This is a genomic window from Serratia sp. H1w, from assembly GCF_000633355.1.
Classification (GTDB): Bacteria; Pseudomonadota; Gammaproteobacteria; order Enterobacterales; family Enterobacteriaceae; genus Chania.
The window spans coordinates 113,531-157,003 of the sequence record NZ_AYMQ01000037.1 but is presented as its reverse complement, the minus strand read 5'-3'; the positions used below and the strand labels follow the sequence as shown (position 1 = coordinate 157,003).

40 protein-coding genes, 1 tRNA gene, 1 other RNA gene and 2 pseudogenes (1 of these 44 running past the window's edge) are annotated in these 43,473 nt (G+C 53.8%); 18 read left to right on the top strand and 26 right to left on the bottom strand.

Annotation, left to right across the window (positions count from 1 at the left end; translation table 11 throughout):
* Window positions 1–259: 259 nt before the first annotated feature.
* On the bottom strand, window positions 260–1,351 hold the full coding sequence (ychF, locus tag U869_RS0106630; protein WP_025121136.1) for a redox-regulated ATPase YchF: 1,092 nt from the start codon (window positions 1,349–1,351) through the stop codon (window positions 260–262).
* Between the two features lie 879 nt (window positions 1,352–2,230).
* Here ychF and U869_RS0106625 point away from each other — a divergent pair.
* A complete protein-coding gene (locus tag U869_RS0106625; RefSeq protein WP_025121135.1) occupies window positions 2,231–2,485 on the top strand; it encodes a hypothetical protein in 255 nt (84 codons plus the stop codon).
* A 25-nt stretch (window positions 2,486–2,510) separates the two neighbouring features.
* Here the strand turns inward: U869_RS0106625 and pth are convergent, their stop codons facing one another.
* Entirely contained in the window at window positions 2,511–3,101 is a 591-nt protein-coding gene (pth, locus tag U869_RS0106620) for an aminoacyl-tRNA hydrolase (RefSeq protein WP_021806702.1), read from the bottom strand.
* Window positions 3,102–3,466: 365 nt separating this feature from the next.
* Between pth and ychH the strand changes: the two genes are divergently transcribed.
* The gene (gene ychH, locus U869_RS0106615) at window positions 3,467–3,745 is read left to right on the top strand and encodes a stress-induced protein YchH (protein WP_025121134.1); all 279 of its coding nucleotides are present in this window, start codon (window positions 3,467–3,469) and stop codon (window positions 3,743–3,745) included.
* Window positions 3,746–3,926: 181 nt separating this feature from the next.
* Here the strand turns inward: ychH and prs are convergent, their stop codons facing one another.
* The 5 genes from prs to U869_RS0106590 form a co-directional block, all read right to left on the bottom strand.
* A complete protein-coding gene (gene prs, locus U869_RS0106610) occupies window positions 3,927–4,874 on the bottom strand; it encodes a ribose-phosphate diphosphokinase (RefSeq protein ID WP_002211240.1) in 948 nt (315 codons plus the stop codon).
* Between the two features lie 169 nt (window positions 4,875–5,043).
* Entirely contained in the window at window positions 5,044–5,910 is an 867-nt protein-coding gene (gene ispE / locus U869_RS0106605; RefSeq protein WP_025121133.1) for a 4-(cytidine 5'-diphospho)-2-C-methyl-D-erythritol kinase, read from the bottom strand.
* On the bottom strand, window positions 5,910–6,530 hold the full coding sequence (gene lolB / locus U869_RS0106600; protein WP_025121132.1) for a lipoprotein insertase outer membrane protein LolB: 621 nt from the start codon (window positions 6,528–6,530) through the stop codon (window positions 5,910–5,912). The genes ispE and lolB overlap by 1 nt, the downstream gene beginning before the upstream one ends.
* A gap of 236 nt (window positions 6,531–6,766) precedes the next feature.
* Window positions 6,767–7,912 (bottom strand): porin, encoded by a 1,146-nt coding sequence (locus U869_RS0106595; protein ID WP_025121131.1) that lies wholly within the window; start codon window positions 7,910–7,912, stop codon window positions 6,767–6,769.
* 240 nt (window positions 7,913–8,152) lie between these two features.
* Window positions 8,153–8,353 (bottom strand): hypothetical protein, encoded by a 201-nt coding sequence (locus U869_RS0106590; RefSeq protein ID WP_025121130.1) that lies wholly within the window; start codon window positions 8,351–8,353, stop codon window positions 8,153–8,155.
* Window positions 8,354–8,408: 55 nt separating this feature from the next.
* Between U869_RS0106590 and hemA the strand changes: the two genes are divergently transcribed.
* From hemA to kdsA, 6 genes are read left to right on the top strand one after another with little or no spacing between them, the layout of a single operon-like run.
* The gene (gene hemA / locus U869_RS0106585; protein WP_021806698.1) at window positions 8,409–9,671 is read left to right on the top strand and encodes a glutamyl-tRNA reductase; all 1,263 of its coding nucleotides are present in this window, start codon (window positions 8,409–8,411) and stop codon (window positions 9,669–9,671) included.
* A 32-nt stretch (window positions 9,672–9,703) separates the two neighbouring features.
* Complete coding sequence (gene prfA, locus U869_RS0106580; protein ID WP_021181103.1) at window positions 9,704–10,789, top strand: peptide chain release factor 1; 1,086 nt, start codon at window positions 9,704–9,706, stop codon at window positions 10,787–10,789.
* Window positions 10,789–11,622, top strand: coding sequence for a peptide chain release factor N(5)-glutamine methyltransferase (prmC, locus tag U869_RS0106575; RefSeq protein ID WP_025121129.1), 834 nt, complete (start codon window positions 10,789–10,791; stop codon window positions 11,620–11,622). The genes prfA and prmC overlap by 1 nt, the downstream gene beginning before the upstream one ends.
* Window positions 11,623–11,640: 18 nt before the next feature.
* Window positions 11,641–12,039, top strand: a complete 399-nt coding sequence (locus U869_RS0106570) for a SirB2 family protein (protein ID WP_025121128.1) — start codon at window positions 11,641–11,643, stop codon at window positions 12,037–12,039.
* Window positions 12,036–12,845 (top strand): invasion regulator SirB1, encoded by an 810-nt coding sequence (sirB1, locus tag U869_RS0106565; protein WP_025121127.1) that lies wholly within the window; start codon window positions 12,036–12,038, stop codon window positions 12,843–12,845. Before U869_RS0106570 ends, sirB1 begins: the two co-directional genes overlap by 4 nt.
* A 37-nt stretch (window positions 12,846–12,882) precedes the next feature.
* On the top strand, window positions 12,883–13,737 hold the full coding sequence (gene kdsA, locus U869_RS0106560; protein ID WP_025121126.1) for a 3-deoxy-8-phosphooctulonate synthase: 855 nt from the start codon (window positions 12,883–12,885) through the stop codon (window positions 13,735–13,737).
* Window positions 13,738–13,790: 53 nt separating this feature from the next.
* On the opposite strand, the gene dauA is transcribed toward kdsA, so the two are convergent.
* Together dauA and U869_RS0106550 are read right to left on the bottom strand one after the other, a co-directional pair.
* Window positions 13,791–15,482: a C4-dicarboxylic acid transporter DauA gene (gene dauA, locus U869_RS0106555; RefSeq protein ID WP_025121125.1), complete on the bottom strand. Its 1,692-nt coding sequence runs from the start codon at window positions 15,480–15,482 to the stop codon at window positions 13,791–13,793.
* 229 nt (window positions 15,483–15,711) lie between these two features.
* On the bottom strand, window positions 15,712–16,197 hold the full coding sequence (locus tag U869_RS0106550; RefSeq protein ID WP_025121124.1) for a heme-degrading domain-containing protein: 486 nt from the start codon (window positions 16,195–16,197) through the stop codon (window positions 15,712–15,714).
* A gap of 185 nt (window positions 16,198–16,382) precedes the next feature.
* On the opposite strand from U869_RS0106550, the gene U869_RS0106545 reads away from it, so the two are divergent.
* The gene (locus tag U869_RS0106545) at window positions 16,383–17,498 is read left to right on the top strand and encodes a GGDEF domain-containing protein (RefSeq protein WP_025121123.1); all 1,116 of its coding nucleotides are present in this window, start codon (window positions 16,383–16,385) and stop codon (window positions 17,496–17,498) included.
* A 122-nt stretch (window positions 17,499–17,620) separates the two neighbouring features.
* Here U869_RS0106545 and U869_RS0106540 read toward each other — a convergent pair whose 3' ends face one another.
* The 6 genes and pseudogenes from U869_RS0106540 to phnR form a co-directional block, all read right to left on the bottom strand.
* The gene (locus U869_RS0106540; RefSeq protein ID WP_025121122.1) at window positions 17,621–18,979 is read right to left on the bottom strand and encodes an aspartate aminotransferase family protein; all 1,359 of its coding nucleotides are present in this window, start codon (window positions 18,977–18,979) and stop codon (window positions 17,621–17,623) included.
* Window positions 18,980–18,999: 20 nt separating this feature from the next.
* Window positions 19,000–19,794 (bottom strand): 2-aminoethylphosphonate ABC transport system, membrane component PhnV, encoded by a 795-nt coding sequence (phnV, locus tag U869_RS0106535; RefSeq protein ID WP_025121121.1) that lies wholly within the window; start codon window positions 19,792–19,794, stop codon window positions 19,000–19,002.
* Between the two features lie 2 nt (window positions 19,795–19,796).
* Window positions 19,797–20,657, bottom strand: a complete 861-nt coding sequence (phnU, locus tag U869_RS0106530; RefSeq protein WP_025121120.1) for a 2-aminoethylphosphonate ABC transporter permease subunit — start codon at window positions 20,655–20,657, stop codon at window positions 19,797–19,799.
* 1 nt (window position 20,658) lies between these two features.
* Window positions 20,659–21,768 carry a 2-aminoethylphosphonate ABC transport system ATP-binding subunit PhnT gene (phnT, locus tag U869_RS0106525; protein WP_025121119.1) on the bottom strand — a complete coding sequence of 370 codons (1,110 nt, stop codon included), beginning with the start codon at window positions 21,766–21,768 and terminating at the stop codon, window positions 20,659–20,661.
* Between the two features lie 5 nt (window positions 21,769–21,773).
* Window positions 21,774–22,788 (bottom strand): annotated as a pseudogene (gene phnS / locus U869_RS29250) (2-aminoethylphosphonate ABC transporter substrate-binding protein).
* A 141-nt stretch (window positions 22,789–22,929) separates the two neighbouring features.
* Window positions 22,930–23,649, bottom strand: coding sequence for a phosphonate utilization transcriptional regulator PhnR (gene phnR, locus U869_RS0106515; protein ID WP_025121118.1), 720 nt, complete (start codon window positions 23,647–23,649; stop codon window positions 22,930–22,932).
* Window positions 23,650–23,791: 142 nt separating this feature from the next.
* Here phnR and phnW point away from each other — a divergent pair, with 142 nt between their 5' ends.
* Both phnW and phnX read left to right on the top strand, forming a co-directional pair.
* A complete protein-coding gene (gene phnW, locus U869_RS0106510; protein ID WP_025121117.1) occupies window positions 23,792–24,895 on the top strand; it encodes a 2-aminoethylphosphonate--pyruvate transaminase in 1,104 nt (367 codons plus the stop codon).
* Window positions 24,896–24,904: 9 nt separating this feature from the next.
* A complete protein-coding gene (phnX, locus tag U869_RS0106505) occupies window positions 24,905–25,714 on the top strand; it encodes a phosphonoacetaldehyde hydrolase (RefSeq protein ID WP_025121116.1) in 810 nt (269 codons plus the stop codon).
* 140 nt (window positions 25,715–25,854) lie between these two features.
* On the opposite strand, the gene U869_RS30500 is transcribed toward phnX, so the two are convergent.
* From U869_RS30500 to ttdA, 5 genes are all read right to left on the bottom strand, one after another.
* A non-coding RNA gene (locus U869_RS30500) (RtT sRNA) lies at window positions 25,855–25,987 on the bottom strand.
* A 397-nt stretch (window positions 25,988–26,384) separates the two neighbouring features.
* A tRNA-Ser gene (locus U869_RS0106500) sits at window positions 26,385–26,474 on the bottom strand.
* A 142-nt stretch (window positions 26,475–26,616) separates the two neighbouring features.
* Entirely contained in the window at window positions 26,617–28,080 is a 1,464-nt protein-coding gene (locus U869_RS0106495) for an anion permease (RefSeq protein ID WP_029987622.1), read from the bottom strand.
* A gap of 55 nt (window positions 28,081–28,135) precedes the next feature.
* The gene (gene ttdB / locus U869_RS0106490; RefSeq protein WP_025121114.1) at window positions 28,136–28,741 is read right to left on the bottom strand and encodes a L(+)-tartrate dehydratase subunit beta; all 606 of its coding nucleotides are present in this window, start codon (window positions 28,739–28,741) and stop codon (window positions 28,136–28,138) included.
* The gene (gene ttdA, locus U869_RS0106485) at window positions 28,738–29,646 is read right to left on the bottom strand and encodes a L(+)-tartrate dehydratase subunit alpha (protein ID WP_025121113.1); all 909 of its coding nucleotides are present in this window, start codon (window positions 29,644–29,646) and stop codon (window positions 28,738–28,740) included. The genes ttdB and ttdA overlap by 4 nt, the downstream gene beginning before the upstream one ends.
* A 299-nt stretch (window positions 29,647–29,945) precedes the next feature.
* Between ttdA and U869_RS29245 the strand changes: the two are divergent.
* The 5 genes and pseudogenes from U869_RS29245 (at window position 29,946) to U869_RS0106460 (ending at window position 35,281) form a co-directional block, all read left to right on the top strand.
* Window positions 29,946–30,877: pseudogene (locus tag U869_RS29245) on the top strand (LysR family transcriptional regulator).
* A gap of 217 nt (window positions 30,878–31,094) precedes the next feature.
* Window positions 31,095–32,678, top strand: a complete 1,584-nt coding sequence (locus U869_RS0106475) for an MFS transporter (RefSeq protein ID WP_025121112.1) — start codon at window positions 31,095–31,097, stop codon at window positions 32,676–32,678.
* A gap of 25 nt (window positions 32,679–32,703) precedes the next feature.
* Entirely contained in the window at window positions 32,704–33,843 is a 1,140-nt protein-coding gene (locus tag U869_RS0106470) for a glycoside hydrolase family 105 protein (protein WP_025121111.1), read from the top strand.
* Window positions 33,844–33,968: 125 nt separating this feature from the next.
* The gene (locus tag U869_RS0106465) at window positions 33,969–34,652 is read left to right on the top strand and encodes an oligogalacturonate-specific porin KdgM family protein (protein WP_025121110.1); all 684 of its coding nucleotides are present in this window, start codon (window positions 33,969–33,971) and stop codon (window positions 34,650–34,652) included.
* Window positions 34,653–34,717: 65 nt separating this feature from the next.
* Window positions 34,718–35,281 (top strand): DJ-1/PfpI family protein, encoded by a 564-nt coding sequence (locus U869_RS0106460; protein ID WP_025121109.1) that lies wholly within the window; start codon window positions 34,718–34,720, stop codon window positions 35,279–35,281.
* A gap of 183 nt (window positions 35,282–35,464) precedes the next feature.
* Here U869_RS0106460 and lsrG read toward each other — a convergent pair whose 3' ends face one another.
* Genes lsrG through lsrA form a run of 6 tightly spaced genes read right to left on the bottom strand, consistent with a single transcriptional unit; the run spans window position 35,465 to window position 41,433 of the window.
* Window positions 35,465–35,788, bottom strand: coding sequence for a (4S)-4-hydroxy-5-phosphonooxypentane-2,3-dione isomerase (gene lsrG / locus U869_RS0106455; RefSeq protein ID WP_025121108.1), 324 nt, complete (start codon window positions 35,786–35,788; stop codon window positions 35,465–35,467).
* Window positions 35,789–35,844: 56 nt separating this feature from the next.
* Window positions 35,845–36,720, bottom strand: coding sequence for a 3-hydroxy-5-phosphonooxypentane-2,4-dione thiolase (gene lsrF, locus U869_RS0106450; protein WP_025121107.1), 876 nt, complete (start codon window positions 36,718–36,720; stop codon window positions 35,845–35,847).
* A gap of 34 nt (window positions 36,721–36,754) precedes the next feature.
* Window positions 36,755–37,777: an autoinducer 2 ABC transporter substrate-binding protein LsrB gene (gene lsrB / locus U869_RS0106445; RefSeq protein WP_025121106.1), complete on the bottom strand. Its 1,023-nt coding sequence runs from the start codon at window positions 37,775–37,777 to the stop codon at window positions 36,755–36,757.
* Window positions 37,778–37,832: 55 nt separating this feature from the next.
* On the bottom strand, window positions 37,833–38,831 hold the full coding sequence (gene lsrD / locus U869_RS0106440; protein ID WP_025121105.1) for an autoinducer 2 ABC transporter permease LsrD: 999 nt from the start codon (window positions 38,829–38,831) through the stop codon (window positions 37,833–37,835).
* Entirely contained in the window at window positions 38,831–39,880 is a 1,050-nt protein-coding gene (lsrC, locus tag U869_RS0106435; RefSeq protein ID WP_025121104.1) for an autoinducer 2 ABC transporter permease LsrC, read from the bottom strand. The genes lsrD and lsrC overlap by 1 nt, the downstream gene beginning before the upstream one ends.
* Window positions 39,874–41,433: an autoinducer 2 ABC transporter ATP-binding protein LsrA gene (gene lsrA, locus U869_RS0106430; RefSeq protein ID WP_025121103.1), complete on the bottom strand. Its 1,560-nt coding sequence runs from the start codon at window positions 41,431–41,433 to the stop codon at window positions 39,874–39,876. The genes lsrC and lsrA overlap by 7 nt, the downstream gene beginning before the upstream one ends.
* A gap of 248 nt (window positions 41,434–41,681) precedes the next feature.
* Between lsrA and lsrR the strand changes: the two genes are divergently transcribed.
* Window positions 41,682–42,647, top strand: coding sequence for a transcriptional regulator LsrR (lsrR, locus tag U869_RS0106425; protein ID WP_198530682.1), 966 nt, complete (start codon window positions 41,682–41,684; stop codon window positions 42,645–42,647).
* A gap of 52 nt (window positions 42,648–42,699) precedes the next feature.
* Window positions 42,700–43,473: the 5' portion of an autoinducer-2 kinase gene (gene lsrK, locus U869_RS0106420; RefSeq protein WP_025121101.1), read on the top strand. It continues 819 nt past the right edge of the window; only the first 774 of its 1,593 coding nucleotides appear in the window; it begins with the start codon at window positions 42,700–42,702; the stop codon falls past the right edge of the window.

Here is a 43,473-nt window from a genome sequence, read left to right as displayed (position 1 = left end):
CAGTATCAGTGTGCCACTATACTAATCCTGCTACGTATTACTTCTGCACCTGAATTCGACGCAGGACTAGCCCCTATCCCCGGCCCAGTGCTCATGAAATCCCTGCCTTTACATCGGGAGAGGGCTGGGGTGAGGGGAAACAGCTAACCTTAGCTGGAGGTTTTCTATGCACAAAAAAATCCACGCAATTGCGTGGATTTTAAAGTGGTTTTCAGTCTTCACGAGATGCAGTGAGAGCCCATGAGACACCAGATTTTATTTAGACGTTAAACAAGAAGTTCATCACATCGCCATCTTTCACGATGTAGTCTTTCCCTTCTGAACGCATCTTGCCGGCTTCTTTGGCGCCTTGTTCACCCTTGTAGGTGATAAAGTCTTCAAAGGAGATAGTCTGTGCGCGGATAAAGCCTTTTTCAAAGTCGGTGTGGATTTTACCGGCCGCTTGCGGGGCGGTGGCACCTACCGGGATGGTCCAGGCACGGACTTCCTTCACGCCAGCGGTGAAGTAGGTTTGCAGGTTGAGCAATTCGTAGCCTGCACGGATCACGCGGTTCAGGCCCGGTTCTTCCAGACCCAGCTCAGCCATAAATTCGGCACGGTCTTCATCTTCCAGTTCAGCAATGTCGGATTCAACGGCGGCGCAAACGGCAACCACTACGGAACCTTCTTCGGCTGCAATCTTACGTACGACATCCAGATACGGGTTGTTCTCAAAACCGTCTTCGTTGACGTTGGCAATGTACATGGTCGGCTTCAGCGTCAGGAAGCTGAGGTAGCGGATCGCGGCTTTATCTTCTGCGGTCAGATCCAACGCACGCAGCATGCCGGCGTTTTCCAACTGCGGCAGGCATTTTTCCAGCGCCGCCAATTCGGCTTTCGCGTCCTTATCGCCACCTTTGGCTTTTTTCTGCACGCGGTGAATGGCGCGTTCGCAGGTATCCAAGTCGGACAGTGCCAGCTCGGTGTTGATGACTTCAATATCGTCTGCCGGATCCACTTTGTTGTTCACGTGAATGATGTTGTCATTCTCAAAACAACGTACCACGTGGCCGATGGCTTCGGTTTCGCGGATGTTGGTCAGGAACTGGTTGCCCAGGCCTTCACCTTTAGATGCGCCTTTTACCAGGCCTGCGATATCAACGAACTCCATGGTGGTTGGCAGAATGCGTTGTGGTTTGACGATCTCGGCCAAGCGATCCAGACGCGCATCGGGCATAGGTACCACGCCGGTATTGGGTTCAATGGTGCAGAACGGGAAGTTGGCTGCTTCAATACCCGCTTTGGTCAACGCATTGAACAGGGTGGATTTGCCAACGTTTGGCAGACCGACGATACCGCATTTGAATCCCATGTTTATATCACCTTAAATATCTTGACTATCAACAGGTTAACATTAGCCTGCTGCATAAAGGACGAAATTATCCCGTCATTATACACGTAATGGGCCGTTATCTCGATCTGCCCGTTACTGCGTAGGTGCAGGCGGGCCCATGTCGATGTCTTTAGGCCTCTCTGTCGTTCAGACGTGGTTGCGTTTTATGCAGGTCGTAGCTGACCCCCTCTCGGCAATAGGATATAAACTACAATAATGAAGAATATTCCGAACAGGGGTTATCGGCTATTTATTGCCAAAGGTGAAAGTTTGATTATAAAGGCACCTTTTGTATAAGGATATTCTCGGAGTTTCCTTTTACTCTCTACCGAAACAAGATGGCAACATATTGTGATAAAGGCCACAGAGTTATAGCAACCTAAGAGTTTGTGGTCGCTAAGACGTTATGCTTTTCGTGCCATATCCTTAACAATCTATACTGAGCGCTAAGATTCATTAATTTTAAAATTGCTTACATGATAAATATGATCATGATTTAATCAACTTGGAGCTTTATTATTCTATTTTTTAATCTTTTGTTTGTATATCTTCATGTATTTTAAGTTGTTTTTAATGGTTTGGGATTTTTCTTGATATTTTACAATAATGGTTAGAGTGTTTAATGTATGTCTGTAATCATTTATTTCCACGGGGCATTAATTGACATGCTTTCAAAGAAATATCCTATTTGTTTCTAGGATATATCCATTACTTTATAAGTAATATCCTAATTATAATGAGTTAGTCCCTATATAGGCATAGATAAATTTACCTATAAGTATTGTTGGACGTATTTTTTTAAGATATTATCCGCGTCTTATTGGTTGTACCATTTGAATTCAAGGAGGGATTTAATCCATGAATGGGATTGATGTGCTTGCTGCACCGATTTTATTATTACTTTCGGTTATTTCTTTTATTATTCATTTCCGTAACGAGCGGAAGAAGAGCCTGATTGAACGGCCTTTTTTTGTTGGGAGCACGGATTTGAAACAGAAAAATAAGCCGGATGTGGTTGATGTTGCTATACAAAACAATGCGAAGAGCATGCAGTCGTGCTGTACGCGGAAGTTATGCCGTTATTGCCCGATAGGTAGCAGGCCAAGCAAGTGATAGTCACATCGCTTGGCCTGGCTGCTTAGCTAGTCGCTTTAAACGCATGCAAACGATTCATCGCCTTCGTCATACCTTCCTTCAGTAAGATCTCTGTGCAACGTAGCGACTCATCAATGGCATCATCTATCAGCGTTTGCTCTGATGCTGGCGGCTTACCCAGCACAAAGCCCACCACCTTGTTTTTATCACCCGGGTGGCCAATGCCAATTCGCAAGCGATAAAAGTTCGGGTTATTGCCCAGCTTGCTCTGGATGTCCTTCAGGCCATTATGCCCCCCGTTGCTCCCACCTAATTTGAGTTTGGCCACCCCTGGTGGTAGATCCAACTCGTCGTGGGCCACCAATATCTCTTCAGGCAGAATGCGGTAAAAGGTGGCCAAGGCACCCACGGCTTTACCGCTCAGGTTCATAAAGGTGGTAGGGACCAGCAAGCGAACGTCGTTACCGGCCAGATTCAGGCGTGCGGTGTAACCGAAGAACTTACTTTCTTCCTTCAACGGTTGGTTGTGGCGCTGCGCCAGTAGGTCAACATACCATGCGCCGGCATTGTGCCGTGTCTGGGCATATTCTGCGCCCGGGTTGGCCAGGCCAACAATCAGTTTGATACTGCTCACAAGAGATTCACTATGCTAGAAAAAGGGAAAGGGCGTGCCCGTTGCCTTCCAAGTTGCGATCGCCGGGGTTGCAGGGCGGCACAGCTCGAAATTTATAGGCCGTTAGTGTACCTGCCTGCGTGCAGAATGACAAAAATCTGGCTACCCGATCGCTAATCATTGAGAAATGAATAATACATTAGTAAAACAATTTAGTTATCTCGCTAACTTTCAACAAAAAGTAAAGAATTGTCAGCCTTTTGTTGCCATTTGTGATCGTCCACGCAATACCCTTGCTGAAATAATGACTATACTTAACTAATCAAAGCGGGTTAACGAGTTATCAGTTTTCCCTCTGCTGGCAAATGGCACTCTGGAGGTGGCATATGAAACGTAGAAATGCTGATGTCATTGGCAACGTTTTAATGGGAATGGGTATGGTAGTGATGGTTGGCGGGGTGGGATACTCCATTCTGGCTGAAGTATCACGGTTTAATTTGCCGCAGTTTTTTGCCCACGGCGCCATCATGAGTATTTTTATCGGTGCCTTGTTGTGGTTGGCTGGCGCACGTATCGGTGGTCGCGAGCGGGTAGCAGATCGCTATTGGTGGGTAAAACACTTTGATAAACGCTGTCAGAACAACCCGCGTCGCCCGTCTCATTGATTAACTAAACCCAAGGATCTGGCTATCATAGGCAAGGGAGGCTAGTTGTATAAGGTTTAAGGCTATGTCCCACATCCCGTAAAAAACCCGTTGAAGCGCAAGCGACAACGGGTTTTTTGTTTTCTGAGATGCTCACCCGAACCGTTTGGCGCAGCAGAGGTTCACTGCGCCAGAGAGGGGATTAATGTTCGAACATCGCGGAAATTGACTCTTCATTGCTGATACGGCGGATAGCTTCAGCCAACATACCGGACAAGGTCAGAGTACGTACGTTTTTCAACGCTTTGATTTCTGCTGACAGCGGAATAGTGTCGCAGACGATCACTTCATCGATCACCGAGTTCCTGATGTTATCCACGGCGTTACCGGAGAAGATCGGGTGCGTGGCGTAGGCAAATACGCGCTTGGCACCGCGTTCTTTCAACGCTTCGGCTGCTTTACACAAGGTACCACCGGTATCGATCATGTCATCGACCAGCACGCAGTCACGGCCTGCCACGTCACCGATAATATGCATCACCTGAGAAACGTTGGCGCGTGGGCGACGTTTGTCAATGATAGCCATGTCGGTATCGTTAAGCAGTTTGGCGATCGCGCGGGCGCGCACGACACCACCGATATCTGGGGAAACCACGATCGGGTTCTCCAGGTTCTGTTGCAACATGTCTTCCAGCAGGATCGGGCTACCGAACACGTTATCTACCGGGACATCGAAGAAGCCCTGGATCTGCTCGGCATGCAGATCGACTGTCAATACGCGGTCAACCCCTACGCTGGAGAGGAAGTCGGCAACAACTTTGGCAGTGATTGGCACACGCGCAGAACGCACGCGGCGATCCTGGCGGGCATAACCGAAGTAAGGGATTACAGCAGTAATACGACCTGCGGAGGCGCGACGCAGGGCATCAACCATAACAACCAGTTCCATCAGGTTGTCGTTAGTCGGTGCACAGGTGGACTGGATGATGAAAATATCACCGCCGCGTACATTTTCGTTGATTTGCACGCTCACTTCGCCGTCGCTAAAACGACCTACAGCGGCGTCACCAAGGCTGGTGTACAAACGGTTGGCAATACGTTGTGCTAGTTCCGGGGTGGCGTTACCAGCAAAAAGCTTCATATCAGGCACGAGAAGAACCTCAGCATGCGTCCAGAGAAGATATTGTCATACGGCCTGCGCCAAGGGGCAGTTGGCGACACCGACGCAATATACATACGGGTGTGTAAAACTAACTTGAACTGCAGGCAGCGCAGAGATGACAGGCCAGGTAAACGATCCTGTGCAACGACACGTTGAGCTACGGCTCAAACTGCCCGGAACGGATGCGATGTAGTGGTGAGACGTTAACGCCACGCGCTACAAATCCACGCAACCAGGCCGGGGCTTGATTTAACACCTGAAGAGCGGCGGGCTCGGAGTCGAATTCTGCAAACACACAAGCACCTGTGCCAGTCAGGCGTGACGGCGCGTATTGTAACAGCCATGAAAGAAGCTGTTCAACCTCGCGAAAACGTTTTCTTGCGATCGGTTCGCAATCATTTGCGTAAGGTGCCTGTAATAGGGCGCTCAGCGGGCGAACCGGGGTGTCTCTTTTTAATTCTGCGTCGGCAAAAATGACCGGTGTGGGGATGCTGACGCCGGGATGAGCGACCAAATACCACTTTTCTGCCGGATTTGCCGGCTGTAGCTGTTCACCAATCCCTTCGGCAAAGGCGGCATGGCCGCGCACAAATACCGGCACATCGGCACCGAGGGTCAACCCCATTTCAGCCAGTTGGTCGTCACTTAAGCCACATTGCCAAAGTTCGTTCAGCGCGACCAGCACCGTTGCCGCGTTGGAAGAACCGCCGCCAAGGCCGCCACCCATCGGTAAGCGCTTATCGATACTGATGTCTGCCCCACGGGGAGGCGTGGCAATGGCGTGGTTCGCGCAATACTGTTGCAGCAAGCGTGCGGCACGAACAATCAGGTTCTGCTCGTCTGGTACCCCTGTTACGGGCGTCAGCAGCCGGATCTGTTCATCCTGACGGGGAACAATGGTCAGCGTATCGCCGTAATCCAGGAACTGGAACAGCGTTTGCAGTTGATGATAGCCGTCTGCACGACGGCCGGTGATATAGAGAAACAGGTTCAGCTTTGCCGGGGAGGGCCATTGGTGGATCATCACTTGAGCGTCCAGTTATCCATTTTCAGCTTGATACGTTGGTCGCCCTGTTGCAGTTCAAGGCGGCTTGGTAACGGGATCTTCAAGTCGGTGTTGTAGTCCTGGTAGGTCACGACCCAGGTCAGATCGCCTTGCTTGTAGGTCAGCTTGTTCAGGCGGTATTGGGAGTCCAGGCTGAATTCGGTGGCGTCGCCCGGTAAGCCGAGCATCCACTGGCGCAGGTTATCCATTGGGATCTCCATGCCGGTGAGCTTACGGATCATCTCTTGCGGATTGTCGCTGACATAGCGCTTGCCCTGGTTGTCCGTGAGCTGCACCACGCTTTTTTGCACGTTCAGCTCCAGCTCGGTGCTACCAAGCGGGTTAGTCAGCAGCAGGCGATAGCGATCGGGCGTGTATTGTTGCCAGAAGAAGCGGGCATAGACTTTCTTCTGATCGGTCAGATAAGCAAAAGCGCCGCGCGTCTGATACTGCTCAAGCTGCTGTACCGCTTGTTCGTGAGCGAGCCATTGCGGAGATGTCGGGCTGGTTGCCGGGCCAGGTTTGGTGAGGGTACAGGCCGTCAGCACCAGGCTGGCTAATGGGATCAGGCGAAGCAAACTGACTTTGCGGATAGGCATAACGTTTTGTTGTCCTTTTGTCCTTGCGGGGCAGTGCGGGTTAGCAGTGATGCCACCACGCTAACGGGCGAGTGGCGTAACGTCAATAATACAATGGCGCAAAAACCTTGCAGCAAGGGCGGCATCTGGCGTGTGAAGGATTGTAATCGATAGTGAAAGTTTTTGGGTCGGAAATCTGCGGGGCACGGCATAGGGCGAAACGGCGCCCCTATACAATAAGGGCGCGTTTTGACGGATCAGAAATCGTAACGCAAGCGGACCACCGTCATATCACCGAGGTTATCGGTGCTGGAAGTCAGCACGTGTTCAACGTCAGCGCGGAAACCGTAGTCAAACTGGAAGGAGATACCCAGGCCATTATCAATACGCTGGTAATCGCGGCCGGTAGTGTATTGCAGGCGGTCACCCATAAAGTAAGGCATGATGGATTGCACCGCGTACTCGCCCACCGGGAAGCTGTAACCGGCGAAGTATTCTATCCCCCAGGCGTCCCCGGCGAAGTAGTTGTTAACATCCTTCTGTTTGGTGGTCAGGAAGTTGTCATACCAGCCGCCGCCGAAGCTGAGCGTCCAGTTGTCTGGCTTCCAGCTCAGCGCGGTACCGATGATGTTCTGATTGTAGTCTTTGCTGTCGTTACTATTGGGGTTGCGCATCTCGGCACTGGTGTAGTTCCAGGCGGTACCCCAGGTCAGGTCTTTGCTCAGGTGATAGTCCACACCTAATGAACCGCCACCCTTGCGCTTATAACGCAGGCCGTTACCCGGCAGGTATTCGTCATCGTTGAACAGGTAGGCGGCATAGACATCCGCGTCACCTACGGTCTTTTTATATTTCAGCATGCTACGTGAACGGTAGGAACCGTCATAGTCACCGTTAATGCCGTTGCCCGGTGCCTGGGCCAACATGTCGTAATCCCAGATATCGGTTTTGGCCCCGACAACGTCGTAGTAAACGCTGTTTTGTTTACCATAGGTCAATTGGCCCCAGGTTTTGCTTTTCAGGCCGGTATACAGCATACGGCGTGAGGTGTTGTTGGCACCCTCGGCGTAGTGGTTATCCCAACTGAACAGCGCGGGGATGTTGACGCCTAGCTCGTAATAGTTGATCCAACTGATATCGTCAAACAGGTAGTAATCGGTGGCAAAACGAAAACGCGTGCCGCCGTCGAAGCCGTTACGCTTATACGAGCCCTTATCACCGTCACCGGTCATCATGTTGAACTGAGGGCGAATACTGCCGCCAACGGTGAAGGTGAGGCGGCTAAGGGGATCGCCCGCTTGCGGATCCTGCTTCAATAATGTGATTTCACCATGTGCTGCAAATGCGCTACAACCCGCTATCAGGCCAGCGGTAACCGCTTGGCTTAATCTACGTAATTTCATCAATACATCCCTTCCTACGTGCTGCGACAACAAAATATGAAAACCAATCCATTGGCTGAAGACACCCGGGGTTTTCTGCTTGACCCACTTTCCTGTTACAGAAAGTGAAAATCTGAAACAATTTCTATGTAAATTGTTAGTTTGCTAACTATTTGGCGCAATTATGGAAACAAAGCAAAAAAATTGCAATTAAAACAATGGAAACTGTTACTTTGCGCGATTGTCAGTTAGGTGAAATATTTAATGGCGGAAATGCAAAGAGACGTTGATCGCCGCAGTCGGGCAGTCTGAAAGCAAGTCAGCAAGCATTGAGAGGTGTTTATCCTTGCGGTTACTGATGAGTTTGAGACCAACCTGGTTTGCTGCTGCCGATTGATTTGGCCCGGCAATGCCAGCGATTGGCCGGAAGATGCGGTTGTCACTTTTATTGATGTCGCGCATCAAGTAGAATGCCGGTCAACGAGAACCCGTACCAAGAGAAGTATTACTCGAAGCAATGACCCTTCTGGCGTTAGGTATTAATCACAAAACCGCTCCGGTTTCTCTGCGAGAACGGGTGACCTTCTCCCCAGAGTCGATCGACAAGGCGCTGAATAGCTTGCTGCAACAGCCATTGGTGCAGGGCGGCGTTGTGCTGTCTACCTGTAACCGCACTGAGCTGTATCTCAGCGTGGAGCAGCAGGACCATCTGCATGAACAACTGGTCGCCTGGTTATGTGACTATCACCATCTGCGTGCGGAAGACGTTCGCAAAAGCCTGTATTGGCACCACGGCGACGAAGCCGTCAGCCATTTGATGCGCGTTGCCAGCGGGCTAGACTCTTTGGTACTGGGTGAACCCCAGATCCTCGGGCAGGTAAAGAAAGCCTTTGCCGAATCCCAGCGTGGCCAGTCACTTTCCGGTGAGCTAGAGCGCCTGTTCCAGAAATCCTTCTCCGTTGCCAAGCGGGTACGTACCGAAACCGAAATCGGTGCCAGTGCGGTATCCGTTGCCTTCGCTGCCTGCGCGTTAGCGCGTCAGATCTTCGAATCCCTTGCCGAACTGAATGTGCTGTTGGTGGGCGCGGGGGAAACGATCGAACTGGTGGCCCGCCATCTGCGTGAGCATAAAGTGCAGCATATGATCATCGCTAACCGCACCCGTGAACGTGCCCAGGTCTTGGCGCAAGAGGTGGGGGCAGAAGTGATCTCACTGCCGGAGATTGACGCACGTCTGGCAGATGCCGATATCATTATCAGTTCCACCGCCAGCCCGCTGCCCATCATCGGTAAAGGTATGGTTGAGCGAGCACTGAAAGCGCGCCGCAACCAGCCCATGTTGTTGGTGGATATTGCCGTTCCGCGTGATATCGAGCCGGAAGTGGGCAAACTGGCGAACGCCTATCTCTACACCGTGGACGACCTGCAGGCCATTATTCAGAGCAATATGGCACAGCGGCAGGCGGCGGCCGTACAGGCCGAGACCATTGTGCAGCAGGAAAGCAGCAATTTCATGACCTGGCTGCGTTCACAGGGCGCGACAGATACCATCAGAGACTACCGTTCGCAGGCGGATCAGATCCGTGCGGAAATGGAGTCAAAAGCGCTGGCCGCGATTGCCCAAGGCGCTAACGTGGAGCAGGTGATCCATGAGCTGGCCCACAGATTAACCAATCGTCTTATTCATGCCCCTACCAAATCCCTCCAGCAGGCCGCCGGCGATGGCGACATGGAGCGGTTGCACATTTTACGCGACAGCCTCGGGCTGGATCAGCATTAGTTCTCTTTTATTAACAGGGTTTAAAACCACGCATGAAGCCTTCTATTGTTGCCAAACTGGAAGCGTTACAAGAGCGCCATGAAGAAGTTCAGGCGCTGCTCGGCGATGCCAGCGTTATTGCCGATCAGGATCGGTTCCGTGGCCTGTCGCGCGAATATGCGCAGTTGACCGATGTCAGCCGCTGTTTTCTGGAATGGCGTCAGGTGCAGGACGATCTTGCCACGGCAGAAATGATGCTGGACGATCCGGAAATGCGTGAAATGGCGCAGGAAGAGCTGAAACAGGCCAAAGCGGCGACGGAAGAGTTGGAGCAACAGTTGCAAGTCTTGCTGCTGCCAAAAGATCCAGACGATGAGCGCGATTGCTTCCTGGAAGTGCGCGCCGGAACCGGTGGCGACGAAGCGGCCATTTTTGCTGGCGATCTGTTCCGCATGTATAGCCGTTACGCTGAAACTCGCCGCTGGCGGGTTGAGATCATGAGTGAAAACGTGGGTGAACACGGCGGTTATAAAGAAGTGATTGCCAAAGTGTCCGGCGATGGCGTTTACGGCCAGTTGAAGTTTGAATCCGGCGGTCATCGCGTGCAGCGCGTACCGGAAACCGAATCTCAGGGCCGTATTCATACCTCAGCCTGCACGGTGGCGGTGATGCCAGCCGTACCAGAGGCCGAGCTGCCGGAAATCAATGCGGGCGATCTGAAAATCGATACCTTCCGTTCCTCCGGGGCGGGTGGTCAGCACGTAAACACCACCGATTCGGCGATCCGTATTACCCACTTGCCAACCGGGATTGTGGTTGAATGCCAGGATGAACGCTCACAGCACAAGAACAAAGCCAAAGCGATGTCAGTGCTTGGGGCGCGTATCCGTGCGGCAGAGATGGCGAAACGCCAGTTGGCAGAGGCTTCTACCCGCCGCAACCTGCTGGGCACCGGCGATCGTTCCGATCGTAACCGCACCTACAACTTCCCGCAGGGGCGCGTGACCGACCACCGCATCAACCTGACGCTGTACCGTCTGGATGAGGTAATGGAAGGCAAACTGGATATGCTTATCCAGCCGATCGTGCAGGAATACCAGGCCGATCAGCTGGCAGCACTCTCGGCCGAGCCTGAGTAATGGATTATCAAACCTGGCTGAAAACCGCAACCTTACGCCTGACGCACAGTGACAGCGCCAAACGTGATGCGGAGATCCTGTTGGGTTTCGTGACCGGTCGTGCCAGAACCTATCTGTTGGCCTTTGGTGAAACCCTGTTGACGGCAGAGCAGGCCGAGCAGCTAGCGGTGCTGCTGGCTCGCCGCGAACGCGGGGAACCGGTGGCGTACCTGGTTGGAGAGCGCGAGTTCTGGTCGCTTCCTCTGTCGGTTTCACCTGCTACATTGATCCCGCGCCCGGATACTGAATGCCTGGTGGAGTTGGCGCTGGAGCGTCTGCCCGCTACGCCATGCGCCATTCTGGATCTTGGCACCGGCACCGGCGCGATTGCCCTGGCGTTGGCCAGCGAACGGCCAGACTGCCAGGTTACCGGTATCGATCTGCAACCCGCAGCCGTGGCGCTGGCGCAGCATAATGCGCAAAAACTGGCGATTAACAATGCGCGCTTTTTGCAGGGGGACTGGTTTACGCCGGTTGCCGGACAACAGTTTGCGCTGATCGCCAGTAATCCTCCCTATATTGATGAAGCCGATCCTCACCTTGAACAGGGCGATGTTCGCTTTGAACCTGGCAGTGCGCTGGTAGCCGCCCAACAGGGGCTGGCCGATCTGGCCGCGATTGTTGAGCAGGCCGCCGGTTATTTACAGCCGCAAGGCTGGCTGTTGCTTGAGCACGGCTGGCAACAGGGCGAGAATGTACGTATGCTGTTGAATGCAGCCGGATTTATTGCGGTGGCAACCCATCGCGACTACGGCGGCAACGATCGTGTGACTCTGGGCCAAAAACCACTATAAGAAACCAAGGAAACAACTATGGCAGCTTACATGGCGCTAAAACATCTGCATTTATTAACGGTAGCCATCAGCATTACGCTGTTTGTACTGCGTTTCTTCTGGAAGTGGCGTGCATCGCCGATGATGAACAAGCGCTGGGTCAAGATCACGCCGCATATCAATGATACGGTGCTGTTTGTCACCGGTATCGCCCTGGTGGTGATGTTCAAGTTTTATCCACTGCTTGGCATGGACTCGTGGCTGACCGAGAAGTTGTTTGGCGTTATCATTTATATCCTGTTGGGCTACGTCGCATTGGGCAAGAAGACGCAAAGCTGGAATATCCGCACCTTGGTATTTGTGCTGGCGCTGGGCTGTCTGTATCTGATCGTGAAACTTGCCACGACTAAAATACCGTTGTTGATGGGATACTTATGAGTAGCATTGCCGATTTCGAATTTAACACTTCCTCTCTGAGTGAGGGGGTGATCCTGGTGTCTAAAGTCATCCGGCGGGACTTCCCGGTGACCGAAGTAGAGCGCAAACTACAGCAACTGACCGACGAAGCGCGCGCGGCCATCCCAGACGATCTCAACCAGGATCAGCAACTGGAAGCGCTCATCGAGCTATTTTTTAAAACCTGGGGATTCGGCGGTGCCAGCGGCGTTTATCGGCTCTCTGACGCCATCTGGCTGGATAAAGTGCTGGAGGCCCGCCAGGGTACGCCAGTCTCGCTGGGCACCATTTTCCTGCATATTGCCCACCAGTTGGATCTGCCACTGATGCCAGTGATTTTTCCCACTCAACTGATCATGCGTGCCGATTGGCTGGATGAAGAGATGTGGTTGGTCAATCCGCTGAACGGGGAAACGCTCAACGAACATCAGTTGGAGGTCTGGCTCAAGGGCAACTTGGGGCTGGGGGCCGAACTGGAAGATGACGATCTGGATGAATCGGAAAACATTCTGGTGGTGCGCAAGATGCTCGATACCCTGAAAGCGGCGCTGATGGAAGAAGACCAGATGGAAATTGCGTTGCGGGCCTGCGAGGCGGTGCTGAGTTTTGACCCGGACGACCCTTACGAGATCCGCGACCGTGGCTTGATTTACGCCCAGTTGGAGTGTAACCATATCGCCATTTCCGATCTCAACTATTTTGTCGAGCAGTGCCCTGAAGACCCGGTGAGTGAAGTGATAAAAATTCAAATCCACTCCATCGAACCCAAGCAGGTCACGCTCCATTAATTAACTTATTCCGATTATCAATCAATAAGGTGCAAGCATGGAACAGAAAGTAGTCAGCATTGGCGACATCAAGGTAGCGAACGATCTGCCGTTTGTCCTGTTCGGTGGTATGAACGTACTGGAATCACGCGATTTGGCGATGCGCATCTGCGAACACTACGTCACCGTGACGCAAAAACTGGGTATCCCTTACGTTTTCAAAGCCTCTTTTGATAAAGCTAACCGTTCATCGATTCATTCTTACCGTGGCCCAGGTCTGGAAGAAGGGATGAAGATTTTCCAGGAAATCAAAAGCACCTTCGGCGTGAAGGTGATCACCGACGTGCACGAAGCGGCACAGGCGCAGCCGGTTTCCGAAGTGGTAGATGTGATCCAGCTCCCTGCTTTCCTGGCACGCCAGACCGACCTGGTTGAGGCGATGGCGAAAACCGGCGCGGTAATCAACGTCAAGAAACCCCAGTTCGTCAGCCCTGGTCAGATGGGTAATATCGTCGATAAATTCAAAGAAGGCGGCAACGATCAGGTTATCCTGTGCGATCGCGGCAGCAACTTTGGTTATGACAACCTGGTGGTCGACATGCTGGGGATCAACGTGATGAAGAACGTGACCGGTGGCCATCCGGTGATCTTCGACGTGACCCACGCCCTGCAAACCCGCGATCCGTTTGGTGCCGCTTCTGGTGGCCGCCGTGCGCAGGTTGCCGAACTGGCTCGTGCCGGGATGGCGGTAGGTTTGGCAGGCCTGTTTATCGAGGCTCACCCAGATCCAAGCAATGCCAAATGCGATGGTCCTTCAGCGTTGCCGTTGGATAAGCTGGAGCCGTTCCTGGTGCAGATGAAAGCCATCGACGATCTGGTGAAAAGCTTCGCCGAGCTGGATACCAGCAACTAGGTTTTGATTGTGATGGAAAGAAGGCCCGGCACTGATGTGTCGGGCCTTTTGTTTTATTGGGCGTTCAGCGCGGTGAGCGCTTCCGGCAAGGTGGGGTAGAAATGCAGTTTACCCTCGATCGGTTTCATCCGCGCACGTGCCAGGGTTTTCAGCGGCTGGAACGGAATGTCGGTGATCACCAGCTGTTTTTCGGCGGGCAGGGCATCGATGTAACGTTGCAGCGCGTTTAGCCCACCGGCATCCAGCACCGGCACGGCATCCCATTGCAAGATGATGGTGTGATAGTTTTCACCACGTACCAGCAGATCGTTGAATATGCGCTCGGCAGCGGCGAAGAACAGCGGCCCGTTGACACGCAGCACCAGACGGCCATCATCGGCGCTTAACTCGCTCAGGCGCGTCATCCGTGCGATACGGCGCATAAACAGCAGCGAGGCCAGCACGATGCCAACGGTAATGGCAATCACCATATCAAACAGCACCGTCAGCGACATACACAGCAGCATGACCAAAATGTCGTCTTTCGGTGCCCGGCGCAGCAGATAAACCACTTTATGCGATTCACTCATGTTCCAGGCGACCAACAGCAACAGCGAAGCCATCGCCGCCAGCGGTAGGTAGGACAGCCAAGGCGCCAGCACCAGCAAAGCCAACAGCACCATTAACGAGTGAATGATCGCCGAGACCGGTGAGGTTGCACCTGCCCGCACGTTGGCAGCCGATCGGGCAATGGCGGCGGTGGCAGTGATGCCGCCGAAGAAGGGGGCAATGATGTTGCCTGCGCCCTGGCCAATCAGCTCCGCGTTGGAGTGATGCTTTTTGCCCGTCATACCGTCAAGCACCACGGCGCATAGCAGCGATTCGATCGCTCCGAGCATCGCCATGGAAAATGCGGCTGGTAACAGGGCTGAAATCAGCTGCCAGCTCAGTTCCGTCGGTTTGCCGTCACCCGCAGGCAGATGCCAGGGTAGCAGCCATTGAGGCAGGATTGGTGGGATACCCTGGCCCTGGCTACCGTCGGCCAGTTGGAAACTGAAGCGGGAGCCGATGGTCGCAACCTGATGATCGAACTGCGCCAGAATAGCCATTACCGCGGTACCGGCTAACAAGGCAGGCAGGTGGCCGGGAATACGCAGCCCCAGTTTTGGCCACAGCAGCAAGACAGCCAGGGTAACAGCACCAATCAGGGTATCGCCATAATCCAGGGTAGGCAGGGCGTGTAACAACGCGTTGACCTTGCCGATGTAATTTTCGGGTACTTCCGCCAACTGCAAGCCAAAGAAATCCTTCACTTGCATGGTGGCGATGGTGATGGCAATCCCGGAGGTAAACCCAAGCGTTACCGAGAGCGGAATGTACTCGATCAGACGGCCTAGGCGCGCCAGCCCCATGATCAGCAGAAACACCCCGGATAGCATGGTGGCAATCAATAAGCCAGAAAGCCCAAATTGCTGTGAGACCGGGAACAGGATCACCACAAACGCGGCGGTAGGGCCGGAAACGCTGTAGCGCGAGCCTCCGCTGACGGCGATCACGATGCCGGCAATGGCGGCGGTGTACAGCCCATACTGCGGGGGAACGCCGCTGGCAATGGCCAGCGCCATCGCCAGAGGAATGGCAATGATGCCAACGGTTATCCCGGCAATGGCATCTTTCAGCAGACGTTGAAGTGAATAGGGTTCACGCCAGCAGGCTTCTATCAGCGCGCTGAAGGGGCGGATACCGTTGATTTCGTGCGTTTTCATCTAAGTTACTAACCAAGTCTATAAAAGAGAACGGAATGGCGGGCCATGGAGGTCCGTCTCGGAATAGCTGGTTGATACCATACCCCTTTCTGTCTGCCGATACCTAGATTTGCATCAAGGCATCAGGATTGTGCTTAATTTATATTTGTTCAGCGGGGTATTCGCGACAGGACGCCTGCCACCGCAGATCGCCCGCTGAGGGTGGGGTAGAAAGAGCGGCTTTTATCGCTTAGTGTACCGAGGGTAAGGATAAGCCCAGAAACTGAGCTAGAGTGCTGACCAGCAGATGATGGTCTTCGAGCTGTGGCGAGCCAGAAAGCGAGATGGTGCCGACGCAGCCCACATTGAGCAGGTTGATGGGGAATGCGCCACCGTGGGCGGCGTAATCGCGCACGCTGAGCCCATAGCGCTCTTCCAGCGTGACCTGCCGTTGTTGCAGGCGTAAACCCACCGCATAAGAGCTTTTATGGAAATGGTTGACCACGTTACGCTTGCGACGTACCCAGTCGGCAATATCAGGTGTTGCCCCTGGCATGGCGTAATAAAACAGCGTTTGTCCGCTCAGTTGGATTTCGATAGCGATGGGTAATTGACGACGTTCTGCGGCATTTTTTAGCGCCAAGCCCAGCTCCCACGCGGTGGCATGATCGAAATGATGGAAGGTGAGATCGGTTTCTTGTGTTGTGAGCGCTTGCAATTCATCATCGATATTCATCAGATTTTCCCCATGAAATGATTGATAACAGTCTATCCTGAACTGAAGATAGGACATAGATTGCCTGGCAATATTATAGAACTGCCATGAACAACGTGGGGGGACGGCATGCTGCACCTGTCTGAACGATCGGTAGTAGGTCAAATAAAAAATCATTGCCGCATCCTGGAGTATGCCGAATAGTTATGACATTCATTGAGTCGATCTCATCTTTTTACAGTGATGCCTGCATTACCTATGCCACACTGTCGATCACCTATTTTGCGCTGAGCAAAAACGCCCCCTTTTCTTACCAGTCGGCCCTGTGGAAACGGGTGTTGTTTGGTGTTTTGGCTGGGTTGGCGGTGGTGTATCTGAATCAGGATCGGCTGTTGCTTACCGGCAGCATCTACTTCAGTTTTGCCATGATCCCGATGATCCTGGTGATGTTTTTCGGTGGCGCAGTCAGCGGTGGGGTGTGCTATCTGGTGAGCTTTGGCTTTAACGGCGGTTTTACGCTGGATAATCTGTTTATCGGGGTGATCATCCTGGGGCTGCTGCTCTCGGGGGTATGGCGGAGAAAATCGAACCGGGTATTTTATCTCACCATCGGAATTATTGCGCTTTACCGCATTGCCGTGGTTGGCACGTTCGTCAACTTCCGCGAACTGTGGCTGGATATTTTACTGTATCAGGCGGCTTCGGCACTTTGTCTGGCGATTTGCTACCACGCCTTGAGCTTTAAAGAGCGACATATTCACGCCTTTTTCTCCATGCGTAACAAGGCAACGACCGATAGCCTGACCCACATCAACAACCGCGCTAGCGTAGATTACAAAATGATGCTGCAACAGGCTCAGCGGCAATCTTGTGGCCTGATGATCCTCGACCTGGATAACTTCAAAAAGGTGAACGACACCTATGGCCATTTGGCCGGAGACGGGGTTCTGGCCCATGTAGGGGAGATCCTGAAGGATTGTGTACGCCATGAGGACTTTGTCGGGCGCTACGGCGGCGAGGAGTTTATCGTCATCACCTCCAGTTATGATCCGCTGCATATTGCGGCGGTGGCGGAACGCATTCGTAGCCGGGTGGAGAGTTTTGATTTTATTACCGAGAACGGATATACGATCCGCATGACTATCTCCATCGGCACCTCGTTGTATCTGCCCGGCATGTCGGTGGAGAAAGCGATCGAGATGACGGATGAAGCGTTGTATGACGCTAAACGCGAGGGCAAAAACCGCGTGGTCAGCAGCCGCCTGATGTCACTTTCGCAGTTGGGGAAGGGGTTTGGCCGCATGGCGGCAAAGAAGCTGTAAGCGTGCCTGCACCGATGATTCAATTGATGAGGAAAAGGAATTAGGGAAAAGCCAGTTTGTGCAGGATCTGAAACCTCCTGCACGTATCTGGGGGAGTGGTGGCAACCAGGTTATGCATCTCCTCAGACAGCGGCCAGCGCCTGCTCGAGGATAGCCAGTGAGTCGCTGAGCTGTTCGCGTGTAATGATCAGCGGCGGGCTTAATTGCAGCACATTTCCCTGAGAAATCTTAAAACTCAGACCGTGGTTCAGGCAGTGATACAGCACCGCTTCTGCCTGATCGTAGGCCCGGGCTTTGCTCTGGTGATCCGTCACCAGCTCCACGCCCCACAGCAACCCAATGCCACGAACGTCACCGATAATCGAAAATCTCTCCTTCATCGCCAGCAGCTTATCGCGCATAAACTCGCTGTCGGCCTTGACCTTCGCCAGTAGATTTTCCTGTTCAATAACCTCCATGGTCGCCAGCGCCGCCGCACAGCCCAGCGGGCTCTTTTCATGGGTGTAGTGTCCTAGGGAAACTTGAGTTGCTACGTTGTATTTATCCTGCGTCACCATTGCGGCTATCGGTATCAGCCCGCCACCCAGCCCTTTGCCGATGCAAAGAATATCCGGCTCAATCCCGTAAGCCTGATGGGTAAACCATTCACCACTGCGCCCCATGCCGTTGGGGATGTCATCAATAATCAGCATTACCTGATGCTTATCGCAAATCTCACGCACCCGCTGCCAGTAAGCTTGGCTTGGTACCTGAACGTCGGTGTTACGCACCGCTTCAGCGATAAAAGCGCCGACGCCGCCTTCTTTCTCAATGACGTATTCCAGATAGTCTGCATAATGAATGTCGCTGCCATCTGGCGAATGCAGCGCGCCACGATAAGACACCGCAGGTGGAATACGCTCCATGCCAGCCATCAACGGTCCCATTCCCTGACGAAAACAGGCTTCACCCCCCACCGAAATCGCGTCCAACGATGCACCGTGGAATGAATCCCAAAGAGAGATGACCTTGCTGTTGCCAGTCACGTAGCGGGCGAGCTTCAATGCCATGCCAATCACCGACGTTCCGCCAGGGGCAAATAGCACGCGGTTCAGGTTTCCGCCGCAGATTTGTGTCAGTTTCTCCGCACATTCAATCGCTATCGGGTTAGTGAACCGGCGCGGTGAAAACGGCAATTGGGCAAGCTGTTCTGTCACGCGCTTCACTACATGCGGGTGGCCGTAGCCTAACTGGTGGACGTTATTGCCATGAAAATCCATGTAACGCTTGCCGGTCGCATCCTGAATGAAGATAGTCTCCGCGCCTTCCAGCACGTCAAGGCAAGGTGTGGACATCGCTTGATGCAAGAACACATCTGCATCACGCTGCAACCATGCCTGAGTGCGTGCGTCATTCATTGCCGCATTCCAGGCCTGACGCGCTGCGGTGGTATTGATATCGCCCTCGGTACGCAGGTGAGAAGCATCGTGTTGAGTCGTCATTATTGGGGGTTCCTGAGAAGTTATTTCTGTAACCGTTGAGCGATTCGCTCAAGCTTGATCATCAGCAGCAAGGTGATAGCTACCAGCACAATGGTGAGCGCCGCGCCGTCGGCAATGTTGCCGCGATCGGTGAGGCTAAAAATGGTTACTGGCAGCGTGGTCCAGCCTGGCGGATAAATCATCAGGGTCGCGCCTAACTCGCCCATCGACAGCGACAGGCTCAGTGCGAAGGAAGAGAGCATCCATGGCATCAACAGCGGCAGAGTGATGCGCAAGAGACGATAAGTTGGTGATGCGCCAAGGCTGGAGGCCACATTTTCTACATCCGCCGAGATACGCATCAGCCCGGTGGATATGTTGCTGAAGGTGAATGCGGAGATCAGCACGAAGTGTGCCACCAGCACAATCCACAGCGTGCCATTCAGTTGCAGCGGTTGCCGGCTGAAAGCCACCAGAATACCAAGCCCGACCGAGACGGAAGGAATGGCACTCGGCAGATAAAACAGCAGCCCCAACGTTTTTTGCAGACGTGGGATGTACTGACGCAGCGCGAGCGCCGCCCATGCGCCACACATCAGAGCAAACAGACTGGCGCTCAATCCCACCACCAGGCTTGAGAATAGTGAATCCCAGGCATCACCGCGAAACGCGCGCACAAAATGGGCAAGCGTAAACCCCGACGGTAGCACCGTATTCCACTGCTGGCTGAGGCTGGACATCAGGATCACCGCCAGTGGCAGAAAGAAAAACACGGCAAACAACGAGGTGGCCACGATGCCTGCGGCGGCACGTCCTTTTTTCGACCATATCAGCATGATTAACGTCCTGTTCCGGTACGAGAAGCGGCGAGGCGATAGAGCAGAAACAGCCCCAGCGACAGTAAGATATTGATCAGAGCAATCATGCAGGCCACGCTGTAGTCGGATTCCAGGATCGCTTTGCTGTAGACCATCATCGGCAGGGTGTTGACGCCTTTCGCGCCAATAAACAGTACGATGCCAAACTCATTGGTGGTGAGCAGCAGACAAAGGCTACCGCCTGCCAGCAGAGCAGGCAGCACCGCCGGGAAAATCACCTGGCCTATCACCCGCCACGGCCCCGCACCGAGACTGCTGGCTACTTCCAGTTGGCTCCTGTCTATCTGGCGCAGCGCGGCCATCAGCGGGCGCATCACCAGCGGCGTAAATACCGTAATTTCGGCGAGGATCACCCCTTGCATCGAGTAGAGAAAATCGACCGGCGGCATCGGCAGACCAAAAGCAGACATCAGCGCGCCGTTAAGCACGCCCGCCGAACCGTAGATGAAGGTGAACGCCAGAGTTATCAGGAAAGTCGGCAGTGCGATAAAGGTATCAATCACGCGCCCCATAAACCGACTGCCGGGAAAAGGAATGAACACCAGGATCAGCGACAGAATACTTCCCAACACCAGGCAACCCAGCGTGGCGCTCAGCGCAATTTGCAGAGTATTTAGCAGTGCACGGCTGAAGCGACGGGACTCTAGCACCTGCCAAAAAGCTTCGAAATTCCACTGGCCGCTGGTATCGCGCAGCGCCTGTTCAGCGATGAGCAGCAGCGGATAGAAAAACAGGGTTATCAGCACCAGCAACGGGAACGCGATCCACAGCCAGTGTGGGATAGAACGCGCCGGGCGGGCATGCGTCAAAATTATCGACATCTCACACCTCAATCAGCACAGCATCGTCAGGTTCAAAGTACAGCGGCAACACATCGCCTGCGCGTGGCAGCGGGTTCACCTGTGTCATCACAATACGTACGCTTTCCCCCGCGACGTCGCACAGCAGATGGGTCAAGTCGCCCTGCCAGTGCACCGATGTCAGCTTAGCCAACAAACGATTGCTGGCGGCAGAGCGGGGTATCAGACTCATATGCTGCGGGCGAATGCACAGCAGTTTGTTATGCCCGTGATGGCAGCCTTCACTCCAGGCGTTGATCACCGCTCCCCCGCAGCTTACAGCCACTTGTCCTGGGGCAGATGTGGTATTGAGAGCCATTGCCGCCAGAATGTTGGCCCGCCCCAGGAACTCGGCGGCAAACCGATTCGGTGGGTGATGATAGAGTTTGTGCGTCTCCCCATGAGCAATCAGCGAGCCGTCTTTCATGATGCCGATTTTATCGGCCAGAGTGAGCGCCTCAGTCTGATCGTGAGTGACATAAAGGATAGTCAGCTCCGGCAACGCCCGGTGCAGACGGGCGATCTCTTCCACCATCGAATGACGGATTTGCGCATCCAGTGCCGAAAGGGGTTCATCCAGCAACAGCACCTGTGGGCGTACTGCCAGTGCCCGCGCAATGGCAACGCGCTGCTGCTGCCCGCCAGAAAGCTGATGAGGATAGCGGGTGGCGTAATCCTCCATACCGACGCTTTTCAGCGCCTCGACAACTCGCCCGGCAATCAGCGCTTTCGGCTGTTTTTGCGCTCGCAGACCAAACGCCACGTTGTCCTCCACCGACATGTGCGGGAACAGCGCATAATTTTGCACCACCATGCCCAGCCCGCGTTTGTAGGGGGGGAGCCCGGTGACATCCTTGTCACCGATAAGGATCCGCCCACCCGCAGGCTGAACAAAGCCAGCGATCGCACGCAGCACCGTGGTTTTCCCCGATCCTGATGGGCCAATGAGCGCCAGGACTTCTCCGGGTTCAATCGTCAATGACAGGGGATGCAGCACCACGTTGTCGTGGTACGAAACGCGAAGCGACTCTAGCGTGATACCTGACATGCCCATCGTCATTGCGGGCTGCAACGTTTTGTTTTTCATTAACATCAGGCTTACTCGCTGTCGGTCGCTTGGTGCCAGCTTGCAATATCGCTCTGTAGAGAAACGGCGACCTGGTTCCAGTCTGGCTCCCAGCTTTTCACGCCCTGCATTGCCGCGATGGCGGCCTTGTAGTTGGCATCGTTTGGCGTGACATCCTTACGCACCGGCATGCCCCACGAAAGTTCGCTCACGCGGTTCTGCGCCGCTGGGCTCAGCAGGAAGTTGATCAGTTTTTTGCCATTGTCACTCTGCGGGCCGCCTTCAACCAGACCAATGGCATACGGCAACGCCAGTGCACTGCGCTCGCCATTTGCATCCGCAGGCCAGAAAATTTTCACGTTCGGGTTACGTGCCATTTGCGACAGGTTCATCTGCAAGTCGCCGTTGGCAACATACAGTTCACCTTTGTTGACCAGTGCGGTCAGCTTGCCCGTTGAGGCTGAAGGCCCCACGTTGTTGGCCTGCAATTTCCCAAGATAGGCCAGCCCCGCCTGTTTACTGCCAAAGCTGTGGAACGCCTGAAGCATGACTGCCGTACCGTCGCCCGCCTGGCTCGGCGTGGAGTATTGCAACTTGTTTTTGAACTGCTTATCCAGCAGCGCATCCCAACTGGCCGGTGCGGTCTTCAGCACGTTGTGGTTATAGATAAAACTCAGGTAGTTTTTCACCAACGGCGCATAGTTGGGAGTCGCACCTGGGATTTGTGCCGCTCCATCCGGGGAGAAATCCGCTAACAGCTTTTGTCCCGCCGCGCGCTGAATAAAGGGAGGCATGGTCACCAACACATCGGCCTGCGGGTTTGTGCGCTCTTTCGCAAGACGTTCAACGGATGGCTCCGCCGCCGCTCTCCACATACTGCACTTTGATGCCAGTGGCTTGGGTAAACGCAGCGAACTCTGCCTGATACCAACTGTTTTCACCGTCGTGCAGGCCATCGGCAGAGTAAACGGTGACGACCTGGTCAGCGAAAACCGGGGAACAGGCCAGTGCTAAAGTAGACAGCAGCGAGAGTCTTGAGAGTTTCATCGTATAGCCTCATTAGGTTGGTGGCATTCTGGTCTACACCAGATTTGCCATCACGCTAAACTGACTCTGTGACAATACGATGAATAAAAGATGTCACCCCGGTGAATGCCGCCGGGGAAAACAGAAAAGAGGGAAGGGAAATTAATGCGTGTCTACTTCAATTCGCAGGCTGTCGTGACGCCAGTACTCGATGTCGAGGTCAAGGATCCGCCCGTGCTGATCGTAGTTCAGACGGCTTAACAGCAGGGCTGGACGCCCCTCAATGACCCCCAGCGCCTCGGCAGCATCTGCTGGCATGGCAGTGGGGTAAAACGAAAGATGCATGCTGGTATACATCAAACCATAATGCTGCTGATAAATCTCGGTCAGACTGCCGTTGAGATTGTGGTTAAGCAGGTCCGGCACTCTGGCGGGCAGGCAGTGGTTCTGGCAATAACAGATGGCGCGTCCATCGGCGTAGCGCAGGCGGTTGAGCAGATAAATCTGGTCGAATGGCTGAAGTTGCAGCGCACTCATTGCCGTCACCGGCACCGTAGTCACTTGTCCATCCAGCATCACCGTTTTCGGCTCCCGGCCTTGCTCCAGGCACAGTTTGTGGAAGTTGGTGTTCTGTGTGGGGTCAAGCCACAGCCGTTGCGGCGTGACGAACCAGCCGCGGCGGTCCGATCGCCAGATAGCCCCACTAGCCTCAAGCAGCGCCAGGCTTTCACGGATAGTGACCCGCGTGGTGTTAAAAATGGTGCACAGTTCGCGTTCTGACGGCAGTTTGTCGCCGCTTTTTAATGCGCCGCTCTGAATACGAGCCTGAAGTTGGGCTTTGATCAACAGATATTGTGGTAACTCGCCAGAGGGTGATTTCATGCTGTTTCGCTGTGGCTGGTGATGCCGCTTATTATACACGGACATATGAATTTTTTGTTGCAGCAACAGATTTCCTTTGACCTGACGCAGCGCTTGTCATCATCATAACGACAAATCTGGTATAGACCAAAAGGTGATTTTGATGACTTCTCGTGACTACTTGCTTTTGACGCCAGGCCCGCTGACCACCTCTCGCACGGTGAAAGAAGCGATGCTGTTTGACAGTTGCACCTGGGACGATGATTACAACCTCGGTGTGGTACAGACCATTCGCCAGCAGTTGGTGCAACTGGCTACCCGCGAAGTGGGCTACACCTCTGTTCTATTGCAGGGCAGCGGTAGCTATGCCGTTGAAGCGGTACTCGGTTCCGCTATCGGTTCACAGGGCAAAGTGCTGATTGTCAGCAACGGTGCGTATGGTGCTCGTATGATAGAGATGGCGGAGATGATGGGGATCGCCTATCACGCCCTGGACTGCGGCGAGGTTGCACGGCCCAGTTTGCAGGCGATTGAGGAGATCCTGCAAAAAGAGGACGATATCAGCCACATCGCGATGGTCCATTGCGAAACCACTACCGGTATGCTCAACCTGGTTGCCGAGGTGGCAGAACTGGCTCAGCGCTACCAGAAGCAGTACATCGTCGATGCAATGAGCAGTTTTGGCGGCATTCCTCTGGACGTTGGCGCGCTCAAGATTGATTTCCTGATCAGCTCCGCCAATAAGTGCATTCAGGGAGTACCGGGATTCGCTTTTGTCGTTGCCCGTCGTGCAGCTCTTGAAGCCTGCGAGGGGCGCTCTCGCTCGCTGTCGCTGGATCTTTACGCTCAGTGGCGTTGCATGGAAGACCACTGCGGGAAATGGCGCTTCACCTCTCCGACTCACACGGTACTGGCTTTCGCGCAGGCTCTTAAAGAGCTGGCGGAAGAGGGCGGCGTCAGTGCGCGCCATCAGCGCTATCTCACCAACCAGCGTCAACTGGTTGAGGGAATGCGAGCACTCGGCTTTACGCCGTTGCTGAGCGATGACCTGCATTCGCCGATCATCACCGCGTTCTACTCGCCGACGGCGGAACAGTATCGCTTTAAAGCCTTTTATCAGCGCCTGAAAGATCAGGGCTTTGTGATTTATCCGGGCAAAGTGTCGCAAAGCGATTGCTTCCGCATCGGTAATATTGGTGAAGTGTATGCCCAAGATATCGCAGCGCTGCTGGGCGCCATCGGTTCCGCCATGTACTGGAAAAACTGAGAAATGACCATGAAACGTATTAACGCAGTGATCCTCGACTGGGCAGGCACTACCGTCGACTTTGGCTCCTTCGCACCAACCCAGATATTTGTCGAAGCTTTCCGTCGGGCCTTTGATATTGAAATTACGCTGGCAGAAGCTCGCGTGCCGATGGGGCTGGGCAAATGGCAGCATATTGAAGCACTGGGCAAACTGCCTTCGGTGGACGCTCGCTGGCAGGCCAAGGTTGGCCGGCCGATGAATAGCGCAGATATCGACAGCATTTACGCTACCTTCATGCCGTTGCAAATTGCGAAGGTTGTGGACTTTGCCGAACCGATTGCAGGCGTCACTGAAACCATCGCCAACCTGCGTGCCGACGGTCTGAAAATCGGTTCCTGTTCTGGCTATCCTCGCGCAGTAATGGAAAAACTGGTGCCTGCGGCAGCGGACTACGGTTATGCCCCTGATTGCTGGGTGGCAACGGACGATCTCGCAGCCGGTGGCCGCCCGGGCCCGTGGATGGCATTGCAGAACGTCATCGCCTTGGGCATCGATGCTACAGCTCATTGCGTGAAAGTGGATGATGCCGTGCCGGGGTTAGAGGAAGGATTGAATGCCGGGATGTGGAGCGTGGGACTGGCGGTTTCCGGTAATGAATTTGGCGCAACCTGGGCGGAATATCAGGCCATGAGCGCGGAAGATATTGCAACTCGCCGCGAGCATGCTGCTGCCAAACTTTACGCCGCGGGTGCCCATTATGTTATTGATACGCTGGTAGACTTGCCGGGTGTGATTGCCGATATCAATGCCAGAATGGCAAAAGGTGAGCGACCGTAATCGTCTAGCCCAAACCTGAATCCGACTCAGGACTAGCTCCCTCTCCCTGGATCCGTGTTGATGAAATCCCCAGATTTTGTATCGGGAGAGGGCTAGGGTGAGGGGGAAACCGCTAGCCTTAACTAGCCAACATTTTAATATGGTGGTGAGAGAGGGCTTGATTCGCAAGCTCACCCTACGGGCGGCCGGTCGGCCGTCCAAAATGTCTCTGCGCTGCGAGCCATTTTGTCGAACCCTGTCGAGGCTTCTCACCCCTCTCTCCTGGGGAACATGCAAAAAAGAGTCTGAACGTAAGTTCAGACTCTTTCTTGGAATATGGCGGTGAGAGAGGGCTTGATTCGCAAGCTCACCCTACGGGACGGCCGGTCGGCCGTGCAAAATGTCTCTGCGCTGCGAGCCATTTTGTCGAACCCTGTCGAGGCTTCTCACCCCTCTCTCCTGAGGAAGATGCAAAAAAAAGTCTGAACGTAAGCTCAGACTTTCTCTTGGAATATGGCGGTGAGAGAGGGCTTGATTCGCAAGCTCACCCTACGGGCGGCCGGTCGGCCGTGCAAAATGTCTCTGCGCTGCGAGCCATTTTGTCGAACCCTGTCGAGGCTTCTCACCCCTCTCTCTTGGGGAACATGCAATAAAAAAGCCTGAACGTGAATTCAGGCTTTCTCCTAAAATATGGCGGTGAGAGAGGGGTTCGAACCCTCGATACACTTACGCGTATACACACTTTCCAGGCGTGCTCCTTCAGCCACTCAGACACCTCACCGTTTCGTTGCGCGTTACTCAGTGCAACGGGGCGCTACTATAGGGAGAGTCGGCTAACCGGTCAAGAATATTTTTACGGTTTTAGCTCAGGTGGTTAAGCCGTGGTCGCTTTGCCGTAATTCAAGACCGGTAAACCGGTTTTACTACCCCATCACCAGCGGCATCCACACCAATCCGGTGACGATTAACAGCCCCAGGAAGATTAGGCCAAAGAGGGCACCAAGCCGCCAATAATCATTGGTAGGCAGATAGCCACTACCATAATAAATCGGGCTGGGGCCAGTCGCATACGGGGTGACGATGCTCCCCAGGCCAATGGCGGCACCGATCATCAGACTGAAGGTCGGCAATGGGATGGCGGGCAGCATCAGCGCGGCTGCAATCATCATTGGCGCTAGCGCCGAGGTGTAAGCCGTCGCGCTGGCAAAAAAGTAGCGCAGTAGATAGAACACGACGACCAACAGCACCATCACGACCGTCGTCGAGTATCCCTGCAAGCCGTGGGCAATCAGCTTGCCGAACCAGGTAATAAAACCGACGTTGTTCAGCCCGGTCGCCAGTGCAATCAGCGACGCCAGCCAGAAAAATACGCTCCAGGCTGCTTTATTACTGATGATGTCATCCCAGGTAATAATCTTACCTAGCAACATCAACGCGACTACCGAGTAGCCGACCAGCGCCGCATCAATATACTGCGCAGCAAAGATCCACAGCAGCAGGGCGATGACCATCAGCCCCAGCATTTTCTTCTCACGCAGGCTGAGTGGCCCCATTGCGGCCAGTTCGGCAGAAGCCCATTTTGGCACCTGCTCACCAGCCTTGATGGTTGGTGGATACAGGAGATAGCTCAACCAGGGCACCAGAGCGATCAACAGCAGGCTGAGGGGCAGCATGCCAACAAACCAGTCCCCCCAGGACAACGTCACATGGGACGACGTTTTAAGTAGCCCGACCAACAGCAGGTTGGGGGCCATGGCGGTGAGGAAAATCGCGCTGGTTACGCAGTTGGCGCAAATACCCATCCACATAATATAAGAGCCAATGCTGCGGGCGCTTGGCGTATTCGGCTGGGAGTCATACAACGGTGGCAGGTTACGTACGATCGGATAGATAATCCCCGCACCACGCGCCGAGTTGGAGGGAGTGACAGGGGCCAATAGCAGTTCGGAAAACATAATCGCGTAACCGAGCAACAGGGTTTTATGCCCCATCTTTTTCACCAGGATCAGCGCAATACGTCTACCCAGGCCGGTTTTTTCGTAGCCGGTGCCAAACATGAAGGCGGCAAATATCAGCCAGATCACCGAGTTGGAAAAGCCGGAGACCATCCACGTCAATGAGCTGGAAGTGTATTTAAAACCGGGAGCGGCAAGCTGTTCCGGGCTATAAAGCAACCAGGGTGAGAAAATGGCAATAATGGCCAGACCGGTCATGGCAACGACCGCACCGGGAGCCGGTTCCAGGATCAAACCGACGATAACGCCAAGAAACACAGAGAAATAGAGCCAGGCGTGGGGTTGTAACCCCGCGGGTGTTGGACATAAGGCGAGGGCTAGCGCCACAATAATCGGGGCAAACCATCGCCATGACAAATTGAACTTTGCCATAGCGGGAACCTCTTTTTAATTATAGGTAAGAGAGGCTTGCGCCTCTCCTGGTGGCTCACTTGATGTAATGGACGTGCTGGCAGATCTCTTCGACGATCGGTTCGCAGCGCTGGGCAAACACCTTTTTGTTTTCATCAATCAGGTTATTGCCATGGGTGTCGATAGAAACAATCAACGGGCCGAACTCTTTCACCCGGCACACCCATAGCGACTCCGGCATGCCCAATTCGGTCCAGTGCACCTCTTCAATTTCTTCGACCTGCGTGGCCGCCACTACCGCACAGCCTGCGGGGAAAATCACGTGCAGCGCCTTGAATTGCTTACAGCCAGCCTCGGTATTTGGCCCCATACCGCCTTTGCCGACGATCAGCCGTACGCCGGTCTGTTCGATAAACTCTTTCTCGAAGCTTTCCATCCGCATGCTGGTAGTGGGGCCGATCGATACCATCTCCCATTTCTCGCCGTTCTTGCGCACAATGGGTCCTGCATGGAAAATTGCTTTGCCGCGCAGGTCGTAAGGGATCTCTCGCTTGAGCTCGATCAGCCGCCGGTGACAAACGTCGCGGCAGGTGACCAGGGTGCCGTTGAGATAGATAACGTCACCTACGCGGATATCCGCCAGATCTTCCGCTTTAATTGGGGTGGTAAGGATCTTTTTCATAATGCCTCCCGGGTGTGGGAAATACTTTCAAACGACAGATCTTGGTGTACCAGCAACGTGCCACGGCGGTGGGCCCAGCAGCCGGTCGAGACCGCGACGCCGATGGTGGAAGGGTGACGAGCCGCCGATTCGATATGCACCCCCATCACGGAGCTGTTGCCCATTAATCCTTGTGGACCAATGCCCAGTTGGTTGAGGCCGGCCTCCAGGCGCAACTCGAGATCGGCGGCGATAGGGTTGGGATGACGGGTGCCGATCGGGCGTAAGATGGCTCGGCGAGAAAGCACGGCAGCCGTTTCTACCGAGGTCGCAATACCGACGCCGACCAGCACCGGTGGGCAGGCGTTGACCGCCAGCGTAGAGATGTTTTCAAACACAAATTTCACTACGCCTTCATAACCTTCAGAAGGCATCAGCACTTTGGCGCGGCCGGGCAGAGTACAGCCACCGCCGGCCATATACACTTCAATTTCCGCGTCGGTCCCGTCGGGCACCAAATCCCAGGTGACCCATGGCACGCCAGAGCCGGTATTTTTGCCGGTGTTGACCTCATCAAAGATCTCCACCGCGTTATGACGCAGCGGTGCCGCCACCGTGGCATCCTCCACCGCCTGTTTCAATGCGGCCTGAAGCTCGGCCAGCAAGGGAAAACAGGTGCCTACTTTGACAAAAAACATGATTTCGCCAGTGTCCTGACAGGCGGGGCGGTTCAAGGCGATGGCCTTCTCCATGTTGTCAAACATCGTATGGTAGATAATCTTGCCCATCCCTTCGGTTTCCAAATCCCGAAGCTGTTTTAATTTATCGACGACATCATCCGGCATGCGCGTTGAAATCATGGCTGTGAAATTCGCGACAATGCGGGTGAGTTGCTCAACCTTAGCGTTTTTTTCAATTACGTTCATAAGTGTGACTCCCGTCAGGCTGAAATGAACATGCTCACTGTTAATTGTTATAAAATAAGTTTTCTTGGCCTGAATAAACGCTACCATAGCGATGGAACGCGATCTGCAACGGCTTCGTGAAGCGTTGATTCACAAAACGTTAATCATGGTTATGTTTTTAAATTCAACAAGATAAAATTAAAGCAAGAATGCACTGCGAAATTAATTTAACACCCGCGCAGCAAAATAAAACAGTTAAAACACCAGCGCGTAATTCATTGGTAACTATTTGCCAAGTAATACTGTGAGGCCAAAAACTTATGTCGTTAATTCATTATCCTCAGCCTAAAGATTTACAGGTGTTGATTGCGGTCGTTAATACCGGCAGTTTCAGCGCCGCCGCCGAAATATTGGGGCAGACACCCGCATTTGTGACTAAACGCATCCAACAGATGGAGGCGTTGCTGGGGGTGAAATTGCTGAACCGCTCCTCCCGTGGTATGGCGCTCACGGAAAGTGGGCAAACGGCGTATGCCCACTCACTGGAAATTATGGATCGCCTGCAAAACCTGATGGATGAAGTGACTCATATCAAAGAGCAGCCGGTTGGCATGATCCGCATCGGTTCCAGTTTTGGCTTTGGCCGGGCGTATATTGCGCCCGCCATCATGGAAATCATGGAGATCTATCCGGAGTTGCAAATCAACTTTGAGTTGTTCGATCGGCAAATCGATCTCAACCGGGATAACGTCGATCTGGATATCCGGATCAACGACGACATCCCGGATAATTACATCGCCAAGCTGCTTGCCAAGAACCAGCGCATTCTTTGTGCGTCGCCCGCCTATCTTGCACAGCGGGGCACACCCGTAACATTGGCGGATTTACAGCATCATGACTGCCTGGTGACCAAGGAGCGCGATCAAACCATCGGCGTTTGGGAGTTGGAAAACCTGCAGGTAAAAAGTCGGTAAAAATATCCGGGCATCTCTCGTCCAACAGCGGGGAGATAGTCTTGCATTGGGCGCTGAATGGTAAAGGGATCATGTTGCGTTCCGAATGGGACGTATTGCCGTTTCTGCGCGATGGTGAATTGGTACGCGTTTTGCCGGACTATGCGCAAAGTGCCAATATCTGGGCGGTCTATCAGATGCCGCTGTACTCGTCGGCCAAGCTGAAGGTCTGCGTAGAGTTCTTCAGCCAGTATTGCCGCATTATGGGGCGAACCGATAAATCACGTTCTGTGACCTAGGGGTTATAGTACAAAAAATCGTCATAATGCCACAAAAATAAAACAGTGTTTTATAAAATTAGAGAGGTTGATCGGCCCATTCTTGTTTTCATTGCCATAGACTCGCCATAACTGGCAAAAACACAAAGGTTTTCCCCCTGCCATAACCGTATGTTACGAAAATTCCCGGCATATCGCCCGGAAGATAACACGTGATGTGGCTACGGAGATGGCAACAATGAAAACACGTAAAATAGGTCTGTTTAACTATCTTGCTTATGGCTCCGGGGATTTTCTTGGAGCGGGTACCACGGCACTTACCGCTGCCTGGTTACTCTATTTTTACACCACGTTCTGTGGGCTCAGCCCGATCGAAGCCACCTTTATCTTTGCGATGGCAAGGGTACTGGATGCGGTGGTCAGCCCGCTGATGGGCTATCTGACCGATAACTTTGGCTCCACCTGGTTGGGCAAACGCTTTGGCCGTCGCAAGTTCTTTATTCTGCTCGGCATTCCATTGGTCTTCAGCTACAGCCTGATGTGGGTTGGCCACATGGACTATTGGTACTACCTGCTGACCTATCTGTTCTTTGACGTGGTCTATACCATGATCCTGGTACCGTATGAAACGCTGGTGCCGGAGATGACGGATGATTTCAAACAGAAAACCAAGTTCTCGGGGGCCCGCATTGGGCTAGCACAGCTGTCTGCCATTCTGGCGGCATTCCTGCCAGGCATTCTGCTCAACTATCTGGGTAAAGACAGCGCCGTTTCGTTCTTCTACTCCAGCCTGGTGTTCTCGATCATCTGTGCCTGCGTATTGACGCTGGTGTATTGCTTCACTTGGGAGCGGCCCGCGGAACAAAAGTCTGCCGCCGCGCTGGAAGCTGAAAAACAGAAACTCACGCTGTTCCAGAGCCTGAAACGCCTGAACGTAGAACTGTCCTCAACGCTACGCATTCGCATCTTCCGCCAGCATCTTGGGATGTACCTTGGGGGCTATATCGCCCAGGACGTTTTCAATGCGGTGTTCACCTATTACGTGGTGTTTGTGTTGATGCAGAGTGCCGCTACGGCCTCCAACCTGATGGGCACCATGGCCATCATGCAGTTTGTGGCAGTGATCGCCATGATCCCTTTGTGTATCCGCTTCGGGCCAGCACCGTCGTACCGCATGGTGGTGGTGCTGTTTGGTATGGGAGCGGCTTCCTATGCTGTGCTGTATTACGCCAACCTCAGTGACGTTTTCTCATTGCTGCTGCTGGTTTCCGCCATCGCCGGTTTGGGACGGGGTGGTATCAACTACGTGCCATGGAATATCTACACCTATATCGCCGATGTGGACGAAGTGATCACCGGGCAACGCCGTGAAGGCATCTTTGCCGGCATCATGACCTTGACCCGTAAAGCCTCACAGGCTGGCGCGGTGATGCTGGTGGGCGTCATTCTGCAACTGTCAGGTTTTGTTTCCGGCCAGACTCATCAATTACCCGAAGTGAGTCACGCCATTCTGATGATCCTGAGCGTTGGCACCTTGGCTGTCCTGGCGATTGGCTTCACTGTCTCGCTGCGCTTCAAACTCAACTTGACCACACACGGTGTACTGCGCCAGGAAACCGAAAAGATGCGCATGGCGGGCCGGGTCGTGCCTGAGAACATCACGCCAGAAGCACGAGCTACCGTCGAAATGCTGGCAGGTATGCCTTATGAATCACTGTGGGGTAACAACAATATTGGTTACCTCAACCGCAAAAAACCTGTTGCACCGCCATTGCCCAAGGCCACTCAAGGCCAGAAAGCGGCGGGCAGCGTGACACCTTGATCTACAGGCCTAAAAGGACATCACTATGTTGGTATATCCCGTAAAACACAGCCCGTTACTGCGCCAACCGGAGCGCTTTATCAGCCGCCAGGAACTGCAACAGTTGATTGAAAACCTGGTGGAAAACCTGGTCAATATCACCGATGAAACCGGTGAGTTCCTGCTGCGCCTCGATGATGGCCGGGTTATTGATACCAAAGGCTGGGCCGGCTGGGAATGGACGCACGGTATCGGTCTGTACGGCATCAACCAGTATTACCGCCAGACCGGCGATAATAAAATGTGTGCCATCGTCGACGACTGGTTCACCGCGCGCTTTGCCGAAGGCACGCCAACCAAGAATGTGAATACCGCCTGTCCGTTCCTCACCCTGGCCTACCGCTATGAGGAAACCGGTGATACGCGCTGGCTGCCATATCTGGAGCGTTGGGCGGAGTGGTTGATGTATGAAATGCCACGCACCGAACGCGGAGGTATGCAGCACGTCACACTGGCGGAAGAAAATCATCAGCAGCTGTGGGACGATACCCTGATGATGAGCGTGTTGCCGCTGGCCAAAATTGGCAAGCTTTTGAACCGCCCACAGTATGTGGAAGAAGCCAAATATCAATTTCTGGTTCACATCCAGCACCTGATGGAGCGTGAAAGCGGTCTGTGGTTCCATGGCTGGACCTTCGATGGCAAACACAACTTTGCCAAAGCCCGTTGGGCGCGCGGGAACAGTTGGCTGACCATTGTGATCCCGGAGTTCCTCGAGCTGCTGGACCTGCCGGAATACGATGCCACCCGCCGTTTCCTGTTACAGGTATTGCAATGCCAGGTGGCGGCACTGGCAGAGTGCCAGCACCCAAGTGGCCTGTGGCATACGCTGCTGGATGACCCGGATTCTTACCTGGAATCTTCCGCTACCGCCGGTTTCGCGTTCGGTATTCTGAAATCGGTGCGCAAACGCTATATCGACGAGAAGTATCTGCCGATCGCCGAAAAAGCGTTGCAGGGTGTGGTAAAGCAAATCAACGCCGACGGCGAACTGATGCAGGTTTCGTTTGGTACCGCGATGGGAAAAAACCTCGACTACTATCGCCAGGTACCGCTCACCTCAATGCCTTATGGTCAGGCGATGGCCATTCTGTGTCTGGTGGAATACCTGAACGTTTACCTGTAATCGCAACGGGCTGTTGCCGCAGCCCGTAAGAGATATATTTCCTCCACCGTAAACTAACGTTACCGGATGACATTATTTTAATAAAAACGATTTTTTAAAATAAACTGAATAACAAGGAAATTGTAATGAAAGGAACATCTCTATTATTGCTCTCTTTACTATCATTATTAATACCTCTGACAACCCATGCGGTGTATGTTGATGTACGTCATGAGTATCTTGATGACAGCAAGACCAACTACGATCGTGCTTATATTTCCCATCGTTTTGCCAATGGTTTTGGCTTTGCCATCGAGGCCATATCAAAATCTGGGGGGAATGATACCAACAAGGCTTTTCATGATCTGGAAGCCCAAGGCAATGAGTATACGGCCAGCTATCAATTCAACAACGGAAATTTAGCGACGCAGCCTGGATTGGTACTTGAAACCGGCAATGGATACTCGGTATATAAGCCTTATCTGCGTACTACCTATACAATCAATGACTCATGGTGGATTGCCGGGCGCTATCGCTTTGAGTACATACGGCGCTCGTCCGACAGTCGTGAAGATGACACCATCAACCGAGTCGATGCCTGGGTTGGGCATAAAATAAATAAGTTCGAGTTCGTCACCGAAGGGATTTATAAAGTCGCCGACAAATATAATCTGTATAATAACAGCAAGAGTAACTACGAATATAACTTTAGAACGGCCTACAGCATCGATGCCTGGACGCCGTTCGTAGAAGTCGGCAATGTATCCGTTAGAAGTGACAGTAATGACAGACAAACCCGCTTTCGTGTCGGGCTTGGCTATACGTTCTGATCTCACATAAAACAATCCTCCGCAGCGACGGGAAGAGATAATTACGAATTCAAAGGAAAGTCATCATGAAAAAAATTGCCGTGCTATTGGCTCCTGGGTTTGAGGAAGGGGAGGCGATTGTGATTATCGATATCTTGCATCGGTTGAAGATCAGGGTGGAAACGCTGTCCTGTATTTCGAATAAAGAGGTCGTGAGCTACCATAAAATACCCGTAATAGCAGACAATACGCTCAAACAAGCTTTCGACACCGATTATGACGCTATCGTGTTGCCAGGCGGGCCAGAGGGCAGCGTGTTTCTGGCCAATAGCCAGGAAGTGGTGAGTTTTGTCCGTCGCCATGATCAGGCGGGTAAACTGATCTGCCCAATTTGTTCTGCGGCTGCTCGGGTATTGGGTGGCAATGGCCTGCTTAATGGACGGCGCTACGTGTGTTCTGGTGATTTATGGCAAAACGTCGGCAATGGGGTTTATGTTGACCAGAATGTCGTAGAAGACGGCAACTTGATCAGTGGCAAAGGGTTTGGCGTGGTCTTTGACTTCGCTTTCACCTTGGCCGCCCGCTTACGCGGTGACAGTGCTTGCGTAACTGAACATGCGGAGCACATTTACTACCCTTGGCAGGAATAAAGCTAGCGGCAGGCTTGTTGTATATCGCGAGCCGGTTGGTGATTGTCAGCCCCTCACCCTAACCCTCTCCCACAGGGCGAGGGGACCGATCGAGTAAATTTGAAAGTTCAGAAGATCATCTTGGTTGAAGAGGTGTGCGAGATTGCCGAGATTATCTCTTTTCCTCCAACAGATCTGGGGTTATCAACTCCCTCTCCCTGTGGGAGAGGGTTGGGGTGAGGGCATCAAACCAATAAAGGTCGTCTTTTTACGCGGGCAAGTCATCAGCGATTCCAATTGTTCGACGCAGGCCAGATAGTGCGGGGTCGTTTTATGGAAAGCCACGGCCTGCTCATCGGCATAGGCCTCGTAAATATAAAAGCGCGTGGGGATATCAGGATCCTGCAAGACATCGAAACGCAGGTTGCCTTTCTCCTGAACCGAGCCTAGATGGTTTTGGCGAAAAACCTCGATAAATCGCTCAACCTTGTCGTCATGGACGTTAATTTCGACCAGGGTCACATGCATAATCAGCCTCCTTGAATAGGGGCGGGCCTGGAGAACCGGCCCGCATTTCAGCGGTATCAACCTTTCTCACTGAGGAATAGCTGGTAGGCGTGCTCTACCGATTCGTTCTGATGGACGATAGCGTGCACCGCCTTGATCATGGCAACCGGGCTTGCCGATTGGAAAATATTGCGCCCCATATCGACCCCGGACGCGCCTTGATCAATTGCCTGGAAGCACATTTCCAGCGCCTCGCGTTCTGGCAGTTTCTTCCCTCCGGCGATAACGATGGGCACCGGGCAGCCCGCCACAATGCGTTCAAACCCTTTATCCACGTAGTAAGTCTTGATGATTTGCGCCCCCATCTCGGCAGCGATACGCGTGGCCAGTGAGAAATAGCGCTGATCGCGCGCCATATCTTTGCCAACGCCGGTCACCGCCATGGTGGGCATCCCGACTTTCAGGCCAGCATCGATTAACTGGATGATATTTTTAATCGACTGATGTTCATGTTCCGTGCCGATATAAACCTGCGCCGCAACGGCACAGCTATTAAGACGTACCGCATCATCCATGGCGACCGCCACCGCCTCATTGCTCAACTCGGTAAGAATGGAGTTTGCCCCTGACGCGCGCAGGACGATGGGCTTATTGGTGGCCGGAGGGATCACGCTGCGCAGGATGCCCCGGGTACACATCAATACGTCTGCATGCTCGAACAGCGGCGCAATATTGATATCAATACGCTCTAACCCAGTCGTCGGCCCCTGGAAATAGCCATGATCGAAGGCCAGCATCACGGTTCTGTTGGTTCGTGGATTAAAAATACGTGCCAGACGGGACTGCATACCCCAGTCCAGCGCACCGCAGCCTTTCAAACTGAACAGGGCATTTTGCTGCGGCTGGTCAATATGGAAGTCTTTACCGTCTTTGATGTCATCTAAATCAGCCATTGTATTACTCCCTCGAAATAATCGGTGTGGCGGGTTAGAAGTCGAATTTGTCGATATTGTCTTTATTGAACACCACGCGCTCAGGCAGCAACACGATGCCATTGCCTGTCGCCTGGTAGTCGTAGCCTTGAACGCTGTTTGGCGAAACCTCTACCTGGCCCACGCCAGGGACATCAAGCTTGTCGCCAACCTTCAATTCGCCGTTTTTCAGCATGGCGTCAGCCACGTAAACCGAAATTTTCCCCTGTTTGACCACGTCCCACAGGCCGAACTCTTTCACCGTGCCGCGTTGAATATAGGGGCGCATCACGTTCGGGGTGCTGAAACCGACAATCGCCACGTTGTCACGCTTGAGGTTCTCTGCCGCCTGGGCTGCGGCGGGCAGGGCATTGGCATCCGGGGCAATGATGGCATCCAGATCGCCGTAGGCCTTCAGGATCCCTTCGGCGGTTTGCAGTGACTTGGTAGCATCGTTGTAACCGAACTGCGTGGTGACCACTTCCCAGCCTGGATGCTCTTTTTCGATCTTAAGCTTGGCGGCATTAACCCACTGGTTTTGGTCGGTGACTGTCGGGCTGGAATAGAAGAAGGCCACTTTGGCTTTTTCTTTCTTCACCTGATTGGCGGCCATATCGACCAGCATGCCGCCGAGTTGTGCTGGCGTGCCCTGATTGATGTAGTAAGAACGGCATTCCGGCTTGGTGTCCGAATCCCAGGTCAGGACTTTGACGCCACGCTGCATGGCGCGTTTTAACGCCGGGCACAGCCCTTCCGGGGAGACCGCAGAGACGATGATGGCGTTATAGCCCTGGTTGACGAAGTTATTGATCAGTTGCACCTGGCCTGAAACGCTAGGTTCGGTTGGGCCGTCGTAGGTCACGTCAACGCCCAGCTCTTTCCCCGCCTGTTGCGCGCCATTACCACCGCTGGTGAAAAAGCCGACACCGACCAGTTTGGGGATAAAGGCAATGCGCTCCGCTGCCTGCACGCCAATGCTCAGTGAAGCCATGCCGAGTACGCTTAAAAGCGCGATTTTTTTGATACGCTGTATGGTCATGTTGTTCTCCGTATATCGCGTTGCCAGACGAAGAGCATCTGGAGGTTGGATCAGTTCAAGCCTGTTTGATGGTGCGCCGTCGTTGCAGCCACTCTCTGATTTGATGCCGATGCAGGCTGATGGAGCGGCCAACGACGACGACGATCAGCAACGCCCCGGAAAGTGCGCTGGAAATCTGGTTGGGCACGCCAGCCATTTGCAAACCCTGTTGCAGATAACCGACCAGCAACACGGCAACGGCAGTGCCGATAATCGAACCTGAACCGCCGTAAATGTTCGCCCCACCCAGCACAACCGCCGTGATGGCAGGCATCAGGAAAGACGCGCCGAGATCGGAGCGTGCGGAACCGAAGTAGGAAACCAGCAGCACCGCAGCGATGGCCGAAGCCAATCCGGTCATCGCATAGAGTGCGCACAGTGTGCGGTTAATCGGGATGGCACTGTATTGCGTCACCCGGTTGCTTTGTCCAATCAGAAAGATGTTGCGGCCACTGTGTGTGCGGTGCATCAGCAGCCAGCACAGCAGGACACAGACAATGAAGAAGACCAGCGGCACGGGCAGGCCTAATACCGTCAGGTTGGCGAAATCGGTAAAGGCTATTGGGAAGCCGCCGATACCTTCATAGCCGGTCGCACCGGAGATCCCCGAAAGCAGCAGGGCGCTGCCACCAAACAGGTACAGAGTGCCGAGGGTGATAACCAGCGGATTGATCCCGGTGTAGATGATCAGCCCGGCATTGATCAAACCGCACAGTACGCCCAGGGCCAGAGTGATGACAATGGCCAGCGGCATGGGGAGCCCCGCCTGGAACAGCACTCCCAGCGCAATGGCGCACAGGCCAATGGTGGAACCAAAGGAAATATCAATTCCACCGCTGACGATCACCATGGTTAACGGCAATGCTACAATGCCGATGCAGATAAAATCACTGGTGCTGAAGAGCAGCACATTAATATCCAGCATGCGTGGGTTAACCACACCGAACGCCAGAATTTCAATCAACAGCAGGGCGGTCAGCGCCAGTTCCCAGCCGTAACGTCGCCAGTTGGCCATTATGCGATCTCCCGCTTTTTACCTTGCGCAGGCAGTTTGGTGGAGTGGGGGGATGGTGGGGTCGAGGCCGGAGGATCGATAAATCGGGCATATTTCTGGCGGCGGATATTCTTCTCCAGGGCGCAACGCAGGCGGCCATCGAAGACCAGCACGCCCAACAGCACCAGGCCAGCAATAAAGTCGTTCCACCAGGCAGGAATACGCAGCAGCACCAGCACGCTGTCGATTTGCGTCAGGAAATAGGCACCGAGAATGGCGCCGACTACCGTGCCAGAACCGCCAAGCAGGCTGATACCGCCAAGCACGCAGGCGGCAATGGCTTTCATTTCCAGGCCGGTGCCGGTTTGATTGGGGATAAAGCCAATCTGGGCGGCAAACACGATCCCGGCGAGCGCCGCCATTAGCCCATTGAGTGAAAACGCGATGATGCGAATGGCTTCGGTGCGGATCCCGAGTTGACGCGCGCCCTGTAGGTTGTCACCGGTGGCATAGAAACTGCGGCCGAATGAGTTTTTCAACAGCAGCCACGCCATTAACGCCAGTAACAGCAAGGTCAGCCAGCCAATCGGCGAGATACCCAGCACTATGGGTGAGGAAAGTTGTTTCAGTGAACTGGGCAGCCCCTCGATCCATTTGCCCCCGGTCCACAACAGCATGATGCCGCGATACAGGCCAAGGGTGCCCAGGGTGGCGACAATGGCGGGGATTTTAAACCAGGCGACCAGCACACCGTTGATAAAGCCCGCCAGCAAGCCGAGCAGCAGCGTAACCGTAAAGGCGAACGGCAAGCTGTATCCGGCATTGAGCGTTATCCCGAGTAGCACCGCACACATCCCGGTGATGGAGCCGACGGAAACGTCGATATTCCGGGTCAGCATCACCAGCGCAGCGCCGATGGCCAGCAGCATCAGGATTTGCGAACTACTGAAGATCATGGTCAGCGTCTGGAAGCTGAAATAGTTGCTATCGATGCAGCCAAGTAGCGCAAACAGGCCGATGATGGCCAGCAGCGCCGTCAACTCGCGGTTGTTCTGTATCACCTTTAACATGTTGCCTCCCCGTTGGCATGAGGTTGATGGGAGGTGCCGCGGTGTTCACCAAAGGCCATATGCATAATGGTATCGACATCAATCTGGTCACCGCAAAGTGCGGTAGGAGCGACTTCCCCCTGGTGCATGACGTAGACGCGATCGGCCATCATGGCGATCTCTTCGAGGTCGGAAGAAATAAACAGGATGGCGACATTCTGCTGGGCAATGCTGCGTATCAACTGATAGATATCGTTACGCGCGCCGACGTCCACCCCGCGGGTTGGCTCATCGACAATCAACACCTGTGGCGATGCTTCCAGGCATTTGGCGATCAGAATTTTTTGCTGATTACCGCCGGACAGCGTGCGAGCAGGCTGTTCAGGATCGTGGTACTTGATATCCAACGCCCGGCGATAACGTTCCAGTGTCGCGTGGTCGCGTTGTGGATTGGCCCAGAAGCCGCTGTGATTGTGCGTCAGGGCATTCACGTCCCAGGATAACGATGCGTCCAGATACAGCCCGGAGGACTGACGGTCTTCTGGCAGATAGACCAGGCCGCGCTGCAATCTCTGCCGGGTGGGTAGTTTGGCGATCTCTTCGCCATTGAGCAGGATGTTGCCGGCCCGCAGCGGGCGTAATCCATACAGGGTTTCAGCCAGCTCGGTACGCCCCGATCCAACCAGGCCAGCCAGGCCCAGGATCTCTCCGGCATGGAGCTCAAAACTGACCTGCAAGAAGCCTTCGCCAGTGAGATTAGCCAACTGCAAGACGGCTTTGCCCTGCGGGTTGGCAGGCCGATTGCCAGGCAGCTCGAGCCACAGTTTTTGGCTGGCGGGGAGATCGACATTGCGCGCGGCTGGGGTGATCGCCTGAATAATTTCATCGGTGGTCAGCGCGGTGGTTTTCCCCGTCAGGGCGATTTTCCCGTCACGCATTACGCTGACCCGATCGGCTAGCTGGCGGATTTCCGGCAGCTTGTGTGAAATAAACACAATGCCGACCCCTTTACCCAGCAGTTCGCGTAAACGGGCAAACAAACGCTCTGTTTCGGCGGGCGTCAGTGATGCGGTGGGTTCATCCAGGATCAGGATCTGGGAATCACGCATTAATCCCCGCATGATTTCCACGATCTGGCGATCGGCCACCTCCAGTGAACCTGCTGCGCTGTTAGGCTCAAGCTTGCATCCCAACAGCTCCAATAACTGATGCATTTTTTCCACGGCAGCCCGTTTGGCAGGCAGGCCAAACAATATGTTCTCTTTTACCGACAGACTAGGGAACAGCAGCGGTTCTTGCGGTACCAGATAAATCCCCAACTGATGGGCCTTTACCGGAGTCAGGTTGGTACAACGCTGGCCGTGGATCTCGATGGAACCGCCGTCCGGGGGCACCACACCGGCAATGATTTTCATCAGTGTTGATTTCCCGGCGCCATTACCGCCGAGCAGGGCATGGACTTCCCCGGCATGCAGGGTAAAGTCGATGCCTTTCAGCACATCAACGCCGGAATAGTGCTTACTGATGTTCTGTACGCAGAGCAGAGGTGGAACTGAGTATTCACCGGTTTGCATCGTGCCTCCGTTCAGCCGAAAAAGGGTATCGAGTTGAACAAAAAGTTTTTTGAAAACTAATTGTTCATAACCTTAGTCAGGGTTTGGCGATAAAACCGCCAACAGGATCACGTTTTTTGAATAATTGTGTTTGGTTAAACTCAATGTTCAGTTTTGATGTATATTTGAGGCATGCATCACAGCTATTGTTGGTCAATGGAAGAACAATTGCGTTCAGAATTTAAAAATGTTCAAAGAGAAGCGGATTTATGATGATAAATGACAGTGCCACGGTCAGCGAACAGGGAATGTGTGAGGAAGAGCAGGTCGCCCGTATTGCCTGGTTCTACTACCACGATGGTTTGACTCAGAACGAGATCAGCGCCCGGCTTGGGCTGACGCGCCTTAAGGTCTCGCGCCTGCTGGAGAAAGGGCACCAGTCAGGGATCATTCGGGTGCAGATTAACTCTCGTTTTGAAGGTTGTTTGCAGTATGAGGACGCACTGAAAAAGCATTTTGCCCTGAAAAATATTCGCGTGTTACCCGCCTTGCCCGAGGCGGATGATAGCGCGAGGTTGGGGATTGGGGCGGCACATATGTTGATGGAGTCGCTTCAGCCTCAGCAACTGCTGGCGGCGGGGTTTGGCGAGGCCGCCATGAGCACCTTGAAGCGGCTAAGCGGCTTTATTTCTTCGCAGCAAATTCGGCTGGTCACGCTTTCCGGCGGGGTCGGGCCTTATATGACCGGGATTGGTCAACTGGATGCCGCTTGTAGCGTCAGCATGGTTCCAGCCCCGTTGCGTGCCTCTTCCGCCGATATCGCCCGTACCCTGCGGGAAGAAAATAGTGTCAGAGATATTCTGCTGGCTGCTCAGGCGGCAGATGTCGCCGTGGTGGGGATTGGTTCGGTCAGCCAAAAGGATGCCGCCACCATTTTACGCGCGGGCTATATCACCGAAGGCGAGCAACTGATGATCGGCCGCAAAGGGGCCGTTGGCGATATTCTTGGCTACTTTTTTGATGCCGACGGCGCCATCATTCCCGACATGCAGATCCATAATGAATTGATTGGGCTGAGCCTGGCCACGCTTGCCACCATCCCGACCGTGGTCGGGGTCGCTGGTGGCATACAAAAAGCCGAGGCGATTGTGGCCGCATTGAAAGGCCGCTACATCAACGCGCTGGTCACCGACCAGGATACGGCAGCAGAAATGCTCAAACTTATTGGTAACTAGGGTTATTAGCGATGTAACACACATTAAAGCAACACCAGCCGAGGACAAACACATGGCTCGACTCTGTACTCCTATCACATCAGGCCAGTACCTGATGGCCCTGGACGCTGGCACAGGCAGCGTCAGGGCAGTTATTTTTGATCTGGAAGGCAATCAAGTCTCAGTAGGGCAAGCCGAATGGCATCATTTGGCGGTCCCTGATGTACCGGGCTCCATGGAATTCGATCTGGTTAAAAACTGGCAGCTTGCCTGCCAGTGCATCCATCAGGCATTAACGATGGCGGCAATTGCGCCGGAGGCGATAGTGTCCGTGGCTGCGTGTTCAATGCGTGAAGGCATCGTGCTCTATGATGCCGAGGGGCAGCCGATCTGGGCCTGCGCCAATGTGGATGCGCGGGCAACACGCGAGGTCAGTGAGTTAAAAGAACTGCATGGCCATACTTTTGAGGATGAGGTTTACCGCTGCTCCGGGCAGACTCTGGCACTCAGCGCGATGCCGCGGCTGCTATGGCTGGCGCACTATCGTCCTGATATTTATCGCCAGGCCGCGACGGTGACCATGATCAGCGACTGGCTGGCCTATATGCTGAGCGGTGAGCTGGCGGTCGATCCGTCAAATGCCGGGACCACCGGGCTGATTGATCTGGTTACGCGGGACTGGAGAAAAGGCCTGCTGGAAATGGCGGGCCTGCGTTCCGACATTCTTTCGCCGGTCAAAGAGACGGGAACGCCGTTGGGGGTAGTGACGGCCAACGCTGCCGAACTGTCTGGCCTGCGGACTGGTACTCCGGTAATTGTCGGTGGCGGTGACGTGCAATTGGGCTGT

What these genes read in the sequence shown, in the direction of transcription:
- ychF (WP_025121136.1), bottom strand. Translation starts at nt 1,351, where the DNA reads ATGGGATTCAAATGCGGTATCGTCGGTCTGCCAAACGTTGGCAAATCC.
- U869_RS0106625 (WP_025121135.1), top strand. Translation starts at nt 2,231, where the DNA reads ATGAATGGGATTGATGTGCTTGCTGCACCGATTTTATTATTACTTTCG.
- ychH (WP_025121134.1), top strand. Translation starts at nt 3,467, where the DNA reads ATGAAACGTAGAAATGCTGATGTCATTGGCAACGTTTTAATGGGAATG.
- ispE (WP_025121133.1), bottom strand. Translation starts at nt 5,910, where the DNA reads ATGATCCACCAATGGCCCTCCCCGGCAAAGCTGAACCTGTTTCTCTAT.
- lolB (WP_025121132.1), bottom strand. Translation starts at nt 6,530, where the DNA reads ATGCCTATCCGCAAAGTCAGTTTGCTTCGCCTGATCCCATTAGCCAGC.
- U869_RS0106595 (WP_025121131.1), bottom strand. Translation starts at nt 7,912, where the DNA reads ATGAAATTACGTAGATTAAGCCAAGCGGTTACCGCTGGCCTGATAGCG.
- U869_RS0106590 (WP_025121130.1), bottom strand. Translation starts at nt 8,353, where the DNA reads ATGCGCGACATCAATAAAAGTGACAACCGCATCTTCCGGCCAATCGCT.
- hemA (WP_021806698.1), top strand. Translation starts at nt 8,409, where the DNA reads ATGACCCTTCTGGCGTTAGGTATTAATCACAAAACCGCTCCGGTTTCT.
- prfA (WP_021181103.1), top strand. Translation starts at nt 9,704, where the DNA reads ATGAAGCCTTCTATTGTTGCCAAACTGGAAGCGTTACAAGAGCGCCAT.
- prmC (WP_025121129.1), top strand. Translation starts at nt 10,789, where the DNA reads ATGGATTATCAAACCTGGCTGAAAACCGCAACCTTACGCCTGACGCAC.
- U869_RS0106570 (WP_025121128.1), top strand. Translation starts at nt 11,641, where the DNA reads ATGGCAGCTTACATGGCGCTAAAACATCTGCATTTATTAACGGTAGCC.
- sirB1 (WP_025121127.1), top strand. Translation starts at nt 12,036, where the DNA reads ATGAGTAGCATTGCCGATTTCGAATTTAACACTTCCTCTCTGAGTGAG.
- kdsA (WP_025121126.1), top strand. Translation starts at nt 12,883, where the DNA reads ATGGAACAGAAAGTAGTCAGCATTGGCGACATCAAGGTAGCGAACGAT.
- dauA (WP_025121125.1), bottom strand. Translation starts at nt 15,482, where the DNA reads ATGAAAACGCACGAAATCAACGGTATCCGCCCCTTCAGCGCGCTGATA.
- U869_RS0106550 (WP_025121124.1), bottom strand. Translation starts at nt 16,197, where the DNA reads ATGAATATCGATGATGAATTGCAAGCGCTCACAACACAAGAAACCGAT.
- U869_RS0106545 (WP_025121123.1), top strand. Translation starts at nt 16,383, where the DNA reads ATGACATTCATTGAGTCGATCTCATCTTTTTACAGTGATGCCTGCATT.
- U869_RS0106540 (WP_025121122.1), bottom strand. Translation starts at nt 18,979, where the DNA reads ATGACGACTCAACACGATGCTTCTCACCTGCGTACCGAGGGCGATATC.
- phnV (WP_025121121.1), bottom strand. Translation starts at nt 19,794, where the DNA reads ATGCTGATATGGTCGAAAAAAGGACGTGCCGCCGCAGGCATCGTGGCC.
- phnU (WP_025121120.1), bottom strand. Translation starts at nt 20,657, where the DNA reads ATGTCGATAATTTTGACGCATGCCCGCCCGGCGCGTTCTATCCCACAC.
- phnT (WP_025121119.1), bottom strand. Translation starts at nt 21,768, where the DNA reads ATGTTAATGAAAAACAAAACGTTGCAGCCCGCAATGACGATGGGCATG.
- phnR (WP_025121118.1), bottom strand. Translation starts at nt 23,649, where the DNA reads ATGAAATCACCCTCTGGCGAGTTACCACAATATCTGTTGATCAAAGCC.
- phnW (WP_025121117.1), top strand. Translation starts at nt 23,792, where the DNA reads ATGACTTCTCGTGACTACTTGCTTTTGACGCCAGGCCCGCTGACCACC.
- phnX (WP_025121116.1), top strand. Translation starts at nt 24,905, where the DNA reads ATGAAACGTATTAACGCAGTGATCCTCGACTGGGCAGGCACTACCGTC.
- U869_RS0106495 (WP_029987622.1), bottom strand. Translation starts at nt 28,080, where the DNA reads ATGGCAAAGTTCAATTTGTCATGGCGATGGTTTGCCCCGATTATTGTG.
- ttdB (WP_025121114.1), bottom strand. Translation starts at nt 28,741, where the DNA reads ATGAAAAAGATCCTTACCACCCCAATTAAAGCGGAAGATCTGGCGGAT.
- ttdA (WP_025121113.1), bottom strand. Translation starts at nt 29,646, where the DNA reads ATGAACGTAATTGAAAAAAACGCTAAGGTTGAGCAACTCACCCGCATT.
- U869_RS0106475 (WP_025121112.1), top strand. Translation starts at nt 31,095, where the DNA reads ATGAAAACACGTAAAATAGGTCTGTTTAACTATCTTGCTTATGGCTCC.
- U869_RS0106470 (WP_025121111.1), top strand. Translation starts at nt 32,704, where the DNA reads ATGTTGGTATATCCCGTAAAACACAGCCCGTTACTGCGCCAACCGGAG.
- U869_RS0106465 (WP_025121110.1), top strand. Translation starts at nt 33,969, where the DNA reads ATGAAAGGAACATCTCTATTATTGCTCTCTTTACTATCATTATTAATA.
- U869_RS0106460 (WP_025121109.1), top strand. Translation starts at nt 34,718, where the DNA reads ATGAAAAAAATTGCCGTGCTATTGGCTCCTGGGTTTGAGGAAGGGGAG.
- lsrG (WP_025121108.1), bottom strand. Translation starts at nt 35,788, where the DNA reads ATGCATGTGACCCTGGTCGAAATTAACGTCCATGACGACAAGGTTGAG.
- lsrF (WP_025121107.1), bottom strand. Translation starts at nt 36,720, where the DNA reads ATGGCTGATTTAGATGACATCAAAGACGGTAAAGACTTCCATATTGAC.
- lsrB (WP_025121106.1), bottom strand. Translation starts at nt 37,777, where the DNA reads ATGACCATACAGCGTATCAAAAAAATCGCGCTTTTAAGCGTACTCGGC.
- lsrD (WP_025121105.1), bottom strand. Translation starts at nt 38,831, where the DNA reads ATGGCCAACTGGCGACGTTACGGCTGGGAACTGGCGCTGACCGCCCTG.
- lsrC (WP_025121104.1), bottom strand. Translation starts at nt 39,880, where the DNA reads ATGTTAAAGGTGATACAGAACAACCGCGAGTTGACGGCGCTGCTGGCC.
- lsrA (WP_025121103.1), bottom strand. Translation starts at nt 41,433, where the DNA reads ATGCAAACCGGTGAATACTCAGTTCCACCTCTGCTCTGCGTACAGAAC.
- lsrR (WP_198530682.1), top strand. Translation starts at nt 41,682, where the DNA reads ATGATGATAAATGACAGTGCCACGGTCAGCGAACAGGGAATGTGTGAG.